This window comes from Armatimonadota bacterium (assembly GCA_023511795.1).
GTDB lineage: Bacteria > Armatimonadota > UBA5829 > DTJY01 > DTJY01 > JAIMAU01.
This window is the reverse complement of record JAIMAU010000009.1, coordinates 1-57,671: the sequence shown is the minus strand read 5'-3', so window position 1 is coordinate 57,671 and position 57,671 is coordinate 1. Positions and strand designations below refer to the sequence as shown.

46 protein-coding genes (1 of these 46 running past the window's edge) are annotated in these 57,671 nt (G+C 46.7%); 4 read left to right on the top strand and 42 right to left on the bottom strand.

Features of this window, described 5'->3' with window-relative positions:
• From K6T99_09105 to K6T99_09010, 20 genes are all read right to left on the bottom strand, one after another.
• On the bottom strand, positions 1–65 hold the beginning of the coding sequence (locus K6T99_09105; GenBank protein ID MCL6519979.1) for a hypothetical protein. 1,870 nt of this gene lie to the left of the window's left edge; 65 of the gene's 1,935 nt are visible here — the first part of the coding sequence; the start codon lies at positions 63–65; the stop codon falls past the left edge of the window.
• A gap of 8 nt (positions 66–73) precedes the next feature.
• On the bottom strand, positions 74–1,411 hold the full coding sequence (locus tag K6T99_09100) for a TldD/PmbA family protein (protein ID MCL6519978.1): 1,338 nt from the start codon (positions 1,409–1,411) through the stop codon (positions 74–76).
• 31 nt (positions 1,412–1,442) lie between these two features.
• On the bottom strand, positions 1,443–2,891 hold the full coding sequence (tldD, locus tag K6T99_09095; GenBank protein ID MCL6519977.1) for a metalloprotease TldD: 1,449 nt from the start codon (positions 2,889–2,891) through the stop codon (positions 1,443–1,445).
• Positions 2,892–3,018: 127 nt separating this feature from the next.
• Complete coding sequence (locus K6T99_09090) at positions 3,019–3,906, bottom strand: D-hexose-6-phosphate mutarotase (GenBank protein ID MCL6519976.1); 888 nt, start codon at positions 3,904–3,906, stop codon at positions 3,019–3,021.
• A 21-nt stretch (positions 3,907–3,927) separates the two neighbouring features.
• Positions 3,928–5,130 carry a rhomboid family intramembrane serine protease gene (locus K6T99_09085; protein MCL6519975.1) on the bottom strand — a complete coding sequence of 401 codons (1,203 nt, stop codon included), beginning with the start codon at positions 5,128–5,130 and terminating at the stop codon, positions 3,928–3,930.
• A gap of 46 nt (positions 5,131–5,176) precedes the next feature.
• Positions 5,177–5,881, bottom strand: a complete 705-nt coding sequence (locus K6T99_09080; GenBank protein MCL6519974.1) for a hypothetical protein — start codon at positions 5,879–5,881, stop codon at positions 5,177–5,179.
• Positions 5,882–6,169: 288 nt separating this feature from the next.
• Positions 6,170–7,333, bottom strand: a complete 1,164-nt coding sequence (locus K6T99_09075; GenBank protein ID MCL6519973.1) for a U32 family peptidase — start codon at positions 7,331–7,333, stop codon at positions 6,170–6,172.
• 340 nt (positions 7,334–7,673) lie between these two features.
• Complete coding sequence (locus K6T99_09070) at positions 7,674–8,675, bottom strand: aldolase catalytic domain-containing protein (protein ID MCL6519972.1); 1,002 nt, start codon at positions 8,673–8,675, stop codon at positions 7,674–7,676.
• A 221-nt stretch (positions 8,676–8,896) separates the two neighbouring features.
• A complete protein-coding gene (locus tag K6T99_09065; GenBank protein ID MCL6519971.1) occupies positions 8,897–13,636 on the bottom strand; it encodes an N-acetylmuramoyl-L-alanine amidase in 4,740 nt (1,579 codons plus the stop codon).
• A gap of 320 nt (positions 13,637–13,956) precedes the next feature.
• Complete coding sequence (locus tag K6T99_09060) at positions 13,957–14,643, bottom strand: YjbH domain-containing protein (GenBank protein ID MCL6519970.1); 687 nt, start codon at positions 14,641–14,643, stop codon at positions 13,957–13,959.
• A gap of 352 nt (positions 14,644–14,995) precedes the next feature.
• Entirely contained in the window at positions 14,996–15,250 is a 255-nt protein-coding gene (locus K6T99_09055) for a GlsB/YeaQ/YmgE family stress response membrane protein (GenBank protein ID MCL6519969.1), read from the bottom strand.
• A gap of 25 nt (positions 15,251–15,275) precedes the next feature.
• The gene (locus K6T99_09050) at positions 15,276–15,539 is read right to left on the bottom strand and encodes a hypothetical protein (protein ID MCL6519968.1); all 264 of its coding nucleotides are present in this window, start codon (positions 15,537–15,539) and stop codon (positions 15,276–15,278) included.
• 134 nt (positions 15,540–15,673) lie between these two features.
• A complete protein-coding gene (locus tag K6T99_09045) occupies positions 15,674–17,941 on the bottom strand; it encodes a DEAD/DEAH box helicase (protein ID MCL6519967.1) in 2,268 nt (755 codons plus the stop codon).
• Positions 17,938–18,687 carry a twin-arginine translocase subunit TatC gene (gene tatC / locus K6T99_09040; protein MCL6519966.1) on the bottom strand — a complete coding sequence of 250 codons (750 nt, stop codon included), beginning with the start codon at positions 18,685–18,687 and terminating at the stop codon, positions 17,938–17,940. The genes K6T99_09045 and tatC overlap by 4 nt, the downstream gene beginning before the upstream one ends.
• 172 nt (positions 18,688–18,859) lie before the next feature.
• Entirely contained in the window at positions 18,860–20,200 is a 1,341-nt protein-coding gene (locus K6T99_09035) for a hypothetical protein (protein ID MCL6519965.1), read from the bottom strand.
• A gap of 277 nt (positions 20,201–20,477) precedes the next feature.
• Positions 20,478–21,635, bottom strand: a complete 1,158-nt coding sequence (locus K6T99_09030; GenBank protein MCL6519964.1) for a Gfo/Idh/MocA family oxidoreductase — start codon at positions 21,633–21,635, stop codon at positions 20,478–20,480.
• 204 nt (positions 21,636–21,839) lie between these two features.
• On the bottom strand, positions 21,840–22,895 hold the full coding sequence (locus K6T99_09025; GenBank protein ID MCL6519963.1) for a peptidylprolyl isomerase: 1,056 nt from the start codon (positions 22,893–22,895) through the stop codon (positions 21,840–21,842).
• A 141-nt stretch (positions 22,896–23,036) separates the two neighbouring features.
• Positions 23,037–23,960, bottom strand: coding sequence for a ribokinase (gene rbsK / locus K6T99_09020; GenBank protein MCL6519962.1), 924 nt, complete (start codon positions 23,958–23,960; stop codon positions 23,037–23,039).
• Positions 23,954–26,242 carry a hypothetical protein gene (locus K6T99_09015; GenBank protein ID MCL6519961.1) on the bottom strand — a complete coding sequence of 763 codons (2,289 nt, stop codon included), beginning with the start codon at positions 26,240–26,242 and terminating at the stop codon, positions 23,954–23,956. The genes rbsK and K6T99_09015 overlap by 7 nt, the downstream gene beginning before the upstream one ends.
• 278 nt (positions 26,243–26,520) lie before the next feature.
• A complete protein-coding gene (locus K6T99_09010) occupies positions 26,521–29,703 on the bottom strand; it encodes a S8 family serine peptidase (GenBank protein MCL6519960.1) in 3,183 nt (1,060 codons plus the stop codon).
• 278 nt (positions 29,704–29,981) lie between these two features.
• On the opposite strand from K6T99_09010, the gene K6T99_09005 reads away from it, so the two are divergent.
• Positions 29,982–31,976: a transketolase gene (locus tag K6T99_09005; protein MCL6519959.1), complete on the top strand. Its 1,995-nt coding sequence runs from the start codon at positions 29,982–29,984 to the stop codon at positions 31,974–31,976.
• A 51-nt stretch (positions 31,977–32,027) separates the two neighbouring features.
• Here the strand turns inward: K6T99_09005 and K6T99_09000 are convergent, their stop codons facing one another.
• From K6T99_09000 to K6T99_08990, 3 genes are read right to left on the bottom strand one after another with little or no spacing between them, the layout of a single operon-like run.
• On the bottom strand, positions 32,028–32,915 hold the full coding sequence (locus tag K6T99_09000) for a sugar phosphate isomerase/epimerase (protein ID MCL6519958.1): 888 nt from the start codon (positions 32,913–32,915) through the stop codon (positions 32,028–32,030).
• Positions 32,915–33,907 carry an adenosine deaminase gene (gene add, locus K6T99_08995; GenBank protein MCL6519957.1) on the bottom strand — a complete coding sequence of 331 codons (993 nt, stop codon included), beginning with the start codon at positions 33,905–33,907 and terminating at the stop codon, positions 32,915–32,917. The genes K6T99_09000 and add overlap by 1 nt, the downstream gene beginning before the upstream one ends.
• The gene (locus tag K6T99_08990) at positions 33,907–34,785 is read right to left on the bottom strand and encodes an aminoglycoside 6-adenylyltransferase (GenBank protein ID MCL6519956.1); all 879 of its coding nucleotides are present in this window, start codon (positions 34,783–34,785) and stop codon (positions 33,907–33,909) included. Before K6T99_08990 ends, add begins: the two co-directional genes overlap by 1 nt.
• A 162-nt stretch (positions 34,786–34,947) precedes the next feature.
• Here K6T99_08990 and K6T99_08985 point away from each other — a divergent pair, with 162 nt between their 5' ends.
• A complete protein-coding gene (locus K6T99_08985; protein MCL6519955.1) occupies positions 34,948–35,424 on the top strand; it encodes a copper amine oxidase N-terminal domain-containing protein in 477 nt (158 codons plus the stop codon).
• A 39-nt stretch (positions 35,425–35,463) separates the two neighbouring features.
• Here the strand turns inward: K6T99_08985 and K6T99_08980 are convergent, their stop codons facing one another.
• Positions 35,464–36,351, bottom strand: coding sequence for an 8-oxoguanine DNA glycosylase (locus K6T99_08980; protein ID MCL6519954.1), 888 nt, complete (start codon positions 36,349–36,351; stop codon positions 35,464–35,466).
• A gap of 26 nt (positions 36,352–36,377) precedes the next feature.
• Complete coding sequence (locus K6T99_08975; protein MCL6519953.1) at positions 36,378–37,058, bottom strand: metallophosphoesterase family protein; 681 nt, start codon at positions 37,056–37,058, stop codon at positions 36,378–36,380.
• 326 nt (positions 37,059–37,384) lie between these two features.
• On the opposite strand from K6T99_08975, the gene K6T99_08970 reads away from it, so the two are divergent.
• A complete protein-coding gene (locus K6T99_08970; protein ID MCL6519952.1) occupies positions 37,385–38,218 on the top strand; it encodes an LCP family protein in 834 nt (277 codons plus the stop codon).
• Between the two features lie 344 nt (positions 38,219–38,562).
• Positions 38,563–39,318 (top strand): DUF1559 domain-containing protein, encoded by a 756-nt coding sequence (locus tag K6T99_08965; protein MCL6519951.1) that lies wholly within the window; start codon positions 38,563–38,565, stop codon positions 39,316–39,318.
• 93 nt (positions 39,319–39,411) lie between these two features.
• Here K6T99_08965 and K6T99_08960 read toward each other — a convergent pair whose 3' ends face one another.
• The 17 genes from K6T99_08960 to K6T99_08880 all read right to left on the bottom strand — a co-directional run bounded on the left by K6T99_08960 (position 39,412) and on the right by K6T99_08880 (position 57,339).
• The gene (locus K6T99_08960) at positions 39,412–40,734 is read right to left on the bottom strand and encodes a CHASE2 domain-containing protein (GenBank protein ID MCL6519950.1); all 1,323 of its coding nucleotides are present in this window, start codon (positions 40,732–40,734) and stop codon (positions 39,412–39,414) included.
• A gap of 122 nt (positions 40,735–40,856) precedes the next feature.
• On the bottom strand, positions 40,857–41,759 hold the full coding sequence (locus tag K6T99_08955) for a hypothetical protein (GenBank protein ID MCL6519949.1): 903 nt from the start codon (positions 41,757–41,759) through the stop codon (positions 40,857–40,859).
• A gap of 24 nt (positions 41,760–41,783) precedes the next feature.
• Complete coding sequence (locus K6T99_08950) at positions 41,784–43,298, bottom strand: capsule assembly Wzi family protein (GenBank protein ID MCL6519948.1); 1,515 nt, start codon at positions 43,296–43,298, stop codon at positions 41,784–41,786.
• A 79-nt stretch (positions 43,299–43,377) separates the two neighbouring features.
• The gene (gene gmhB, locus K6T99_08945; protein MCL6519947.1) at positions 43,378–43,935 is read right to left on the bottom strand and encodes a D-glycero-beta-D-manno-heptose 1,7-bisphosphate 7-phosphatase; all 558 of its coding nucleotides are present in this window, start codon (positions 43,933–43,935) and stop codon (positions 43,378–43,380) included.
• Positions 43,932–44,495, bottom strand: coding sequence for an SIS domain-containing protein (locus tag K6T99_08940; GenBank protein MCL6519946.1), 564 nt, complete (start codon positions 44,493–44,495; stop codon positions 43,932–43,934). Before K6T99_08940 ends, gmhB begins: the two co-directional genes overlap by 4 nt.
• Positions 44,496–44,498: 3 nt before the next feature.
• Positions 44,499–45,476 carry a GHMP kinase gene (locus K6T99_08935; GenBank protein ID MCL6519945.1) on the bottom strand — a complete coding sequence of 326 codons (978 nt, stop codon included), beginning with the start codon at positions 45,474–45,476 and terminating at the stop codon, positions 44,499–44,501.
• Between the two features lie 81 nt (positions 45,477–45,557).
• The gene (gene rfbB, locus K6T99_08930; protein ID MCL6519944.1) at positions 45,558–46,568 is read right to left on the bottom strand and encodes a dTDP-glucose 4,6-dehydratase; all 1,011 of its coding nucleotides are present in this window, start codon (positions 46,566–46,568) and stop codon (positions 45,558–45,560) included.
• A 134-nt stretch (positions 46,569–46,702) separates the two neighbouring features.
• Complete coding sequence (locus tag K6T99_08925; protein ID MCL6519943.1) at positions 46,703–47,158, bottom strand: dTDP-4-dehydrorhamnose 3,5-epimerase family protein; 456 nt, start codon at positions 47,156–47,158, stop codon at positions 46,703–46,705.
• A 119-nt stretch (positions 47,159–47,277) separates the two neighbouring features.
• The gene (locus tag K6T99_08920) at positions 47,278–48,483 is read right to left on the bottom strand and encodes a glycosyltransferase (protein ID MCL6519942.1); all 1,206 of its coding nucleotides are present in this window, start codon (positions 48,481–48,483) and stop codon (positions 47,278–47,280) included.
• 14 nt (positions 48,484–48,497) lie between these two features.
• Positions 48,498–49,625, bottom strand: a complete 1,128-nt coding sequence (locus K6T99_08915) for a glycosyltransferase family 4 protein (GenBank protein MCL6519941.1) — start codon at positions 49,623–49,625, stop codon at positions 48,498–48,500.
• A 17-nt stretch (positions 49,626–49,642) separates the two neighbouring features.
• Positions 49,643–50,875 carry an O-antigen ligase family protein gene (locus K6T99_08910; GenBank protein MCL6519940.1) on the bottom strand — a complete coding sequence of 411 codons (1,233 nt, stop codon included), beginning with the start codon at positions 50,873–50,875 and terminating at the stop codon, positions 49,643–49,645.
• Between the two features lie 2 nt (positions 50,876–50,877).
• Positions 50,878–51,894: a glycosyltransferase family 2 protein gene (locus K6T99_08905; GenBank protein MCL6519939.1), complete on the bottom strand. Its 1,017-nt coding sequence runs from the start codon at positions 51,892–51,894 to the stop codon at positions 50,878–50,880.
• Positions 51,894–53,069 (bottom strand): glycosyltransferase, encoded by a 1,176-nt coding sequence (locus K6T99_08900; protein MCL6519938.1) that lies wholly within the window; start codon positions 53,067–53,069, stop codon positions 51,894–51,896. Before K6T99_08900 ends, K6T99_08905 begins: the two co-directional genes overlap by 1 nt.
• 131 nt (positions 53,070–53,200) lie before the next feature.
• The gene (locus tag K6T99_08895; protein MCL6519937.1) at positions 53,201–54,385 is read right to left on the bottom strand and encodes a glycosyltransferase; all 1,185 of its coding nucleotides are present in this window, start codon (positions 54,383–54,385) and stop codon (positions 53,201–53,203) included.
• Positions 54,386–54,430: 45 nt separating this feature from the next.
• Positions 54,431–55,969, bottom strand: a complete 1,539-nt coding sequence (locus tag K6T99_08890) for an MOP flippase family protein (GenBank protein MCL6519936.1) — start codon at positions 55,967–55,969, stop codon at positions 54,431–54,433.
• Entirely contained in the window at positions 55,963–56,694 is a 732-nt protein-coding gene (locus K6T99_08885; protein MCL6519935.1) for a methyltransferase domain-containing protein, read from the bottom strand. The genes K6T99_08890 and K6T99_08885 overlap by 7 nt, the downstream gene beginning before the upstream one ends.
• Positions 56,695–56,742: 48 nt before the next feature.
• Positions 56,743–57,339: a hypothetical protein gene (locus K6T99_08880; GenBank protein ID MCL6519934.1), complete on the bottom strand. Its 597-nt coding sequence runs from the start codon at positions 57,337–57,339 to the stop codon at positions 56,743–56,745.
• Positions 57,340–57,671: the final 332 nt, after the last annotated feature.

The window sequence follows — 57,671 nt, the reverse complement described above, 5'->3', positions numbered from 1 at the left end:
AGCGCAATAATGACTGCCCTAAGGGTGACTCCTGAGAGATATTTCTCCGGCCGCCGCTTTTCCAACCTATGTTCTACCTCCCCGCCACCATCATTTCGGCGATCTTGAAGGTAGGGCTAGCTATATTTGATACGAATCGAATATCGTTAGCAACTTCTTCTATATTGAGCATCATTTCAAGCATGTTTCCAGCAATCGTTACTTCCTGAACTGGGAAGGCAAGCTCTCCATCGCATATCCATATTCCCGTTGCTCCTACGGAAAAGTCGCCCGTAACAATATTTGCTCCTCTGCCGATGGTATCGGTGACATAAAAGCCTTTTTTTATTCCACGAATAATTTCGTCTCTGGATTTCTCGCCTGGCTTGAGATAGAAATTGCTAGGAGATATATGTGGCGTTCCTGAGTAGCCTCGCCTAGTATTCCCGGTGGGCTGTTTCCCATATTTACGCGCAGTCCGTGTATCATAAAAATACATTTGAAGCACGCCATTTTCAATAACAATCTTGCGGGATGTAAGTATCCCTTCGCCATCAAAAGGCATTGAGCCCACGCCGCCTGGCATGAGTGGATCATCCACGATGCAAACCACTGGTGATGCGATTCGCTTTCCAAGCTTTTTCTTGAGAAAGGAGATGCCCTTGTGAACCGAATCTCCGTCTAGTGCAGAGAAAACAGGCCCCCAAAGGTCTGGGCCAACCATTCTATCGAACACGACCGGCACCTTTTGTGTCTCAACCTTTCGTGCGCCCAATTTTTCGACAGCTTTCTGAGCTGCTTCGCGTCCAACTTCCTCTGGCGAGGCTAGCTCGGCAAGAAACCGTCTGCTAGAGTATGCTCCTCCGATTTGTTTCTTACCATCTTCTTCCGCAACCGGCGCTACCGATATCGAACAGTGTGTGCTGGAATAAGTGTATGCTATGCCGTTTGAATTTGCTAGGACTCTGTTGCCTGAATATGCTTCGAAGCCTGCTCCATAACTGCTTGTCACCCGTGGGTCGAACTCGAGAGATGCCTTCTCGGTTTCCCTTGCCATCCTGATTCGTTCCTCAATTGGCAATGCTACTAGAGCCGGGTCGAAGAGTTTTAGGTCGGGAACGGCCCCAGGACCGACGTCAGGAAGGCCGTTGTACTTATCTCTATTTGCCGCCTTTGCAAGCTGGACGGTTGTCTTGATTAAATCGCTGACAACTGGCATATGGAGATCGGTTGTGCTTGCAAAAGCCATTCGCTTATCCACAAAGACGCGGAGTCCGAGACCCTTCGAAGATGCCTGTGTTAGCTCTTCAATTTCGCCGAGTCTGACCTCCACTTCAAAGTCATCGCCAGTTTGAATATACACATCTACTTCGTGCGCACCAGCACGAATTGCTTGTTTGACGACATCTTGCGCGAATGAGACGTAGTCCATAGCTAGAATCCCATCGAACGACGTGTCTTGCCTATTCCTCAGTTCCACCAACCGTGAGTTCGGAGATCTTTACGGTTGGCATCCCGACACCCGTTGGAACACCCTGCCCGTTTTTCCCGCAGGTTCCTATTCCTGGGTCGAGTGCAAGGTCCGATCCTACCATCTCTAATTTATTTAGTATTTCGGGGCCATTGCCGATTAGAGTTGCGCCTCGAATAGGTCGAGTTATCTTGCCCTTCTCAATCATATAACCCTCAGTTATGGTAAAAACAAAATTGCCGCTCGTTGTATCAACCTGACCGCCACTGAAGTTCTTTGCAAAAACGCCCCGTTCCACGGAGTTAATGATTTCCTCGGGGTCCGAGTCTCCCGCTTCCATTAGGAAGTTCGTCATTCGAGGCAACGGGATGTACTGGTAACTCTGCCTGCGTCCGTTGCCGGTCAGCGGAAGGCCCATAAGCCTTCCATTGAGGTGGTCGGTCATATAGGCTTTCAAAACACCTTTTTCTATAAGGACTGTCCTTTGGCCAGGCGTGCCTTCGTCGTCTATATTTATTGAGCCGCGGCGGTTTGGGATTGTTGCATCATCGACGAGCGTGCAAAGAGGCGAGCTAACCTGCTCGCCAAGACGGCCCGCATATGTCGATACTCCCTTTCTAACAAGATCAGCTTCGAGGCCGTGGCCTACCGCCTCATGTAGAAGTACTCCGCCCCATCCCCTGTGAATAACCACTGGCATCATTCCAGCAGGTGCAGGACCAGCTTCGAGCTGGATTATAGCAACCCTTGCCGCCTCCTGAGCGATGTCCTCTGGTGAGACCCCCTGGAAATACTCCATGCCAATTCGCCCACCACCGCCTAACGAGCTGCTTCGCGTAACTTTGCCTTCACGAGCCAAGCAAAATACGAAGAACCTCAGCATTGGCTGGTTATCCGAAACCCATAGCCCCTCAGAGTTTGCAACAACAATCTCGGTATCGACATCTGAATAGCTTACTTCCACCTGTTTGATTCGATGGTCATAAGCATAAGCAGCTTTGCTCGCACGCTTTAGGAGCGCTGTTTTCTCAGCTATAGGTTTTGAATCGGGGTCAATCTTAATGGTGTAATACTGCGGAGTTGGTTCGGGGGTAATACGGATGGGCTTCTCTGTTCCCGGCCCCTCTGCAATCTGTGCTGCAACTCTAGCAGCCTCAACAAGGCTGTGCATATCAAAAGTGTCCGAGTAGGCAAACCCTGTCTTCTCGCCTGAAGTCACTCGGATTCCGACGCCTTGGTAGATTCTTATCTGAGCAGAGCGAATTTTTTTCTCTTCGAGAGGGATATCCATGCTTCTGGAACGCTGGATGTAAACATCGGCGAAATCTCCGCCTCGACTCAGGGCAGTCGAAAGCAGTCGCTCAATCGAATCCTTGGGGAGCAGACTTGAGATGTCAGTTTCGGGTGAGATATCGTATGGCGGTCCGCCTACTAATTCCATATCGTGTACCTTAAGTGTGCGACTATGTTAATTTACATGCGAAATGGTATCAGAAATACCATAAGTACGTCAATAATCCAAGGTGGCCTTGTAATTTTTGATAGAAAGATGCTTTTACGGTCAGTACCTAGCAGGAAAACATCGTCTCAGCCTGCCAGCGTCCACCAGGCTCAAGGGTAACAGGGTCGGCAATTCTGCCTGTCTCGACACACACCATTCGAAGGTATTCATCGTCCCCAAAGTCTGCCAGCCGACGGGACTTTTCAACCCAGGGATTCCAAACCACAACGTCAGGCATATTGTTCTTCTCGATGGTTATTATGCGACCATTCCCGCCATCGCTGATTTGAAGTCTATCCGGTGCATTTATGTAAACGCGGTCTGTCTCCCCTCCAAAGCGTATTTCGGGGGCGAACTCGATGGCCTCAGCTAGGTCCTGAAGAGCATCCTTATAGGTAACCCCACGAAGGCCAATAATAGCGGTTTTCTTGATATCTGCTACACTAAAATAAGTATGGAGTGCTGCCTGGAAATCAAAAGGTTCCTTACCAGTATTCACAACCTCAAGCGCTAGAGCTAATGTCCCTACATCAAGAAATATTTTAAGCCTCAGAATAAAGTTGTGAGGCCATATAGCTAACGTCTCTGGTGTTTCGCTAAGCTGAAGCTCGACTGCTATAACGTTATTGCCTAAAGTTTCGCACCGAACCAACTCCCAGTCGCTTATGCGGGCAAATCCATGAGCTGGCAGGGTCCCATGGCTTCCGAATTGGGGGAAGCATATCGGTATTCCGCCTCTGATGGGCTTTCCCATGGCAAAAAATGATTCACGGCTAAGAAAGAAAAGCTCTCCTTTCCCTGGCACACTCCATCTGGTAACATGTCCGCCATGCAGATAAACCTCCGCACATGAGTTTGACTCATGAGAAAGGATTATTTTCGGTAAATTGTTATTGCCTGCCACAATGCTGATTGATTTATCCATTTCGAATTTGCAATTCAATGATTCAGCCATATATTCCCCCTAGTGAAAAAACTATTTCAACTGCTTCCACAAGGCTTTGGCAAATGGAATCATTTCGCCCTGTGGGAAGCGAGAAACCAACTCTCTAATCGCTTCTTTCGCCCCATCTGCATCTTTGTAAGTGTTCCCCAAACATAGGACGCATCTGTAAAGAGCCGTCTCAGCCTCAGGTTCGTTTGCCCAGGTGTTGGCAACCAACCTATAAATTTTAATAGCCCAGTCTGGATTTCCAAGGTCTTTAAGCAAGCCTGCTAGGTGAAGAAGATGCGCTGGCTTATATATGTTTGCATTTCCTCCAAACTCTAACAGGTAGTATGCCACAATTAGCGGGTCTTCATCTATCAGCGAATGACCGGCTTGCGCCATTGCAGAATCTATTATGTCCCTGCGGCCTTGTTTGATAGCTGGTTTGATAGCAGCACGAATCAGCTCTGGATCTCCAACTTCTTCTTGGAGCATAATCTCAAGGGCATATAGCGGCATGTTTTCAAGGTCACGCGTATCGGCTTCGACAGCCTTAGCTTCGGACAATTCTTCCGTGTCTCTCTTTGCGCGAAAAAGCCAGCATAAAAATATGCCTGCCATTCCACCGCCAACATGCGCAAAGTTCGCAACAGAGCCGCCTATTCCCGCCACACCGTAAAACAACCCTCCAGCAAAATCAATAAGAATATACAATCCTATGACCCAAATTGCGTCCACTTCCCATACGCCATGCCAGGAATCCTTTTCCCATTCGCCACACCAGCGAGAGGGAAAACAGTTAAAAACGCAAACTTTGCTCCAAGGAAAAAGATACAAATAGGCGCCAGCCACGCCTAGAATACACCCTGATGCTCCAATAGTTGGTCTCACAGTACCATAAAAGAACAATTCCATGATGCCTTGGAGTATTTCGCCTGCAAAGCCTGTTGTAAAATATAATAGTAGGTAACGCTTGATGCCAAGTCTTTCTTCAACAGACGGCCCAAAGAGCCAAAGAAAGAACATATTGCCAACAAGGTGTAATATATTTGCATGAAGAAACGCCGATGCAATTGTATTGATTAATGGTGAAGTAAAAAGTGCAAATCCATAGGTCTCAAGGACATCGGAGCGTATTTCTTGAAAGTCCTTTGTCGTAGATGCATAGACAATGACGTTCGCCCCAATAATTCCAAGGGTGATGAACGGGAATCGTCTGACAGGGTTCTTTACTCGATATGGTATGAGCACGCTGCGTTCCCTCTAATCGAACAAACCAAAGATCTGAAATCAGTTTTCAGCACTCGGCTTCTTCTTTATCCCAATTTCTTGCTCCTTTTACCGACTTGTAAAGAGCAAAAATCTTGAGGGCAATATGTTTGTACTCCCGGAGAACGCGCTCCTGATTCGAGGCAACCCATCGCACATCCTCCGCAAGTTGATTAAGAAGATCTGCATATTTCCGACCATCTTCTGGGTGGTTGTATAGGATGTTTTTAATTTCCTCCGCGGCACTTGAAGCCATCTTCGGGTCAGGAGCATGAGGAATATTCATGCATGCGGATACAACATCGGTAATGAATTTCCGATATTCATCTTCGCGCTTGCTCATTCGCGAGATCATATAGAGCGCATCATCCAACAATTGGTCAAATTTATGTGGGTCACCGATTAGGGAGTCAGGATTATCACGCAAAATTCCCTTCATCTCATCTACACAGCCGCACACATCACGGTGCTTTGTTGTCTGCCCCATCTGCGTGGCCTCCGGCGCGGATACTAGCTGCATCCCTCGGTATGTGTTCTCATAGCGAGCTTTGGGGAGCTCAATTACACCACCGTCCTCGAAGACAAGCAAAGGAGCTTCACCATGGCCGCGGTTCTCAATATGCGCGGAGCCCTTCTGCACAGCCTCGATGACTTTAGAAAGATGTGGCTCGGGCGGCAGCCACTTCCGATTTACATTAAGTACTTCTTCTGGCGCGATATTGTTTTCAGGCATTATACTTCCCCCAATCTGCATTTTTAAAATTATTAATCAGTCAATAATGCCACTCCTTTTATAGCGCAATATTTCTGCAGAAAGAAACGATTGCCTCTAACTCTCGCTAAACTTGTAAGGAAATTTGCACTACCATTGTAAATTATTTATTGCTTATCCCACTTCAAACGCAGAAAATAAGCTAATGAAGACAATCTTGTCGGGCGAGGTAAGGGTAGAAGCGATAAAAAAACAAACGGGGTTGCCAAATCCTGCTTGTGATATGAGGCAATGGTACATTAGCAGGTTCTACACCCCGATCACTTTGCGAGCTTTTTGCATGACCCGACTTGCAAACGTCTGAGAAGGAGCCTTATTGTAACAAGCACCAAAAAATTGATAGTTGCCCATATTCTTAAGAACACGCATGCGCATTTCTTCAGCGCTCGCTCTATCAATGCTGAGTTCTGCGAATGCCTCACAATAACCGCACTTATCGCAATCACCAGTGCAGTGGTTCGGGTCATTGAAAAACGGAGCTATAAATCCTTCGAGCTTGCTATTATCAACATATGGTTGATAAGTATTCTTCGCGATATAAGGCATAAACATGTTGATGAGCCCAAAGAGATCACCGGAATAGCTACCTCTCATATATGCCTCAACCGTCCTAAGAGGGTCGCCTTCTAAAACAGCCTGGCGTCCTTGAATTTTGAAACGCCTAACACCAACACTCTCGTAATAGCCAAGGTCCTCCGGCCTAATCCAATTTAATCTAATTGGATTTGTCCAGTCATCGGCTTTGTTTAAAAAACACTTTCGCTCGTAAAATTTCTGTTCATCCTGATTTACTATTGGAAAATGTGACTCATGGTTATAATGGAACATTTTGTAGGGACAATTCCTTAAGCAAGCACTGTTCGCTATTATTTCCACGCCATCGCCTACAATTTGGCTGATTTGACGGATTCGCCGAAAGTCGCGGGTAATGTCCTCGTCAATCACTATCCTGTCTATCCCCTGTCTTTTCCAAAAAGCAGCCTTGTCTGGCGAATTTACCTGGCAGATGGTGGAGAGTTTGATTTCAAACGGGTATCCAGAGTCTTGGACTAGCAATATTAGCTGTGGAAGGGTAACGGTAAGCCGACGGACCCCGGCATCCCATAGACTCCCTAGAAAATGATTAACACTTTCGAAACCCGATTTTGTGAATTCAATATTTCCAAGGCAAGAAGCATTAAAGATATAGTTGAATTCAATCCCGCGGTCTGCTGAGTAGGAAATATAATGCGCTAAGCTTGTGAGGTTTACGCTTGGAAGTCTACATGAACCACGGCCCGAGCTTGTTAGGAGTCCACCAGTGATTTGGCCATAGGTTTCTTCTACTTTTGCGTTTTCACAGCGTGAATTTAACTCGTGATATTTATCAATTGTGGTCTCTTGGAAATCTGCAGGTACGCTGAACAACCTCATCGCTTTGTGCTCTTTCCAGCAAGCTTTGTCTTATGTGACAATCGATTATAACTTTTATACCCTTGTGACTGGATATTTACACATATTTGTAAGCAAGAAACGAATCTAGAAAGCAGATAAAGAGGAACCCAACATTGCAAAAATTAGTATAAATCGAAAATTGCAAAAAAATCCGTGGGATTGCAAGCCTCCCACGGAAAAATCTTAAAAACCTTACAGAAAGACTATAGCACAGCTAATTCAAACCAGCCCTATTTTGGCCACAGGGTCAGCGCAAGTAAAAATCAGCCATCTACATCGTCCCCAGAGACCGTGCTAATGATCCATCTTCTGTCTTAACTTACTGCTCCTCTATCATTTGGTCATAGAATGATACATAATCGTCGGGGTCGTTACCAGCACGCATTTTTATTGCCGCACGCGGGTGAATATTCAACTGCCCGGTAATCATGTAGGGTATCCGATAGCCCCATTCCATCTTGCCTTCCTTTTCAAGCGGAAGAAAGACTTCCTGAATGCATTTCAGGACTGGCCTAAGTTGGAATTTTGGGTTTTTGAGGAATCCAATTAGTAATTCAAGAGGACAGTTACCTGCTCCGCGGCCCATTCCATTAATAGTAGCGTCCAGATAGTTTGCACCAACAATTAGCGCCTCGATTGTGTTCGCATAAGCAAGCATTTGGTTATTGTGTGCGTGGATGCCAACTTCGACACCCTTGCCTTCGACAGCCCTTAGATACTGGATTGTTAGGTCGCGAATTTGCTCCGAATAGTATGCCCCAAAGCTATCGACAATATAGATAGCACACGCACCCGAGTCTGCCATCAAGGTAAGAGCCTCTTCGAGCTCTCGCTCTTGGACCGTGGAGACCGCCATTAGGTTCAAGGTTGCAAGATAGCCTTTATCAACTGCATCTTTTACCATATCAAGCGCTGTGGGAAGTTGGTGGATATATGTGGCAACGCGAATGATGTCTATTACGCTCTTATCCTTAGGCGGGATGTCATTATGGTAATCTGTCCGTTCAGCATCTGCCATTACGGCTAATAGAAGATTGGTAGGATTGTCGCCCACAATTCGGCGGACGTCGTCTTCATCACAGTATTTCCATTTACCAAATTGCGACGGGGCAAATATTTTCTTGTCTGCCTTATAGCCAATCTCCATGACGTCAATGCCGGCTTCGACACATGTGTTGTAAACTGCCTTAACGAAGTTATCATCAAACTGATGGTCATTGATTAAGCCGCCGTCGCGTATGGTGCAATCGATTACCTTAATTTCAGGCCGATAAGTGAGAAACGTGCCTTTTGCTAACTGGTCTTTTACGTGCACTATCATTTTAATTATTTCCTCCAAATCTAATCGCGGCAGAATGCCGGTTCTGTTGAGAAATGGTGAGGTAATAATACCATCCAATGCTACCCGATTGTCAACTCTTATTAGCAAACCCTATGCAGTTTTTCACCTATTAATAAACAAGGGGCAGAGAACAATAGCCTCCGCCCCTTTGAGTCAGGAGACCGGCACTAGCATACCGTACCTAGCGGTCAGTCTAGCAATTAGTCACCGCTTATTTGTTGGAACCTCGCGCCATCAGCGACAACGATAGAACCAGTTGCACCAGTGCCATTGCCGAGCTTCAAGTAGCAGCTCGTTCCCGCAACGAAGTGCTTATTCCCGAGCAGCAGTCTCCACGCACCACCGTTTGTCTGCTGATTCCAGGCGACAGTCTGCGAACCGCCATCCCAATAAAGGGTAAATGGCGCGTTGGTAGCTCTATTACTGCCCTGCGGATACCAAATATAAGTATCGTAGTTGCCGCTGTATGGAATGCTTGGAATCCACTTTGCCGTCTTGCCCTCGCTCACCGCAGTGCTCGCATAGGCATAGTCTGAACCATACTTATCGGTGGATGCGGTAGCTGTCGTCCAGACTCCTGTGAACACGCATGCAGGGTTGTCTACAATGACATTAGCATACCCAGGCGTCGTTGCCGATGCCCCACTACTCTGAGAAGACTCATTGCTAGCAGCGTCATATGCCGATATAGTGTAGGTATATGATGTGCTCGGTGAAAGTCCTCCGTCAGAATAACTGGTGCTCGCTGTATAGCCTATGTAGCTGCCATTCCTGTAGACCTTGTAGCCTGCTACTCCCACGTTGTCTGTCGAAGCCGTCCAAGTAAGATTAATTCGCTGAGGACCAACAGCTGTCGCAGTTACACCGCTCGGAACACTTGGCGGAGTACCGTCGAGGGTAGTACCAGTGGCTTGGGCGCTCTTTGCCGACTCGTTCCCCATAGCATCATAAGCCGACACTTCATATGTGTAGGTAGTTAGCTCACTAAGCCCTGTATCAGAGTAGGAAGTGCTAGCAGTTGTCGCCACCTGAACCCCATTGCGGTACACCTTGTATCCGCTAACTCCAACGTTATCTGTTGAAGCCGTCCAACTCACGTTGACCTGCGAAGCAGAGACCCCAACGGCTGACACATTGCTCGGCACGCTCGGCGGCGTCAGGTCGTCTGAAACTAGCAAAAATCGCACTGCGTCTGCCATGACGTTCAGCGACGCCTCGCCAGTGTTGTTGCTTAATTTGACGGACTGCCCTGTTCCTGCCAGGAACCTCTTGTTCGTAACAAGGGTGTTCCACATGCCGCCGTTAGTCTTTTGGTTAACTGCAACTGTTTGCGATCCGCCGTCCCAGTAGATAGTGTAAGGAGCAGCCGAAGACCTGTTGCTGCCCTGCGGCCACCAGGCATAAACCGTATAGTAACCGGAGATGTCAATGTCCGGCGTCCACGTGGCTGTTCGGCTCTCTACTGTGTCCGTCGTGCCATACCGATAGTCTGACCCATACTTATCAGTGGCTGAAGTACCTGTAAACCAAGTGCCAACATATACAGCCACGTTGTTGTCTAGGATTATGTCCGTGTAAGGCAATGTGGTTGCCGTTGCCTGGTTGCTTAGACCTGACTCATTGTTCGAACCATCATATGCACTTACCCTGTAAGTATAGGTTGTGTAAGACTCGCAAGTCGTATCAGAGTAGCTAGTTGTAGTTGAAGTAGCAATCTGCGCACCATTGCGATAAATCTTGTAACCTATTATGCCGACATTGTCCGTAGACGCCGTCCAGCTTAGGTTGATTTGCGTCTGAGAAACAGCGCTCGCCTGGAGATTCGTCGGCACACTCGGCGCAATTGTGTCAGGCGTGACTACAGTCGCAGGCGCGCTCTTCGCTGACTCGTTCGAAGCCGCATCATACGCAGATACCTCGTAGGTGTAACTGGTAGCCGGCACACACCCTGTGTCAGAGTAACTCGTGCCTGTACTAGTGCCTACCTGTACCCCATTCCTGTATACCTTGTAGCCAACTACACCTACATTGTCCGTAGACGCCGTCCAGCTTAAGTCTACCTGCGTCCCTGAAACAGCCGTCGCACTCAAGTTCGTCGGTACACTCGGCGCAATCGTGTCAACGCCAGGAGTAGTTACTGAAGCGGGTGTGCTTTTAGCAGATTCATTGCTAGCAGCATCATATGCCGACACCTCGTAGGTATAACTCTGGCCAGGACTGCAGGTAGTGTCCGAATATGAAGTGCTCGAACTAGTGCCAATTTGGCCGCCATTTCTATAGATTTTATACCCCGCTACACCAATGTTGTCTGTTGATGCAGTCCAAGTCAAATCTACCTGTGTACCGGAAACTGCATTGGCACTCAGGTTGGTTGGCACGCTAGGCGCAGTCGTATCACCAGGTGTGGTTGCAGCAACTTGGCTACTTTGTGCTGACTCATTGCCCGCTGTGTCGTACGCACTTACACGGTAGGTATAAGTCGTGCCCGGTGAACAATCGGTGTCGGAATAACTAGTTGCGGCACTTGTCCCAACCTGCACGCCATTCCGGTAAATCTTATAACCACCAATGGCGACGTTATCCGTCGAAGCATTCCACGTTAAGTTTATCTGTGTGCAAGACACCGGATTCGCCGCAACGTTTGTTGGGACGCTTGGCGCAACAGTGTCGACCGAAAGCGTTACCCAGCGGACAGCATCCGCCATGACAACATAACCCGTCTGGCCAGTGCCATTGCTTAGCCTTACGTAGCCACCAGTACCCATGGCAAATGTCTTGCTGGAGACTAAGGAGTTCCATTGTCCACCGCTGCTCTGCTGGTTCACTTGAACAACCTGCGAGCCGCCACTCCAAGCAACTGTGTATGGCGCATTCGGCGCTCGGTTCGTTCCAGCGGGCCACCAGGCGTAAACATCATAGCTTCCACCAAAAGCAAAGTTTGGCCGCCAGGTCGCAGTCTTGCCCTCACTCACAGCGCTACTTGCAAAATAATAATCTGCACCATACTTGTCAGTAGCTGAAGTTCCCGTACTCCACACGCCCGAAAGCTCGCATGATGGGTTATCAATAACTATCTCGCTTGGCGGAGTGGTAGCAAAGGCCGGACTACTCTGTCCAGACGTGTTCCCAGCTGCATCATAAGCCGCTACCGTGTATGTGTAGCTTGTGTTCGCTGAACAGGATGAATCTACATAGCTCGTCGAAGCCGAGGTTCCGATTTGCCCGCCATTGCGATAAATCTTGTAACCCGTAACACCTATGTTATCTGTCGAAGCATTCCACGCTAAATCTATCCGGCTTGGCGATTTTACCGTTGCTGACAGGTTTGTAGGCACTGAAGGCGCTTGGCTATCACTAGCAACAACATTAATGGTCTGCGAGCATGTGGCACCGAACCAGGTAACGCCATCGCGGACCATGCGCCAGTCGGTGGTGTAGGTGCCTGGCGTTGTTGGAGCAGTCAGGTTGAATGTCCATGTGTATGTCTGATTAGGCCCAACCTCGCCAGATATAGTGTGCCGAGTCTGAGTCGTGAATGGGTCGGAATCGCCTACTGCACCCAGCCTGATGGCTTTCGCCTCAGTCCACAAAACACCCCTATTCCGGAAGGTAATGCTAACCGACCTTGTTTCGCCTGGACTCATTGTACTTGGAATGGTGTGGCTAACTAGCTGGTCAGAGTAGAAATCCCAAGTTGGGGTCTGACCAAAATACGCACAAACACCCTTGTAAATGCCCCACGCACATGCAGACCTGAAGAAATTGTCCCTCAGATAAACAGCATCCCTGTCGCATGTGTCATGAAAAGCTAGCTCAATCAAAATCGCCGCCCTGTCCGGAATCCGAATCTCACCATACGCACCGTTAGAGTTCGCTTTGCCGCGGTTCGTCCAGTCGCTGATTGGAATCTTGTTCCTAATAGTATCAATCAAATTGTCGTGTACCGCATTGGCGAGATTCTGGCTCACCGTGCACCAGTTTGCATGCTCTGTGCTGCAGTCGTAATAGGTGATTGTGCCCGTAGGACAAGAAGGACCATAGCAGTCGCCTTGGTATCCATTTGTATGTAGCGAGATATAAATGTCTGTGCCGTCGTAATCCGAAGCAAGCGGCCTGGAGCGAATGTCATCGTTAATCTCAGTAGCGCCGTCTCCAAGTGAACACCCACTATAGCTTCCATATACGCTACATGGATAGCCAACGTGCTGAAGCCAGTAGCAAGCTGCCATCTGCCACCAAGGCTTGCCACTGTACGAGCAAGTGCCATAGTTCTTGTCTGTACAGCGCACCATCTTGACAGTCATGCCATCCTGTGCCAAATAGGTCTGGATGTACTGGCAGATTTCAAGATTGTGGAAATCTTCTTCGTTTAGTGGCGAGCAGTATACAGGCCGCTGAGTATACCAGCCACTGCCATTCCAAAACCAACCGTGCCCAGGCGATAGGGTGATGCTGCGGCCTCCCAATCCTAATACGCGAGCCTCCTTGCGAGGCTCTATAACAGGTGTAGGTGCAACATACTCTGCTAGCGGAGTACCCTCGACATTCACGGCGACTTCTCCCTGAAAGCCATAATTCCAAAGGGTAGCTTTCACCTGATCGAAGATGCCTGCAAGCCTTTCCTCCGTAAGTTCGTGCACCAAAATTCCTCGGGAGAAATTGACAACCGCTTTATCCCCCTCAATCCTGAAATCAAGGAGCTTAGTGCCAGGAGGCACCGCCGAGGTCAATGCTGGAGTAAATGGCGTATTCGGAGGTGGTGAGGATAGTAGAGAAAGTGCCGAGACCGCGTCCACTGCTTTGGGATGGTTGGTTACGAAAATTTCTCCACCACCATCAATATAGGCTACCGGTCCGGCTAGGGCACCACTGGCAATGCAGAGGCACCCAAGTAGTGCTGATAGCACTACTCGCCATGGCGAAAGACACAAGTCTTTCATGCGCATCCCTCCCATGAAATTTTCCGCTCGTACCAAACGGAATCGTGGTGGCCATGGGATGTTTCGGATGCAGAAACAAAAAAACGACTCTGTGGTACGCTAGCGAACTTACATGAATTATAACGCTAAGAACAAAAAAGTCAAGTAACCTTTTGGGTAATCATCGGAAGCCTTCATAATTCAAAAGTAACTTACATTTAAGATATTTGAAGTCAAAGTGGATAAAACCCCCCATAAATAAAATTTCCTCTGTTGTAGCAGCATTTCTTGCGCCACCACAACAGAGGATAAGAAAGCTAATCTGCGCTTAGTAAATCAGCTTAAAGCCCCATCTTTGTGAAGCTAATTCCGAATCCTAAATCATCGCCATCAATCAAGGCCACATCGCCGCGAAGCGTGTCTGTCAACGCAAACCTAATGCCCACATTGAACTGGGCATCGCCTGTGTCAATGTATTCAGCCATTAGGCTCATCCGCTGGCTGATTGTCCAGTCCAAAGCCCCAAACAATCCGTCAAAGTAACCTGTACCAAACCCTATGACGCCCCTCAGAGGCTTTGAGGGCTCGCCGGCGATATCCGAAGCCATCGGCGTAAGGTTCTTACCCAGCAGTACATAGATGCCAGGATCGTCATCTGGATCGAGCTCTCCGCCCAGGTCTAATACACCTAGGACCAATGAGGGCCTCACTGCCGTCTCGGGGAACAGCAGGTATTTGCCATTGATGATAGTTTCCTCGTTTCCGTTATCAAAGTCAACCCTTGCAACCCCTAATTCAAGCGAGGGTGTAACCCCAACATTGGCACCTATAATTGTTTGCGTCTGGTCGGTATCCTCGATCTCGATGGCGTGGTAGTTGGCGCTAAAACCTCCCGTCGACAAAAGTGTGTCATCTGGCGTTAATATATTGCCTGAAGTGCTAAAGAACGAAGGAGCAGCGCTTGCTATTCCTAAATAGGCACATACAAGCAATGAACCGATTGCCAGTACTAGAAAACTGTTCTTCATCCTTTCAACTCCTTTTTAGGTTTTTAACTTTTAATTCTACTCATCAACTAGCAACGAAGAGTTCTCCGCCGCAACTTTTGTTATAAATAACTTTGTTACCACCTCCCCATAGCAATTTTGGCGTCTTGCTTTATGAAGAACTTCTCTGCACTTAAATTCCATTCGACGCCATGAGAACACCATGCAGAATTCAATAACCCAGTTCAACCAATGGCTCTTTATTAATGTTGCCTTTTGCTAGTTCAGCTACTTTCCAAACGGTTATTAAATTCGGCACTCAGGATTATTAATCCTTCTTACAAGTTGAAAGTCCTAAAACTTCTAGCTTTTAAAATATCCAGTTGGGCACCACTTAGGTCGCATGGCGTACGGTTACCAATTTCAGTAGGAACACAAGGACAATTGCCCCAAATATGGCCGAAGTTAGGTATACTCCGCTAAAGATTGGACCAACCCTGAAAAGTGCAGACCCCACCCAGGCGCCCAAGAAACCTACGATAATGGTTCCTATCCAGCCAGCACCCGTCTTTATGCCCATTATTAGCTCAAAAATTGTTCCTATTACTGCAGCAATAACAAACAGGAGAAAAAGACCTCCTAATGTCATGATGTATCACTCCTTCATAATGGCTTTAATAAAGCACTTGCTGTGGCACCGTCTTTTGCAAAGGTAGTGCAGACTGCTTTCGAGACGGATAAGGCATGAATAAGGGGAATGGCTTTTTCTTGGCCGCGGAAACAAATAGTGTGCTTTCTTTCGCAGGATCTTGAATTACCCCAGTCCCACGATGCACAGGCAACCACCATGCAAAGTACGCTACTAGAACTATAACGATAATAACTAGCAGAATGACAATAAATGTCCCCAAAATTGCTGACTTGCCTGGTTCGCTCATATGCATCAACGCAATTCTAATCGAATTGCCGACGATTTCGAATAGTTACTGGAACTGTTTACCCATACGACTATAAATCTAAACTGTGCGCAACGACTTCACTAACTTCTGTGGAAGACAAGACAGCGTCAAGTTTACAGACTAGCAAGGGCATTCAGGATTAGTAATGAGGCTTGCTTATCAAGCGGGGAATTGTTATTGCCGCATTTGGGAGAATGAATGCAGGATGGACAACCATCAAAGCAAGGACATTCGGAAATTGCTTTTAGAGTCGAGTTAATTAATTCTTTAATCTTTGTGTATGCATCTTCGGCGATGCCAACGCCGCCGGGATGTGCATCATATATAAATATAGTGGGAAGCCCAGTGTGAAAATGCGACGGATGGGATGCTCCACCAACATCTTGGCGATCACACATGGCATATAGAGGCATCATTCCTATTAGCGCATGTTCTAGGCCGTGAATGCCACCTTCTAGGTCATAACCTTGGCTCCGAACAATCCTTGCTATAGAGGAATCAATAACCAGCCAGATTGCCTGGGTATCAAACGACTGAGGTGGAAGGTTTAAGTCTACGTTCTCAAGCGTTTCATCAGTGAGCAAGCGCTTTTTCTTATAGCCAATGACTTGCTCCGTTACAATCACTTCGCCAAAGTATACTTGTGAGCCCGCCAATGTTTGAGATTTAAGCGTCCTTTTTATAAGGGTTTCCGTAACAGTTGTAGCCGAGGTGTAGTAGTCTACATCACGTCTGGAAGCATAAGCACAGCATCCTACTTGGTCAAGGCGTTCCACAACATATGACTCGCCTTGGTGAAGGTAGACTGCCCCTTCGTGAATCATTTGGAAAGCAGTAGCTTCCTCAACTGAGCCCAGAGGTTCCCCAGGCTTAGCAACGTCGTAAATTAGATAACTATTTCCTCCTGTGGAACGTATGTTGACGCTGGCCGCTGGGTAGCCTTCACCATTCCAAAACCATTTCCCTTGGCGAACTATCTGCCCCGACTCAGCCAACAGATTCAAAAGCGGTTCCGAATTCGCGCCGAAAAGGTCATAATCGAGTTCCGAAATAGGAGTTTCATAAGCAGCGCAAGACAGATGTTCAGCAAGGATGTAGGGATTTTGTGGGTCCAGAATAGCTTTTTCATTAGTACGGTCCAATAAATAGGCACGATTCTGCACAATGAACTGGTCAAGTGGATTGTTAAGCGCAATTAGAATGGCAAGCGATGTATTTTGCCCTCTGCCTGCGCGCCCAATTTGCTGCCAAGTGCTGGCAATCGTACCTGGATAACCAGTAAGAATGCACGCTTCTAGGTCGCCAACGTCAACACCAAGTTCAAGTGCATTAGTTGCCGTAACTCCTAGAAGCTCTCCTTCAAAAAGCCCCTTCTCAATTTGCCGTCGCTGCTCAGGCGTATATCCACCACGATATGGCATAATCCTCCCAGCAGTCTCAGGGTCGTGCGCTTCCAAATTCGCTCTTGCATATCGATAAATTAGCTCGGCAACAACCCTTGCTTTCGCAAAAGTTATGCTTCTTATACGCCGGCATGCAAGCTTAGAAAGAAGGTAAGCCGCTTCCCAGTTTGCACTCCTTCTTTCCCCAACACCTATGTAAGGTGGATTCCAAAACGCAAACAACTTCTCTCCGGAAGGAGAACCATCATCATCTATGACCTCAGTCCTTACGCCCGTAAGCTTCCTCATTAGCTCCTCAGGGTTGCCAATTGTTGCTGAACATGCAATGAACTGCGGAACAGAGCCGTAATGGCGGCAGATGCGGCGCAGACGCCTAATAATATTTGCAACATGTGCGCCAAATACCCCGCGATAGACGTGCATTTCATCAATAACTACAAATGCTAAATTGCGAAAAAAATCAGCCCATTGAGTGTGATACGGCAGTATCGCAAGGTGGAGCATGTCCGGATTCGTCAGAACCGTATGGCAATTCTTGCGTATGGCGCGCCGTTCAGTTTGAGGTGTATCCCCATCATATATCCCAAACCTAAGTTCGAATTGGTGATTGAGCTCGTTAAGTTTACGCAATTGGTCCTGTGCAAGAGCTTTTGTAGGAAACAGATAAATGGCACGTTTAGTTGGCTCCGAGAGCTGGATGTTGAGAATGGGAATGTTGTAGCACAGGGTTTTGCCGCTTGCAGTTGATGTTACAACAACCACATGACGTCCTCCTAGAACTGCGTTAATTGCGGCAGCTTGATGTGAGTAAAGCTTATCTATTCCAATGGCTTTGAGTCGTTCGCAAAGACGAGGATTAAGCTTGTATCTGACTTCGCCATAGCGAGCCAGTTTTGCGGGTATGACAGCTAGATGAACAAGCTGTCCTTTGTACTCGGGCGAGTTTTGAAGTTCCGCAAGGAATTTCCGCAGACTCATGACCGCGGTTCAACAAGCTTCACAAGACCAATGCTAAGAATGTATAAGAAGACCATGGGCAAGCCTATCATCATCATTGTCATTGCATCTCCTGAGGGTGTTACGGCCGCAGCAACGATAAGCAGAGCAAGGACGGCCTGCCGCCAATATGATTTCAACATCTGTGAGTCAACAATTCCAACTCTTGCTAGGAACATCAGGATAATGGGGGTTTGGAACACCAAGCCAAAAGCTAAGTACATTTTTATTATAAATAGGAGTGTCTGGGCAACAGAAGGCATGAACTTCGCTCCGGGCGGATTCTGGCTTATCAACCACCTAATTCCCATTGGCAGTGCGAAGTAGGCTAGTGCCACGCCTAAACAGAATAACAATATTGAAAGCGGAGCTACTAGTTTAACCGCTCGCCGCTCCTTCCGCGTCAGACCTGGGGCAATGAATCCCCATCCCTCCATGGTGATTAGAGGCAGTGCAAGGATTGAACCTGTAATTAGGGATATCTGGAACTTGATTGTAAATCCTTCAGCAACGCCGGTGAGAAGGAATGAACTTCCCATCTCCTTCAAGAAACCAATGATTGGACCGGCTAAGATTTTGAAGAAGAATGGGAAGAAAAACCATCCGGCGCATGCACCGATAGCTAGATATACCACGCACCGTATGATTCTTGCTCGAAGTTCAGCCAGATGTTCTACAAGCTCTAGCTGTTTTCCGTTTTCGATGTCTTCCTCAACTTCGGTCTTCATAGAACTAAGCACTATTTGGTTACCTTGCGAACTACTGAACTATTTTATCCTTTGCGTTTCTTGGATAGGTTGTAAGCCGCTTTTGCCATTAAGGAAACTCAGGCGGGGAAAGTACTCCCCGCCCGAGCCAATATTAAGTCAAGCCTACTAAACTCTCTTGCGCCTGCGTAAACTAGCGAGCCAGTTCCAGACTCTGCTTTACTTCGAAGACCACCTGCACGCTACTCTGGGTCGTCGTAGTGCCTCGTCGGGTACCAACGCTGAAGCTTGGCCCGCTTGTAGTGGGCAAGGGTGGCGGCGGCTCCTCGAAACCGCCTGGACCACCTGTTGAGCTTGACACTCCCAAAGAAGCTCCGCTCAATACGCTGGATGCATAGCTCGACCCACTAGTTATTTGCTGAGCTAGCGCCGACACCGATGCCGAGTCAGTTTCTGCTGTAATTGTTGCCGTAGTCATCGACGAGATTAATTTGCCAACCTGATAAGCAAAATATGTGATTGTTTCACCCTTTATTTGTGAATTTCCCTTGAGCACTGTCGGGAACGGAGACCGTCCAATGCCTTCAAATGTCGTGACGATTTTTGCGCAAGGATAACCGTTATGCCATTCTGCCCCTTCTAGCGTGCTATGGGTATTTAGAACCAGTGACTCGCCAGTGAGTACATCCCGAATCACCTTATCCCTGGAAGTCCACGTATCGCCCACAACCAACCTGCTTGAAGGAAAATTCGGCAGGTCCACTGTTATCAACAAGCCTGGGGAATTTGAACCCATGATATAGCTAACTCGACCCGACAAGTCCTCAATATCATAAGCAGCACGAATATTAAGGTTTGGCGCAGGGACTGACCTTCCACCTTGCACAAGCTTAATCGTTCCGATGGGCTTTTGTCGGATTAGAAATGTACCATCTGGCCGAGCATCCTCGACTGACCTCCTTACTATTAATTCGGAGCCTTCGAATGCTTGGCCGACTGTGTTGGCAAGCTCTGTCGCCCCCTGAATGCTTTTGAGGCTTGCGGTAATGGAGTACTTATAGTCTACTACCATACCTTGTCTTAGCTTATACTGCAGTCTAATCCCACCAGGCGGAAGCTCGGCTTTGTTCTTCACGTACACTGTGATTTCTTTGCTTTTGCCAGTCTTTTTGCCTCCTGCATCCAAAGCTTGTACCTTTATGGTATGTTTGCCCTCTCGCGGTTTTCTTTGCTCTGGGGTAAGGCTCGGGTCGGTTTCCTCGGCTTTGGTATCCCAAACGTATACGTAGGATCCGCCATTTTCATCTGGATTTGAGACTGCTGCTCTAAAGCGGCCATCTATGAAGTAAGCGACAAAACCGCCTTGTGGAACGCATCTGCCTGGTACGATTATGCGCACTTTTTCTCGCACAGTTGCTCCATCCAACGGTCTCGCGATCTCGATGTCGCTTACATTTTGAGCGTGGAGGTATGTCAATTGCAGTACTGACATAACTACGCAGGTAATTATAATTGTTAGCCTACTTCTTAGCATATCTCTCTGGCCCTTCAATTCATTAAAGTCACCACAGGGTATTGATTGGAGACCGCTTGGGTATAAATCCATCCCCTGGGATTTTCAGACAGACTTAATCGTAGCATAAGGGAGGAGCGGAAGTCAACGAACCACCCCTCCCCGAAGCCTTTCCTTTAAGTTTGACTTCCTCGGCGGCCGTGCTGTTCCACAATTAGCCAGCCTTATGAAATTCGATTGCGGTTTCACAATCTATTTCGGTGCACCTAATCACCGCAACCAGAAAGCTAATCCCTGTTTATACTTTTACCCACTGTCCAGTCTCGGCCGACTTTTCTACAGCATCTAGCACCATTTGGCATTTCAATCCATCGTAGAAGTCAGGCGCCGGATTTTTGCCTGTAGCAATTCCGTTCATTAGATTGTATATCTGATGAACAAACGTATGTTGCCAACCTATTATGTGTCCTGCTGGCCACCAACCCTTGATGTATGGATGCGGCGGGTCTGTTACAAGGATTGTTTTCCAACCTTGCTGTCCTTCTTTGTCTTTGCGATTAAAGAATTCCAGCTCATTTAGTCTCTCTAAATTAAATCGTATGCTCCCATCGCTACCGTTTAGCTCGAAGTGATTTCCATTACGGTTTCCGGTGGCGAAGCGAGTTGCCTCAAAGGTGCCAACTGCCCCATTCTTGAATTTGGCGAGGAAAAGCGTCGCATCGTCAACAGTAACCTCACCCATCTGCTTTCCAGCTTTAGCGCTTAACCCTCCTGTCGCTGCTGAGAGAACTGGACGCTGTTTGATAAAGGTTTTCATTAAACCACATACCTCATCAAACTCACCGCAAAGGTAGCGGGCAAGGTCAATAATATGAGCATTGAGGTCACCATGAGCACCTGAGCCGGCTTTATCTTTCTGAAGTCTCCAAACAAGCGGGAATTCGGGGTCTACAATCCAATCTTGCAGGTAAACAGCCCTGAAATGATAAGGCGTGCCTATCATTCCCTTTTCAACCATTTGCTTTGCCAGCTCAACAGCTGGAACACGGCGGTAGTTAAAGTTTATCATGTGGATGATACCTGCCTTCTCGGCGGCATCTATCATCTCCTTACATTCAGCCGTGTTCATTGCCATTGGTTTTTCGCAGAAGATGTGCTTGCCATTTTTTGCAGCCGCAATCGCAATCTCTTTGTGCGTATCGTTCCCGGTAGCAATATCTACCAAATCGATGTCATCGGCTTCAACCACATGTTGATAACCTTCGCTTGACCGCTCCCAACCATACTGCTTTGCATATTGCGCCGCTTCAGCACCAACAAGCCCACATATCTCCTTCATGACGGGTTCGGCCTTGACATCTGGGAAAGCAAATGCGCAGTCGCGATAACCAACGCTATGCGCCTTCCCCATGAACAAATAGCCCACAAGTCCGACGTTGACCTTTTTCTTTGCCATTCCTAATCCTCCTCTTCGATAAACTTTCTTTTGATGTTTGGACTCTGCAAGCTAGAATGAGGTGTTTACGCTATCCGTAACATTTAAAAGCTAATCAGCTAATGAAAGCAGAGACCGGGCCTGCGGGCTCCGCGTTGGAGCCTGCAAGCCCGGACTTTTATTTTCAACTCACCGCAAGAGTTGGATCGCTCATTTTTGATTTATTTATGGTGCAGGAGGCGTAGGCGGTGGCGGCGGCGTAGCTGCTTCCGCATCGCTTACTCCAGGAGGAGGAGCACCGTTCTTTGGCTCCTCCTTGGGGGCTTCTTCGGTCGGCTGAGCGGCAGGCTTCGGCGACTCAGCTGGTTTGGACTCTTCTACTTTTGGCTGTTCTTGCTGTTTCGGCGGCTGAGGAGCCAGATAGTTTACAATCTTTGCTTTATTTCTAAGCGTAAGGAACCAATCATTCATTTTTTGTTGCAGTTGCATTGTAGTCAGACGATCTATTAGTTCCTTTCTTTCGTTTCCTTGCGCTTCCTTGCCGCTACCAAAATACTTCACGATTTGATACCCAATTGCGGTTTTGAATGGGTCGCTTATATCACCAGGTTTGAGCTTAGCAATAGCTTCCTCAAACTCCTTACCCATTGTGTTCTTGGGTACATAACCCATGTCGCCGCCCTTCTCTTTTGTCATTAGGTCCTCGGAGTACTTCTTTGCAGCCTCTTCGAATGCCAATCCATCTTTTATCTCTTGGGAGATCTTGGCAATCTTCTCTTGAGCTTCCTGCTCGGCTTTCTTTTTCTCTTCCTCGTCCTGTTTATACGGGACTTTTATTAAGATTCGCGAGACCTTTACTTGTCCGGCAAGATCCTCATCAGTTATCTTGATTGTTTTTCTGACTATTCCCTCGGCTTGAGCCTGGGCCTTTAACCTGGCAAACCAGTGTCCAGGCGTCATTCCGCTACGCTGCAAAGCTTCTTCCAAAGACATGCCCGGAGGAAGGAATTTCTTGCTCTCCTCCATCTTTTTCTTGACTTCTTCAGGGGTAACAACAATGCCCTGTTTCCTTGCCTCTTGTCCTATTAATCGGTGGTCAATCAGCTCCTCAAGCGCCAAGGGGCCGCTCCAATCAAATAGGATGTTTTCCAGCTCCTTTTTGGTGATTTTCTCACCATTCACGGTAGCCACTATGTCCGGCACCGGCTTAGCACAATATGCCGGAATTGCCGAGATTGCTATGACTACTGCAATTAAAATAAGAATTCTCTTTGTCTGCATTCGACCTCTCCTTTCGAAATGCGTTACCGCTTATGTTACAACAAATGCCATCGCAGGTCAATATGTCCTGACCTTTTCGCAAGCTATTCCAAGGCTAATTACCTTAGATTTACAATAACATTCACCATCTAGTAATCTGCTTTACTTCACCACCTCTTTGAGCAACTCTAATACTTCAGATTCGGTCGGCAAGGAAGGCTGAGCTCCCATTCGTGTAACCGAAACTGCCGCAGCGGCTACCGCAAATTCTACAGCCTTTCTAATACTTTCGCCTCGTGCAAGCGCCACCGAAAGCGCACCAGTAAAAGCATCTCCCGCCGCGGTTGTGTCCACTGCCTTGACGGGAATTGCAGGCAGAAGTTGGTTCCCCTCGCGCGTTACAATCAGGGCACCCCGTGAGCCAAGGGTAACTACTGCGCTGGCAACCCCAAGATCAAGCAGTCCTGCGGCAGCCTGCGGATTATCAAGCAAGCATTCACTCGGCAAATCAAGCAGTGCCGCCGCTTCGGTTTCGTTTGGCACTAGCACATCAACTAATCCAAGTAGCTCCGCCGGCAATTGCCTTACAGGTGCTGGGGTAAGAATTATTTTTACGCCGTGTTTCGCTGCAATACTTGCGGCGTGGAATACGGTTTCCAATGGAATCTCGAGTTGGAGAAGAAGAACTTTGCACTCTGCTAGGGCTTCTTGTGCTCTATCAACATCCTCCGGCGCAAGTCTTCCGTTCGCTCCAGAAGCAACAACAATTGAGTTCTCACCTTTTGCATCTACGAAGATTAACGCAACTCCAGAATGTGTGGAAGAATCCCGAACCATAAAATCTGTCCTAATTCCCTCGCGTTCAAAATTACTGAACGACAAATCACCAAAAACATCGTTGCCAATTCGAGCAATAAGAGTAACTTCTGCTCCGAGCCGAGCCGCCGCGACCGCCTGGTTCGCACCCTTGCCGCCAGGAGCCATTACAAATTCGCCAAAGACCGTCTCCCCCGGCATCGGCATACGCTCAGTTTTGGCTACCATATCCGTATTGCTTGACCCGACAACAACAATTTGGCTCACCAGATTTTCTCCTCCGGCTCGAGCTCCTTAATATCGCCCTGGCGTCCACCTATCCGTACTCTCAACTCATCCCGTGCTGGAATTGTTATCTTACCTACAATGCCAATCCTGGAATGTCGAACGGAAAGCGTTTGATCTCGCAGTGAGGGATTTTCAAGTGTAAGAACTATGTCGCTGTCAACCTCTTCTGTTTCCTTTAACCATATGTTATCAAGGACATATACCTCTCGGCTTTCGCTATCAATTACGACATCGCCAAATGAACGAGTGTACATATCCGCATACAGCACCAAGCCTGCACACCAAGAATGAGCAAGCTGAAGCATTGAGCCCTTGGGATGGGTCCAGTCGGTATGGAACCATTGTTCGGTTATCATTCCTTTTCTTGCATTGAAGTCTCCATCCTCGCGTGCAATAAATTGATGGAAGCATGCAAGATGATCCGCTGCCCTGCTAAGATAGTAGGTATCGCCTGTATATGACCACAGGCGCAGCATCTCGGGATGACATATTAAGCCGTAGTTGTGAATATGGTTGTTTGATGGGGACGCAATATCTCCGCCCATTGTGCGAAAATCGTATCTACCTAGAATTGTTTCTTGTGCGAAAACCGTATTGTAGACCCATCGAAAAGTGGCTACCCAATCAGCAGCACGCTTGGCAAGCTCCAGCCATCGGTTATCCCTGGTAGTCTCATACAAATGGAGATAGGCAATCAATGCGTTGTAGCCATCCTCTGAAGTAGGTGTGAGGTGCACGTCCTCCGGCGCTCCATAAATATATTCGTCTTCCACAAATTTTGAATAATATTCGCCAGCTCGTATCCCAGCATCGGCATACTCGTCATTGCCAAAATACCTTGAGCCAGCAAGAAGCGCAGGAATCCACATCAATCCTCCAGCGCCATCCCATTCTTCTACTTCACCCGTCTCTACGTTATAGTAGGAGCCAAAGTTCCCATCCGCTCGTTGGATCCTGAGAGCGACGTCGAGGTTGCTCCGAACAGCTGATGCCCAATTTTCATGAGCTTCTTTCGCATCCTCAAGTGCTTGGAGGAAAAACCATGTGGCTTCGCTGACCGTACGAGCCTGTATCCAATTAGGATTTGGGTTCCAGCCGGTTCCCCAACCTCGCTCTTGTGTCCATTCAGGCCAAAAGAGACCACACGGAGAAATCCCTTCATTGGCTATCTTGTCGAGCACCGAAAGCCCTGCTTCGGCATACTCTTTTATCCCTTTATCGCGCCCATATCGCCAAAGGACATAGGCATATGGAGCCCCACTAACCCAGGCAACGTGCATGTGTGGCCTGTCAACTTGGCCTTTACCTTTCCCAAAGTAGCTATCGAAAGCGCAGGTTTCATAAAGAACGCTTTGTTCGGCATCGTAATGCCAGCGATAAAGGCCATATGCTAGAAGTTCCTCGGCCTCAAGTTTCGTTAGCCAGGGATTGGTTTCGTCCTCAGACTCATTGTAAATATCGCGAATCAAGCCATTGTAGGCATGGAAGTCGTGCTCATCAACGTAGGTGCTAAACCCAAACGAAATGCGGTCGGCCGGCATTATAGGGGTTGTAAGTACTTCAGGCGCATTTCCATCCTCGCGGCACGAGCTATATTTCACAGGCTCTTCGGCGTACGGAAAGTTGAGCATCAACGCAATCTCTCCTTGTCTGCCCACAAAGCCAATCCCACTCTGCCCGTGACTGAACATCTCACTTGTTGCGAGACATGTTGTGAAGTTTTCTGTCCAACAGAAAACCGATGGGCATGACGAGCGATCTGACCTAAATGCCCAATAGCTAGATATAAAATCCTTGGGGCGATTTTCTTCGTATGAATAGCGGGGATACTTTCTCACGCAATTTTCGGGCCTGTTATGCTTATAGAACATCGCAGGCACCATCCAGCGGGGAACGCCGACATCGCACACTTCGAAGCGCACTCTTAAGCGACATTCCTGCGCATTGTCGCCAATGTAGGCAACCCGAATTTGCCAGTCGAATCTCGGCGCCTGGTCGCCAGCTGGAACGACACTGCCTGATAGATGCCAATCAGGGAGGCCTGGAAACTCTCCTTCGAATTCTATTTGTCCTTGCCCAAAAACCCTAACAATCCGTGCAGGAACCACAATGTCTTCTGCCCATAAGGTCAAGAAAACCGGCGCAGACATCGCAATTACAAGCTGTCCCGAACGCTCCAGGTACAGCTTTGGGACGAACCTTTCACCATCTGGCTCAAATATTAGCGTGGACTTTCCGTTTGTAATGGAAAATGCCCCAGGCATAGATATCACAATCCCATAATCGGCTCGGATATTATACGAAGAGGGGACAAATGGTGTCAATGTGATGTGATGCTAAAACAATTTCTAGGACTGAAGTTCAAAGCTAGGAAATTCAAACAAGCAGCCAGCTTTCGCAAACTCGGTGAAGAACCACCTAGGTGGTACCTAGGTGGTATAATGACTGCTTTCAACACCCTCCGCATCCCCCTGCATGTCTAATAAAAATAGGCTGCCGGAGAAACATAAACAAGTAATAGTTCGATTAACTTAAAATGCTGCTACTGAATTATCACCAAGTCAGTTGCTCGAATAAGCGGGCAGAGATTCGACCCCGACTGTATGCATGAACTAATACCGGTAACCTTTACATAATTGTTCACCGATGGGAAATCTGCAATGCCAATAGCAGAAACCCTTATTCCCTCATGTCCAGTGTCACCAGTAACTCGAGAGCCGTCATCTAGCCAAAAATCCGTTCCCTCAACGCAGGTTACGCGGCCGGTCGTACAGATAAGGAGTCCTATATTGTTAAGTCCGCATGCGCCGTCAATACCTGCCTGCCCAGCTCCCGTAACTTCGTTGTAATTCCAAGGCTCGCCTCCCACAGCGCGGTTGATAAGCAAGAGAGATTCTATAGGGCAAGAAGCCCCAACAGCGGCAGTGGCTCCATTTATGTGTCTCTCGCGGCCAATTGTTTGCATTGTTCCGCCAACATTTATAAGCTTACCTGCTGAAATTCCTTCTGGCATTTCAATAGGAGTAACACGAATACCGGCTGCTTTGCTTTCTTCCTCGATGTAGAAGCAATCGGTAAAAACTGCAGTGACTACCTTGTAATTCAATCCAACAGTGGAGCCATTCGGCAGGAGCTTTGCGCCGCCTATGGTCATTGGGGTATTTTGAACGACCGTTACACCGTCGGAAACGCCTATTTCGCTCCAGAGGCCGGCGCCATTTTTGGCTTTCACGAGCACGTAATAAACATGTCCATAAGAAAGAGAAAGGTCATTACGTGTTCCACTCTGCTGGGTGCCGACGCTTACCCAGCCGCCGTTTGGGATTATACCCGACTCAAACTTTGTCGTGCTAATGGCATATTGGTACTCGGCGATGCCAGACTCAGGATCCGATGCCGCCCAAGTTGCATGGATAGTGGTTGTACTCGTGGTGAAAGCGCCATCATCGGTTACCACCGGTGTGGTTGGCGGCGTAGGATCTGGAGGCGATAAATTCCACGTCCCGCTACCGCTTACACGTTTGATAACCAGATAACCGGTTTCGCTTGCAGAAGGTGTATAGCTAATCGCTTCATCAACGCCGCTTCCTTCGTTGGTACTGTAGGCGCGAATCACTGGGTTTCCTTTACTATCTGGTGTCCCCGAATAGAGATAAAGGTCAAAATCACCTGTAGAAGGAACATCCAGGTTAACCGCAAACTGTACACCTGAAACCAAATTGACCTTTCTGGCCCAAGCTCTTCTATCGTAATACCCTCCAGTAGTTGAACCGATGATTATTGAGCCATTATAAACCAATTTCACGGCTTCAACTGCAGCATCAGGATTTATAAGACCGAACCCCTCAAATAGGTCCTTAGGAGCTGCCGCACGCCCAAGCGTTGGGTTCGTGCCAGAATTGACCTCACGATTCGCATTTGACTCTGTGCATGTCGCGCACAAGAGCATTTTCACCAACAAAGGGTGAGCATTTGAATTGAAATTCCAAACAAGACCATTTTCCTCAAGCGCTTGAATTACTAACGCCGCCGCCCCCGCAACGAACGGTGATGACATAGAAGTTCCTGCCATGTTGCAGTAGTCATTTGCTTGCACATCGGCAAACGTAGAGACTTCGGCATCTGAATTGTTTGTATCAGCAGAAAGTATGAGCGAATAGTAGTACGAACCACCTGGCGCCATGACATCGGGTTTATAATCCTCGTCTGATCCAGGTGAACTAAAACCACTGCTCGTATACTGGGTAAGCTCATTGATGTCATTGCTCGCCGCCACGGTTATCGCAAGCGCGGCTCTGCCTGGGTCATCAATCTGATTTGCCCCACTGGTGCCCGGTCCATCATTGCCTGCTGAACAAACAATCACTATTCCGTTGTTGACAGCCGTATTTGTCTTTGCCCGCAGAGTAGTATTTAGACCCGGGCTCCCAGAGACTCCCAAGCTCATATTGGCAACCTTGATATTGTGAGTTACCCTCTTAGACACAATATCGTCCAGAGCTTCACCAATATCCGTTGTTGAACCTGTGCCATCGTTTTTAAATACTTTCAATCCTGCCCAGCGGCATCCGGGGGCAACACCTCGAAATGTATTGAATCCATCCCCAATTCCAGAATAGGTCACTGAGTTCGCCACCGCATATCTCCCAACGCTCTTGGATGCGTTTTGGATCAATCCGGCGGTATACTGATACTGTGACGAAGAGGTAAATGTGTTGGTCTCGGTAAGCGGCGAACTTCCGCTCGAAGCGCTACTTAACGCAGAATAGCTTCCGGTAGAACCATTCGCGCGGTATAAACCATATAAACTAGTAGTTTTGTCACCGACCCAAGTCGCAGTGCTTGTGAAGGTTGTATACAATCCGCCTGGGATATGGATTGGCGATGGGTAGAAATAGCCATTGGTTAATCCAGACATATCGCCGCTGTCGGTATAGTATAGCAACGACGTTGAAGACCCGGCTGCGCCGCCGGTTCCTAGAGCGATTCCAGCAACGTGAGTTCCGTGGGCGCCATGATCAATGGGATTGGGTTCATTATCACTTGTCCAGTCCTTCCAGTACTGCATTCTGCCTGAAAGGTCGGTATGCGATGCATCTATTCCCGTATCCAGGACAGCAATTGTCGTCCCACTGTTGCCCGAATATCCTGAGGAATTGCCGGCAAATCCTGGGGCCCAAATAGGGCGAACCCTGCCCGTCCTGGTCGCCTCATCAAGGTGAAGTTCAACTGGTTGGTCTTCGATTATGGCTACCAAAGAGTCGCCCATTTGAGCCTTAAGCATTTCGACAGCACCGAGCGGCATTATTCCTGTCCAACCATAGCTAACCGCCCGATAGATATGTTCAACTTTGCCTCCCAAGGCGATAAAATTTTCGAGTTGCCCCTGCGTAATTTGGCGATTAAATATCAACTCAACCCGGACGGGTACATCCAGTTGCTTTTTAAGTAATGCTTTGCGAAGCGGGTCAGGTGTGAGAGCAATTGCGTTATGGATTTCGCGAATTCGCTTTTGGATGCTATCCCCTATCTTGTCACAATCGCCATCTGCTTCCAGTGGATGCACAATCATAGGCTTTACATTAGGTTCAGGAGGTGGAGCAAGGACAACTTCTAGTTGTGCGGAGGCTGGTGCGTAAAGGATAAAAAGTAAAATTGCCGTGAGTAGCCAGAAAAAAGGTCTAAAGAGCTCGCCCTGAATCGCCTGATTACGGGATGTTCTCATATAAATTAAGCCTCCTGGCAACACGCACGGGAAGCAACAAGGGAAGCGTGAGGTGGGTACTTCATCTGTTATATTTTTAGCATGCTTTAAGCGATATGTCAATACCAGTTTTTATTCTGAAACTCTCAGCAGGAGGGTATTTGACTAAAAGTCAAGAATAACTAAAATAAGGATAGTGTTTCGGCTTTTAGTTATTAAGGATGTTATAGATAACTGGTAGCCGATATTTCAACTTATTAAAAAAAATAATCAAAATCTGGCAACTTTGAGGAGGACAAATGGCTGTTAAGCAATCGGTGATTTCCGAAGAGGAAGTGCAGAGGCTAGAAGCAATTGCTAAGGAGCTTCGAGCCTACAACCTTATTTCCATATATGCTGCCGGGTCAGGGCATCCGGGCGGAACGTTATCAATAATCGACTTCGTTACCGTGCTTTATTTCCACACGCTAAACCACAAACCGGATGACCCATGTTGGGAAGGTAGGGATCGAGTATTTTGGTCAACCGGTCACAAAGCGCCAGCGTTGTATGTAGCCCTCGCGCGAGCTGGGTACTTCCCAATCGAGGAAGCTATGCGCCTCCGCCAGCTTGGAAGCCCATTCCAAGGACATCCAAATATGCTGGAACTCTGTGGCGTTGAAATCTCAAGCGGCTCGCTTGGCCAGGGGCTGGGTGTTGCAGTTGGTGCGGCCCTCGCTGCAAAATTAAACGGCCAGTCACACCGAATCTATTGCATCATGGGTGATGGCGAACAGCAAGAAGGAAGCATATGGGAAGCCGCCATGTCGGCTAGCCAATTCAAGCTAGACAATCTCTGCGGAATTCTCGATAAAAACAAGCTTCAAATTGATGGTTGGACGAAGGATGTCATGAACATTGAGCCAATTGCCGACAAGTATCGGGCTTTTGGCTGGCACGTTATTGAGATAGACGGTCATGATATTGCTCAAATCGCAACGGCGTTTGAGGAAGCAAAAACAATCAAGGGCAAGCCAACAATAGTAATTGGCGACACGATTAAGGGCAAGGGCGTTTCATTCATGGAGAATGAAGCGGGCTGGCATGGCATAGCCCCTAAGAAAGAACAATTCGAAAAGGCAATTGAGGAACTAAGATTCCCCGGGCTGACAGATGAAAGAATCAAGGAGTTGCTCGACTACGCCTCAGCTCATGCCAAACGCGCTGCGGAAAATGCAAAATCGAAACTACCTAAATTCAAGCGCGATTACTGGTGGAACTCCAGCAACGAAATGCAAGTTGAAATGGAACCAACTCGAATGGGCTTTGGCAAAGGGCTTGCAAAAATTGGCGATGATCCAAGAATTGTAACAATTCACGCCGATATATCAGCCTCAATTCGTATTACTGCCTTCGAGGAAAACAATCCCGAACGCAAAAACCGAGTCTTCAGCGTTGGCATTGCTGAGCAGAACATGATGGCAGTTGCAGGTGGCCTTGCGAAGGAGGGAAAAATTCCCATTACTGGGACCTACGGCGTATTCGCTGCTGGTCGGGCATGGGACCAGATTCGCACAACTATTTGTTATGCGAATCTCAACGTGAAAATTGCAGGCGCACATGGTGGAATCTCAGTTGGGCCAGACGGTGCAACTCACCAAGCGCTTGAGGAAATCAGCCTTATGGCAATTCTCCCGAACATGAACCTGATTGTGCCAGCAGATTCCATAGAAACCGAACGAGCAACCAAGATTGGGATCCTAGACGTTGTTGGCCCGGTTTATATTCGGTATGCAAGAGAGGCAACGCCGATAATTAGCACTTTCGACACGCCTTTCGTTTTTGGGAAAGCCAATGTAATTCGCTACCGAGGCGCAAAACCTAATTTCGTTGATGCCTTCGAAACCATTTTGGCGTCCGAATATAAGAACGAGAATGAGGATATTGCCATTATCGCATGTGGACCTATGGTTCCTGAGGCAATGCGTGCGGCATGGATACTTAAGGAAGAGTTTGGCATGGAAACAAGGGTTCTAAACGTTCACACAGTCAAGCCAATAGACAAGGATGCTATCATCCGTGCGGCAAATGAAACTGGCGCTGTTATTACTGCGGAAGAGCACCAAGTCGGCGGCTTCGGAAACATCGTAGCAGGAATCCTACTGAAAAGCACTGAGAAGCCGATAGCATTCGATATGATAGGAGTTCAAGACAAGTTCGGCGAATCAGGACAGCCTTGGGAACTCATGCAAGTATTTGGCCTATGTGCAGAACATCTTGCTGATAGGGCGAAGAAGCTTGTTGAATCGAAATAATGTGGGCAGGTTATAACAAAGTCTGCTGCCAAAAACCCTGCGCTGATGGCTTCAGCCAATATTTAATCCTGCTGAGGCCATCAGCATTTTATAATTTTCCTCAAGCACTGATGCCGCTTCGCAAAGGCTTGCCGCTTTAAAGCGTGTCTCATACATGAAGGGCCCGGCATATCCAATTTCATGAAGTGCTTTAATAAAGGTTTTCCAATCAATTATCCCCATGCCTGGCAGCCAGTGTTTTTCTTCTTTGCCGTCATAATCTGAGATATGAAGGGTAATTAATTTTTTCCCCAATGCATATACCGATGGGATAATTTCATCCGCAGGAAGGACATGATTTACATCAAGGCAAACGCCCACATTGGGACGGTTAATCATTTGCAAGATGTTCAACAGCTCCGAAGCACTGCTCCCAACAGCCAGATTTGCAAGCATTTCGACTGCTACGTCGATGTTTAAACCTTCACAAAAATCTGCAATCTCCGCAATACTCTGTGCGCTGTATTTTATCCGCTCAGGTTTTTGAGCCGCATCTTTTGCCGCAGAACCCCCATGGACAACCAAAGTCTTGCCTCCAAAACGATTCAACAAATTGGCAGCCCATTTGCATCCCTCAATTCCTCTACGCCTGACATCATCATCCAATGACCCCAGGTCTCGCACAGGACCAAATGGAGCATGCATCGAGGAGATTTTGCCATGCTCGGAGAGGCGGTTTATACTAGCCGCAACGTTCTCATCACCCAAGACATCGCTGTACCAAAGCTCGAGAGTTTGTATGCTGGAATTATGAACCACATCAACCAATTCGCGGAAATACGTACGCACATAGGGGAGACCTTCGGGTGAAGACTGCTCACCACCATCAAGAATAACTCTAACTTGTCGTGGGGCTAAATCATTAAAGCACCAGGTTGACACTCCGAGCGGCATCTTCATCACTGTCGCAAACCTCCAAAGCTTGCTCTGCGAGCATTCTCAATAAGTCGGTCAATATCATTCAAATCCATGCCAAACTTCTCGATTAAAAGCAAATATTCGTTCGTCAATGTTACCCCACATACAGTAGGGTCATCGGTATTCACAGTAACTTGCATACCTAAATCATAAAGCATTCTAATCGGGTGATTATCGAGAGAATCAACTGCGCGGGTAAGCACATTACTAGTTGGACAAAGCTCAAAACATACTCCTCGGGCTAATGCAATTTCCAAAACATTTGGGTCGCGTACTATTCGGACTCCGTGTCCGATACGGACTGCACCGAGAATTTCGATTGCCTCGCGAATGCTTTCTGGGCCTGAGTCTTCACCTGCATGCACTGTAACACCCAAACCAGCCTCTCGAATTAACTGAAACTCTTTTGCAAAGCGCGATGGTGGACATTCAGCCTCCAAACCTGATAGATCGAAACCTACCACTCCCTTATCAGCATATCTTACTGCAAGCTTGGCTACCTCAATTGGTGTCGGCCAGATTAAAGAATTTCCAGGCGGGCGATTCACACTTACTATCAAGCCAACAGTTATGGGAAACCGTCTAGTAGCCACTTGGACACCTTCAATAATACCATCCATGACCTCACACATGGAAAGGGTGTGCGTGATTGCCATACATTCGGGGCTGAACCTAAGCTCAACATAGGTTATATTATCAAGCGAGGCATCCTCGATAACCTCAAAGGTTATACGTGCAATTGCCTCTTTATTAACGAAGCAGTGTCTTATAACCTTAACAAATGGATTGAGAAATTCCCTGAGGTTTTTTGCTGGTCTAGAAAACTGAATAAGAGACCGTATTCCCTCGGGGTCATAAGTTGGAAGGGGTAGCCTATACGCTCGGCCAAGCTCGGCTATTGTTGTGGGTCGTATTGAACCTTCCAAATGCCGATGTAGCTCGACTTTTGGTTTAGCGGCAATTTGAGATATCATCAAGTCGGCGGACACGATGATATTATAGCATTTTTGAGGCACTCACGCCGATAAAAATCGGTTATGACATCAACAAGTTTCTCAGGGTATTGCGAACCGGTATCTTCAGCAATGCGTCTTCCATAACGATGGAAAAGATCAATGAGCCGTCCAAGAGTGTCAACCATCTCCTTTTTTTCGGCGTCCGAGACAGTAGACTCAAGCTCAGAAACAAGATTATCTTCTAAATCTCTGCGCACGATACCCCATACTACAAAAGACATATCAGTCATCTCATCCGGGCGGGTCCAAAGCCAGAATAGCTGAGCCAGGGTGCCACGAATAGCATTTATCATTCCGGCCGCATACCAGTAATCCTCACGTTTTAAAAACCTAACCGCAGAGTAAACACAAATCCAGAAATAAATCATTTTCCACCAGACGTGCTCAGAAAGAGGAACGCCAAGGTTTTCCTCCTCTCTTGGCTCGTACGAGAAATGCACTAGACGCTTGCGGTCAAACAAGATCTTCACTGGCGATTTTACGCAAATGTAGGGCATTCTTGAGGCACGGTAAACCTTTACATCAAGAAAATTGCAGTCCACGTAAAATGCAGTAAAGCCAGCTCCATTGATGTCCTTCGGACTTTCCCAAGCTACAACACATTCCCCAATGGAAGTTGCAATCCGTTTGGCACTTTGAAACGCGTGGTAAAATTTATCGTCATCAACTGCAACAGCCACATCAATGTCAGAAAATTTATCTGCACTGTCCGCTCCAAAGGAGCCATGAAGCCAGCATGCAAGAATGAGGTTTTCCTCTGCAAATGCAGCTGCCAGTCGATTTATAAAACCAGCCTGGGGCTCTGGACCTTCTATTATTGGCAAATTCAATGTCATACCAACTAACCAAAGGGATGCGTCTTTCTCGCACCCCACACAATTTTATTATTGTTCGCAAGCCAGGCAAAAATTACCTTTAAATGAATGGATGCAAAAATTTTTGCATAACAAAAAACAACACAGGGGTAAGAAATTGATAGGTTTTAAGAGGAAACTCCAATGAATGGAAAAAACACCTTGCTCATTATTGCAGCGCTTGTTTTGCTAATAAACAATTACCTATTGCCTCAAGCTAAAATAGTAATCAAAGAGCGCGTGACCATCACCGTTGACAAGACAGTGGTTCGAACCGATGTTCCGCCAATAAGCATAAACAGCCGAACTCTCGTACCTGTCCGTAGCGTATTTGAAGCATTCAGTGCTGAAATAGGCTGGTTTCCACGTGAACGCAGAGTATTTATCCGCAAGGACAAGCAGGTTATCTGGCTGCACATCGGAGATGCCCATGCCAAGGTAGACGGACAAATTCTTACGCTCGATGTTCCAGTAGTTATTTACCGAGGCAGGGCAATGGTGCCGCTTAGATTTTTAGCGGAAACACTCGGTGCAGTTGTAACCTGGGATTCCAAAACCCAAACAATCACAATTGTGACGCCAGAACAGACCTCTTCGCCCACTGACAAGCAACCTAATTAACTTTATGCAAAGGCACCTTAAATGGTCCATTTAGAACCGTTACTTCTGGGGACGCTCGGGTATGAGATCATCATAATAAAGATATTCCTGTGCCCATCCAGCAAATGCCCCAAATTTCGCTTGAAAATAATCTACAATGCGCTGATAGATGCGCGGAGTTAGAGACTTGCCCCGCAGTTCTGGCATGTAGTACTTCACAGCAACATTGTAGATATGGGTATCCACAGGGAAAGCTTGGTCCTTATCCAATGAGAAAAGAAGAATGCAATCCGCAATCTTCAATCCCACACCCCTGAGGGCGAGAAGCTCTCGGCGCGCCTCCTCATAACTTGCTTCTTTAAGAGAATTGAGCCATCCATTCGGCCTATCTAGAATCTGCCTAGCCACCGAATGGAGATTCGCCGCTCTGAAGCCCAACCCAGCGATTTCGGCAAGCTCATTAGGGTCTGCATGCGCAATAGCTTCAGCTGAAGGAAAAGAACAATAATCAACTCCATCAAGATTAGCGATTCTCTCACCATACCTGTTAGAAATCGCCTCAATTGCGCTCACAATGCGAGAGATTGAGTTTGCCGTTGAACAAATATAAGAAAAAAGCGTTTCTTCCGGCTCTTGTCGCAGCACTCGAAGACCTTCGAACCGTTTAATAATTTTCTTTAGGCGCTCATCTTCACGGATAAAATCCGCATACAAACATGCAAGACATACTTCCAATCGAAAATAATGACAAAGTAAGTCCTTATCACCGGCATTAGGGAAAATTTCATATTTGACCTCGGTTTCCTCTTGCCAGATTCGTATAATGCGGCCACGAACAACCCCTGTCCATCTCCCCCCAGAATCCATTCTCCAGCGGAAAGCTTGGCCAGGGGTAAGAGTATGAAGCAAATTGAGCTCGCTTGGATTTATCAAGAGCGTATTCGCCATTGTATACCCTTATTGAAGCACCTGAGTTATTTTGTATCTGTTTTGAAACGTGTAAAGTTAAACCCATCAATCTTATAATAGCAGGCATCAATTGTTTGGTCTTTAAAACTTATAATCCAGTAATCACCTTCTCCACTATAACCGACATTAATAATTGTCCGACCATCTTTTAGAACCCGTTTTTGGGGCAGATGAAGATGGCCGCATAAATAAAGGCGCGGCGATATTTGGCGAAAGGCTTCAAGAAAACACCGCTGGCCGCCATGCCCGCCACCTGGCACCTCGTCAGCGAGACCGATTGCACAACCGTGTGTAATCATTACATCAACATGTTCATGAGCAACATGCTCGGCAATTTGCCTAACGTCCTCATCGGTTATGTAGTGTGGCTTGCGATGAGATTTTGCCCATATACCACTTATGCCAACAAACCTTAAGCCGCCAAACTCGCGAACTTCGCCTTGTAAAAGCAACACTGGGCTACCGTCTTGATTCTTGGCGTTTCGAAGCAGGTCCACATAATCATGATTACCGTAAACTGTTAGCACAGGGACACGAGCTACAATGGTTTGAAAAATTCCTTCATCTACTTGATCGGGGTCACCCCAGTCACCGGTAGAAACAAGAAGGTCGACCTTAGATTGCTCCAGAGCCTTAAGAACAACATTGAGATTTCCATGCATATCACCAACCGCAAGAATATTCATACCAATCACCACTACCCTGTAATGGCCAAAGAAAAAATTACTTTAGAACGATTGTTTGGTTGACTAGAAATAGACCGCTAGTTATAATATGAAGACTGCTTGTTTTGATCTCGTTTTATTATATTTTGAGGGTTAACAAACCGCCTTAATTCGGTAAACATAAAAAGTTTTCGACGCGAATAGGCAGAATGCAAACTCAACCTAAAACCAACCGGATACGAAAATCCTCACGCGGTGTTCGCAAAAAAATTATAGTATTTATCTTCCTTTTCTTAGCTTTATCAATAACTGGAACCCTTTTTTACTATTATTCCTCCTCTCAAACGGTGCACGATGCCATCCAAGTTGCACTTTCACATAATTATTCACCGGCGGAAGCCTTTCCTGGCAAGAATGAAGTCAACATCCTCTTGCTTGGCCGTGATGTAGACAGGGATAGACATGGACGCATCGTTAACACACGTGGTCGGACAGACGCCATGTTGTTGGTGCATGCTGATTTCCGCAACCATAAGCTTAACATACTTTCAATACCCCGCGATACCCTAGTACACATTCCAGGCTATCGGGGCAAACGAAGAATAAGCTACGCAAATGCGCTCGGCGGGCCAAGCTTAACCTGTCAAACATTAGAGGAGTTTATTGGCGTCTATCCCGAAAACTATGTGCTGATAGACTTTAATACATTCGAGAAAGCTGTGGATGCAATTGGCGGACTGGAGGTCACAGTCGACAAGCAGCTTGACTACGACGATAACTGGGGTAATCTGCACATACACCTCAAACCCGGCAGACAGGTTCTCAACGGCAATCAAGCTATGGGTTTCGTACGATATAGGCAGTCAAAATCGGGAGATGCCGAGAGCGATTTCGTAAGAATAGGAAGACAGCAAGAGCTTTTGCTTGCTGCCAAAGCAAAACTGTCAAACCCTTGTGTAATGCTAAAACTGCCCCATATCCTTGATATGATACGCAAGAACACCGAGACTAACCTCTCATTTCGGCAGATGATGTGCCTACTTTCATTTGCAAAATCTCTACCCAAAGCCAATATAAGAATGGAGACGCTCCCTGCGCTTAATACAGGCGGAATTTTTGTCAAAGCCGATCCGGAAGCAACAAAAAAACTAATTTATGATATGTTCCAAGCGAACCATTAGTGAATTGCTGTCGTCTAAAACGTGAAATTGGATTGCACTGCCCCCTTGCGTCACAAGTATAAAAAGCGCAACCAATATTAGTTGACGCCAAACGCTAAGTGTGCTAATATTTATTAAGTAGCACTGCTATCTGCAGGTAAGCTTTGGTAATCTCAAAAGCTAGTAATAATAGGACTCATAAAAATCATACCGTATATTCAGTTCTAGATGGGCAAGTTTAGCGAATTGTCAAAGTTCTTGCCCATGTCGAAATAAGCATGATCTAAGGAAGGAGGTGAACCGAGGATAAGTCGCGTAAGTCGGCGCGGCGCTTATATTTTTGAATTACTCTGGAGGTGCTTAAAATGCTTTTCGCAAAGCGTAATCGCTCGGGCTTCACACTAATCGAATTGCTCGTTGTCATAGCTATCATTGTTATACTCGCAGCAATTCTATTTCCAGTGTTCGCTCGAGCAAAGCAGGCGGCAGTTAAGAACCAGTGCATCAACAACCTCAAGCAGATTACTGCCGCAATGAATCTCTACACTTCGGACTATGATGACCATTTCCCACTCGTGTCGGGATTTGGTCGAGCGTTCGATACAATGTCTATCTTTGAACTCGGAGGCACGGACCTCCGCGATCCCCAAAAGAGGGACTCGGCGTGGTTCCAATATCTCTTGCTGCCATATGTCAAGAATCAAAAGATTTTTGAGTGCCCTGCTGTAAAAATCACTGGTTCTTGGACAATCGGCAGTACAGATTACAATTTTAGCGATAACTGGGCTTCTATAAACAGCCAAAACCAAGATCCTCGTACTACCTATATATTCAATGCACGCTGCAAGGACCCAGTTTCAGGTGGATACTACTTAATTAGCGGACAATCTTTGTCTGTCTGCGACAAACCTGGCGATGCTCCACTAATTTGGGATGCGCCGTCCGGCTTCAAAGTCGGCAATACCACTGAAGTCCAATTGGCTCATGTTGACTCAATCAACGTAGCCTACGCTGATGGACACGTCAAGACCTTCCAGGTCTCAAACCCGCAGGATCCAAAGTGGCAAAGCAATCACTTCTGGGTAAACTACGGAAGCGATGGGTGGTTGCCACCTCAATAGTTAAATTAAGAAGACTGGCATAAGGTATAAACTCAACAGGTGGGTCGGTTGGTCCACCTGTTGAGTTTATATTGTCCTGCTATCCAGAAAACATCATTCGGTTGCACCAGCGGGGTAAAGCAAGCCTGCAATAACAGAACTAAATAATATAAGAAGAACAGATGGGATAATAGGAAGAACATGTTTTAGAGTTGCAAGGACAATCATCGCAACCAATATGTAAACAAGTGGGGCAACAATTGCAAAAAAGCTTAGCTGAGATTCGGAGAAAGACGGCAATAAAAGACCAAGCAATATGCCGAGTACCAGCAAGACTGCAAGCGCTTCGAGCTTCCTTCTCACGAGAAAGCTCTTGTCTAGAATTGTCATAAGTGCATTTGCCGTAACTTCAACTCGCGGCATCTGTCCATATAGCGTAGGTAAGACGCCAGCATAAGGAGAAGATGAGTCGGTGACCCCAACAAGAACTAGCTTACCTGCAAACAACGACCTGTCAAGCTTCCCTGAAAGAAGATCCGAAGCGCTGTAACGAGGAATTGTGCCTGCTGGCCCGACGTAGTTTATGAGCATTCTTCCCTGCTCATCTACAGGTATTTCAGCAACCAATGATTGATTTGCAATTAAATCAATGCTTCCAGTCAGGTCAATGATTATTTGATCTTTATCTACTCCCAGAATCTTCGCAGAGACAGCAAGCGGCAATCCAGGTAGAGCCACAACTTGGTCCGTTAACTTTGGAAGAGGGGTTGTCTGGGGTAGCGGCTGAATTGGAATTGGGTACTTTACTGTCGTAAGATATGCAAGCTGAGCTTCGCGCACCACTCCAGCCGAAGGCGTACCTACCATTCCACCTATGCCTTCAGCTACAGTCATTAGATTTGCTACTGGCGGTATGAAAAAGTAATAGCTAAACATCGGAGAATTTACGGGATACTCAATTCGACGCGAAATTGCAAAACGTTCCAAAATGATAAGAGCGCGGATGTCGGAAGGTGTCCATTCGGTTTCTCTCAAAGGGTCATAAGCCATCGGCAAAAATAAATTTCCGGCGCTACGCACCGCTTCCCATAGCGCTGTATCGGCTCCCGGATGGAGACTATCTGGCCGGTCAAAAAGGAAATCATACACGATTCGGTTTGCGCCAACCTTTGTAAGTGCCCGAATGATTCTGGCATGTTTTTTGTAGTCCCACGGCAATGGCCCAAGTTCGTCAATAGTCTTTGAATCAATTGCCAACACTACAACGTCCGGCCGAGGTGATGCTTTAAAGCGCATGCGGAGAACCATGTCATACGCGCTGAGCTCCATGGACGAATTCCACGACCATACCGCAAGGCCATACATTATCAGCGCCAAGAGAGACAATAAGAGGAATACTATAATTCTACGTAGAAGACCACGGCGTTCCAGGTCCATATGACTCCTCCAGGGATTTATCCTCGCAGGCTATTTTCCCCTAGAGGCAATGAACCTAAACAACGACAGAACAGTAGCTTGCTGGCATTACGATATTAGTCCACCGATTAAATGCACAAATCTCACACTTCGCCTACTTGAAGGCCCTCAAACTCAAACTTAAATGGGATGACACGGCTACCCAATTTTTCAACTACGCTGGCAACCTTATCATACTTTCCAGGCTCAGTAAAGAAAAGCACACACCCGCCGCCGCCTGCTCCGCATGCTTTGCCGCCAATCGCACCAACCTTGAATGCTTCGTCAAAAAGCTCTTCGATTTGTTCATTAGTAATGGAAGCATCAAGCTGCTTCTGGTGTTTCCAGTTTTGATTAAGGAGCTCGGCAAACTCATTTAGATCGCCGTTTAACAATACGGTCTTCATTCTAATTGCAACGTTGCGAAGGTTGTACAAAGCGTTCACTGTCTCCGGCACACCTCTGCGGTAGGCTCCCCAAACATTTTCGTGGATGTTCCCCGACAGCCTTGGCTTGCCAGTATAGCAAAGGAGAAGCCTGCTCTCCATTTCGGAAATTACATTAGGGTCAAGCTCCAACCTCTCAACTTCTACACTATCGTTGAAGGTCATAAAGTTAATGCCACCAATAGCGCTAGCATACTGGTCCTGCTTGCCGCCAAGGATTCCTAATATGCGCTCGAGCTCATAGGCAAGGTTCGCGATCATCTTCTTGTCTTCGATGCTCGTGATTTGGGATTTTATAAGGCTCAGCCACACAACATTGAGAGATGCAGACGTACCCAAGCCCGAACCAGAAGGTAAATCAGACTTATATGTCACCGTAATTCCCTCATGGGCTTCTTTTTCCATTGTGGGTGTACTTTCGAAAATCTCAAGGCGGCCAGTGACATATTTATCTATAGTGGCGTTGAGCACGGCGCCGCCAGCGCCTTTTGCAAAAATGTCTACGTCGGTCCATCCGCCAGCAAAGTCTATGCGTACAGGTGCTCTACTCGTTATTATCATCCTTCGTTTTCCCCTTTTCTTCGATTAAAATGCAGCAGTTGCCCGTATTTGGTAGATAGTCCCGGAACTTCGGCTACCATCGGGCATCCTTGTAGTATAAGGAGCTAATCTTACTCCAATTGACTTGTCAGGCGAAATATCGTAAGTAAATAGGAATGACACGGCTCTTTCATTGTTCCGACGCGGATTTTGTGCTTCCACTTCATGTCTATCCACATACTCACATATTACGCTCAGCTTCTCGGCTAAGCTTCGCTCCCACCGAAGGTATAGGGCTTTCGAATTCGGGCCAATCGCATGTCCTATTACCTCAGTGTTGTGAATATATGCAAGCAATGGATAATCTTCACGCGTCGCACCATAGGTAAGTCGGTCTATATAGACATATTCTGCCCTGAACGTCGAGAGCTTATTTTTTGAAAGCATTCTAGGCAAATACACACCCAGCGTCCAACCCGTTTTCCGGGGTCGCTCGAACCCACCGCCAAAAATCCGTGGGGATGTTATGTCATCAATCAATAATTCACCGTATATTTGATATGAAGGTCTGGCCGCGTAAAGAAAATCGATGGAATAAAGCGTATTAAATTCCTCATCTACTTCATGAAACAAATGCTGATATAGGTAAAATGGGAGCACAAGGATAAGGGGATTTGGCATTTTGCCTGTTTTGGCTGTCTCGCTGATACCTATATTCCATCCATGGGACAGCGTCCTCTCATAACGCCTGCCGAAAAGATAAAGCATCTGCCCCTCGTCTTCAAAAGCGCTGGCAAACTGGCTGATTTTTACTCGACCAAAGAACGGGCCAAAAGAAAACTCCTTTGAACCTGCGGCATTCCAAAACCCAGCACTGTTGTCCGAGAGTATCAACGAACTAGCATAGCAAGGCCCCCACCAGAAGTAGTCTCTTCCTATCTCCCATGTAAAATCTTCACCATAGCCCTTTATCATTATTTTTCCAGGCTGCGGGTCATTTCGCCTTTGCAAGAAGAACTTATCCTCTCGTTCTGAAAACATGCAAGCGCCAAGCATGTCTTCAGAAAAGTTTACCAACGCGGAAACCCTGTATGGAATAAGGAGAAGGCTGTCCGCATCGCCGGAATCGTCCTCTGCAATACCGCGCACATAACCTGTCAAAACCATTGAATTGGGAGAACCTGACTCCTCGCGGTTTGACCACTTTTCAAGCACCAATGCATTTTGAAAAGCAATCTCAGGTCTGAATTCCTCAATCAGCTTGGTGATCAAAGCCACCTGGCTAGCGCTCAATTTGCGTCCCAACGCATTATCTACTGCCGATGCGACAATTTCTGCCATTTCCAGGCGATTGAAAAGCCTGTCGCCCGCAAAGAGTCGTGCAGGCAGACCGCTGATTAAGTTGTCCGCAGCAAGGTTGAGCATCGCATCATACGCCCAATGTTCAGGTGGCAACCGGTCGGCAGAAGGGACGCTCCTAGTATCCGCAAAAGACGTCCCGACGGTGGTTAAAACTAGCGCTAAAGTGAGGAAAACCCAAATACCCCTTGCTTTGCTCAACCTAGAAACCCCTTCCTGGAATAATAGGTTACTTATTGATAAGCAAATAATTAAGTCGTGGAAAGAAAACCATTAACCGTTAGTTAGACGTAACGCCAACTTGATTATTAATAATCCACTCGACGGCAGAATTAAGGTTGTCAGCAATATAATCGGGCTTATACTGCCAATGCTCAACGTCATCAGCCGAAGATTTGCCAGTCAAAACCAAAATCGTAGTACATCCTGCCCGATACCCTGCACAAATGTCGCTTTCAGTGTCACCTATTAAAAAACCGCCCTCTGAATCAAGACCAAGCTCTTCACGCGCCTTTAGAAAGAGACCAGGTTCGGGCTTCCGACATCCGCAACCTTCGTCTTTGCGATGTATGCAATAGTAAACACCGGCTATTTCTCCGCCTGTGAGTCTGATTTCACCAAGCATAGCTTTTGTTATTTGCTCAAGCTCATCCAAAGAAAACAAACCACGTCCAACCCCAGCCTGGTTTGAAACAATGACTGCCTTGTATCCGGCTTCTTTAAGTCTTGCCAAACCCTCCAGAGCTCCCGGGAGAAACTCGAACTCATCAACTGTTTTTACATAGTCATCGCGATTCTTATTGATTACGCCATCTCTATCCAGGAATACCACTTTCAATGACACAGTTCCTCCAGTAGGTAGCGAAATATTAAATGGGAGATGACCATGTGAACATCTTCGATATGCTGCATGTTATCGCTAAGTACAACGACATTATGGTCAGCCACCTGGGCAAGTTTGCCACCTTTGAAACCACTTAAGCCAGCAGTGACAGCACCTTTTTCCTTTGCAACTTCAATTCCCTTAATAATATTGGGCGAGTTTCCACTGCCGCTAATGCCAATTACTAGGTCGCCTGGTTCCACCCAAGTTGCCAATTGCTCTGCGAAAATATTTGAATAATCCGTATCGTTTGCCCAAGCGGTCATTATCGGAACGTTGTCCGTAAGCGCCATTACGCGAAACTTTTTGTCTGGGTTGAGACAACCAATTCCCTTTTGTAGATCGCATGCTAGATGTGAAGCAGTGGCAGCGCTCCCGCCATTGCCCATGATGAAAACCTGCTTGCCGGAGAGATAAGCATCCATTACGAGAGATGCAATTTTACGAATGTCCTCCGTTGGCGCCTCTATCAGCAGCTGAGCAACATCGTTTAGGTAGTTTTTTACTTTATCCATCGGTTACCGCCTCACATTAAAGATTACCTTGGTTCCGTCTCGCTCAAGGTTAAAGTTTAGCTCTCTGAGATTAGAGAGAGCCTCGCGAACTTTGTTTTGGCGCTCGGGTGGACAGTAGAGTAATAAGAAGCCGCCGCCACCTGCACCTGCGATTTTCCCGCCAAGTGCGCCGGCATCAAGCGCCCGCTCATACATGTTGTCAATCTCACTATTGCTAATCTTCCCGGCAAGCTGTTTTTTATACAGCCAGCCTTGGTGCATAATCTCACCTAGCCGGTCTATGTGCCCATTGAGCAGACTTTCTCGGATTTCCTCAGCTTGGTGCTTCATCTTTTTTAGTATGTCAACTCTGTCGGCAATATTCGCTTTCTGCTCGGAAAGTATTTCGCTCGAACTGCGGGTCATGCCTGTAAAAAAGAGCATTAGGCTCTCGCTCAATCTGCGTTTCTTTTCGGGATCAAGATTGATGGACTCAACTTTTACTTCTTCGGACGGCAAGAACGAGATAAAGCGGAGGTTGCCAAATGCTGCGATATATTGATCCTGTTTCCCTATCGGCTTGCCCAGAATGTCAATCTCAATTTCACATGCCTCTTTAGCAAGAACTTCGGCAGGTACTATCTCGCCTTTGTAAGCATACATTGCGTTAAGAAGACCAACGGTCACGCTACTCGAAGAACCCAAGCCAGACCCCTCTGAGGGAATATCAGCCATGGTTGAAATTTCAACGCCATGCGTTATACCTGTCTTTCGGAGGCATTCACGAACAAGTTCGTGCTCAATCTCGTCAATCGAATCAACCATTTCTGTTCGAGAATAGCCAATACGGATTTTTTCATCGAAGCGTTCTTTGATAATCACATAGATGTACTTATCGACCGCCGATGAGATTACACAACCACCATTCAAGCGGTAGAAATCAGCGAAGTCTGTACCCCCTCCAGCAAAACTTATTCGTAACGGAGTCTGCGTAATGATCATCCTTAACCCTCATGCAATAATTTGTGAAGTTAATGAAACAGTAATTATTGTCTAAAGTGGCAGTTAGTTCCTTGCCGCTAATTACTGCCTTTCACTATACCACTTCTTAGTAAATTCCTTATAATCCGCTTGGTGCTCTTTGATTTTCCGCCACCAAGCCTCATTTTTCACATACCAATCTATTGTATTTGCCAGTGCCGTCTCGAACTTGTGTCGAGGCGACCATCCAAGTGCTTGAATTTTGGTACAATCCAAAGCATAGCGTCTGTCGTGCCCTGGCCTGTCGGCAACGTACTTGATTAGCGATTCAGGCTTCCCGAGGTGGGATAGGATAAACTTGGTGATTTCAATGTTCATGCGTTCGTTTCCGCCACCAATGTTATATGCCTCACCTATCTCTCCCTTGTGGAGCACTAGGTCAATAGCCTCACAATGGTCAAGAACGTAGATCCAATCTCGAATTTGCATTCCATCCCCATAAACAGGCAGAGGTTTGTCCTCCAACGCGTTTGTAATAAACAATGGAATAAGTTTTTCAGGATATTGATACGGCCCAAAATTATTCGAACCGCGGGTTATTAATACTGGAAGTCCATAGGTTACAAAGTAAGACCTAGCCAAAAGTTCACCGCCGGCTTTGCTTGATGAATACGGACTGTTCGGAAGAAGCGGGTCGCCCTCTTTGAAGCTTCCCTCTTGAATGCTTCCATAGACCTCGTCGGTAGAGATATGAAGGAACTTTTCAATGCCGAATTTCTTGCAAGCTTCTAGAAGCATGAATACTCCGTACACGTCTGTAAGGACAAAGCTACCGGGGTCGGCAATCGAACGGTCTACATGCGTTTCAGCTGCAAAGTTTACAATGGCATCGACATTGCGCACGAGGTTTTCGACGATTGTCTTATCTCGAATGTCGCCGTGGAAGAACATAAAACGTGGATTATCCTGAATATCGGCAAGGTTATCGAGGTTTCCAGCGTACGTCAGCGCATCGAGCACAATAATGTTGTAATCTTGGTATTTCTCAAGCATATACCGGCAGAAATTGCTGCCAATAAACCCTGCACCACCAGTTACCAATATGTTTTTCATACTAACAGCCTCTTCTTATTAATGGCTACCTACAATTAATACGCCCAAGCGCATGACACAGTTCCGCTAACTCTTGTAGGGTAAACCCAATCCCCAAATGTAACTCTCATTGGTGGAAATGGGTAAACTTTGACCTACCTCATCTTGATATCCCAATCGTATGGAATATCAGGCGTATTGTAAGGCAAGCGGTACTCGTCCGGGTCTGCTGCATTATAAGGCATTGTGGGCAGGTTGATAAGCAACGACGACTCTGTTCCAATCGTCTTGTAGCCGTGCATAACACCAACCGGGATTCGAAGCAATATTGGATTTTGTTCCCCCATGAAAACTTCTTGTATTTCTCCCCTAGTTGGCGAATCCTCGCGCGAATCATACATTACGGCCTTAATCATGCCCTTAACAACAGCCCAGTAATCATCCTGTTTCTTATGATAATGCCATGCGCGTATGACACCTGGATAGTTTAAAGATACATATATCTGCCCAAATTTCTCAAAAATCTCTTCGTCGGAGCGAAGAATCTCCATCAAACAGCCTCTTTCATCGGCATGGGGCTGAAGCTTTTTGATTTTTACACCGTAAATCATAAAACTCTCCAATCAAAACGTTTTATGGGACTCTCAGCAACCTCTCTCAAGGAATAAACTAGCGGTGAATATTCGGGGTGCCGCATAATAATCTTTTCACCCTCTTTTAGGGGGATGGACTAGCCTCGTTTATCGTGCATTATATCCGACGTGTGTTTCTTCTCGAAGTCAAAGCTTCTATCGCTCACCCTCGCAAGTATACCGAACCTTTCGTCTCCCGTCAACATAGCAGAGGTCCGATACAGATGGAACTTCTCTCTAACAAATGTTGATATTTGTTCTTTAAATACCGAGACATCAAAAAGCTCGGCATGCTTGCGTATCTCGTAGGGATCAAAGCGGTCGGGGTCAAACCTTGAAACCGTCTCTGCCACTGCCTCGGGTGTCTGCTCATAGAAGAAGATTCCAGTAACTCCATCATTTACCGTTTCCAACGCGCCACCCCCAGCAAACGCAATCACTGGCTTTCCGCAAGCCATTGCCTCAACTGGAGCAAGGCCGAAGTCTTCCAAACCTGGGAATATTAACGCCCGACAGGCGGAAAGACACTTGTACATTTCATCATCTGGTATCCTTCCAAGAAACTCCACCGTAGGACCAGCCATTTTCTTTAGGCGTTCGAGGTCGCGCCCGTCTCCGATGATTTTCAAGGGCAGTTTGAGCCTATTAAACGCCTCAATTGCAATGTCTATCCTCTTATAAGGAAGGAGTCTCGATAAAACCACGAAATAGCCATCATCTTGAACGCTTACCTTGAATCGAGAGGCGTCAATTGGCGGGTGGATGACAGTTGCGTCTCGCCGATAGTATTTGCGAATACGACGCCTTATTTCCTCGCTTATTGCAACATAAAAATCAACACGGTTTGCAGTAATTTCGTCCCATCGGCGAAGGCGATGGATAATATAGGGCAAAACAATCTTTGTAAGCCGCGAGAAAGGCTCTTGCTCAATATACGTGTGGTAATTCCATACAAATCGCATTGGAGTATAGCAATAGCAGATATGGCATGTGTGCGGCTGGGTAATTACTCCTTTGGCAAATGACGATGAACTGCTAAGCACAACATCAAATTCGGAGAGGTCGAAGAGCTCAATTGCATACTGATATAGAGGCAAGTACCGCCGAAAGTGCTTCTTTATCATTGGAAGCTTCTGCATAAAGGATGTTCGGATATCTGCAGTTTTAAACGAGGGGCACACAGCGGAAGGAACATAGATAGTCGTATAGATTGGAGCCTCGGGATAAATTTCCCGAAATATTTTGAGAACATGCTCGGCACCGCCCATTTGATTGAGAAAATCGTGAACAATGGCGATTTTCACCGACTCTCAGCCCCTTATTTAAAGATATTGTTATACACTTTCAACGTCTGACGGGCTGTTTCCTCCCAAGAAAACCGTTTTGCCCGTTCTATGCCCTTTGCTCTCATTTCCTGACGCAAATCAAAATCGCACAACACTCGCAAAATCGCATCAGCAAGTGCTTCGACGTCATGTGGTTCCACCATAATCCCCACATCGTCGACTACCTCAGGCAAGGACGTTGTTGACGATGTTATTACCGGCGTTCCACATGCCATCGCCTCCAGCGGCGGGAGTCCAAAACCTTCATAGATCGATGGATACACAAAGACAGAAGCCGCTCCATAAAGCGCCGGCAGGTCTTCAGCAGGAACATAACCCAAAAACCTTATGCTGTCCCCTAAATGTAATTGTCGGACGAATTCAAATAATTCATGATAGAACCAACCCTTTCCACCAGCTAAAACCAGAGTACAATGTTGGTTAAACTTTTTCCGCACGATGTTAAAAGCCGCTATCAAAGAGTGAATATTCTTCCTAGGCTCCAGAGTACCGACAAAAAGGATTGTATTTTCACTTATTCCATATCGACTAGCAACGCGCGCGATCTCCTCGGCGGCAACCGGATGAAAGTTGCGATCTATACCTAGAGGGATAGCGAAAACTTTGTTCTCTGGAACCTTAAGAAGCTCCACTATCTCGCGCTTTGAATGCTCCGAAATTGTAATTACTGCATTTGCCCTTTGAGCTGACCAAAAAGTAAAGCATTTAAGATACTGCCGCTGAAATCTCGGGAAATATTGAGGAAAACGGACAAAGCTAAGATCAAGTACAGTGACCACTGATTTGCACGGACATGCTATGGGAAGCACATGGGCTGGCGCATGAAGAATATCGAGCCTTAACCGCCTGACTAGCAGTGGAAGAACTGTCTGCTCCCAAGCAATTCGAAACAGAGGGCTTTCCGTGCCCCGACAGCTACAGTGCACATTGAGTTCGTTTAGAAACTCCATTCGTTCTGCGTCCCGCAGAAATACATGTATTTCCTGAGTGTCACGACAAACAGCAAGAGCAGCCAATAATCCGCGAATGTACCTCGATATACCGGCATTTCTATAAGAAGCCGAGGATGAGTAGAGCTGTGCATTTATCCCGATGCGCATTGTTTCCTTGCCTTCGATTAAGTATCCCTCACTTCACCTCTTGTAAAACCTATATTTGTCCACAGAAGGACTATACTCAACCAAAAAATCGGCTCCAGGGAAAGCTGGTAGAAAAGATTGACCACCATTAACCCAAGCATCATCGGCATATAATTCCTAGACCTTGCGAGGGGTAGGCAGCAGAGCAACAATAGCACAAAAAGGGAAAGAACACCGGTTTCGACAAGAAACGAAATATATATTGAGTGGAAATTAGCATACTTGTCTACAAAAATATCATTAAGCAGTAATCTAGAGCTACCAAAACCTGTGCCAAGGAAAAAGTTTTGCACGCTTGACGAAGCAATCTCCAAGCCCCTTTCAACTAACATTAAGTGCATGCCACCTGATTCGGACTCGCCAAAAGATAGACGTTCCGCTAATAATTTACCTATTTTAAGATAGGTTCCTAGCGCCGTGCATCGGGCAACAAAAAGTAATAATATACCTAATCCGCCGAAAACCGCCATCGCCTTTGCTATCGATGAGAGCCTAATCCTGCCATTTTGAACCAGCATAACCAATCCCATGAGTATAAACCCAGCAATGCCAGACCTAGATAGAGTCGCCAATATCATAACCAACGCCAAATAGAAAAATACATCGTGCAACGGCGAACGACCGCCAAACTTCAGTACAAAGAACGCATAAACCATTAGAAGCGTCGCCCCTCGGTTCATGTCAATCGATACACCAGCTAGCCGAGGGCCAAACGGTCCAACAAGCCGTGGACTAAAATCAATGATACTCATGCTTCTGATTTGATCACTTAATGAGGCAGGAAGCCAATATAGAAGCTGGCCTATATTCATCAGAAGGCTGAGGACAATACTGCAGTATGCGCCTAAAAGAAGAATACGCCCTGGGTTTTTTAAATTAGCTAGAACAATTGCTCCAAGCAAAGTCCCATAAACCTGAATAGCTAGCAAAGCAAATCTCTTCAAACCCAGGCGCATATCTCGCCCGAAAACCACTGACAACAGCACAAGAATAAGTAACAGTGTGAAGAGAAAGATAACTTGGCGGGTATTTCTCGGCACCAAAACCGCAGGGGCGTTCTTCTTAAGCATAAGGTGCATAAACCCAAATGAAAGGACCAATGGCGACAAGACGAGGAACGGCGTAAGGATAAAATCGCCTGTGCCACCCAAGAAATCAACCCTGTCTGCACCAATCGTTGCAATCCAGATTATCAGCAATAAATCTGTCATACTCATCGCCAAATCTTAAAGACCATATCCACCCTGTCCCATTGGCGTCTTCTAATTCGATTTACAAGAGTGCCGAGAATACTCAGATACACAGTAGGTAGGGCATAAGGGAAGAACTTACGCGTGATTTTTATCTTATTCAGCAGATAATAATAGTCCGAAATATAGCTTTTACAATTAGCCGCACGGCTACTTCCCCCGACAGCCCTGCCTTCTTTATGATAGACGACGCTGTCTGGGGCGTAGACCAAGTCGAATGCACCCCGTGCGCGCATTACCCAATCGAGCTCTTCAAAATAGAAAAAGTAGTCCTCGCTCATTAAACCAACCGTCTCAAGAAATTGGCGAGATACGAGCATACACGCCCCAGTTACATATGACATGCTCCGTTCCACTTCTAATAAATCATAAGGCACATCTGCCGATTTCAGCCAGCCGATTTGTTTGGTTGTTCCGAACCACCGATTATATGACACGCCGCCGAGGACTTGTACTTTTTCCGGCTCATCGTAGTAGAGTATTTTTGCACCACACATGCCAGCAACCGGCGATTCCATCATCCGACGCACCATGCCACTTAAGGCATTTTGAGTCACCACTGTGTCGTTATTCAACAGCCATACATATCCGCAGTCTCCCTTGGCAAGCGCATATCGTATTCCAACATTGTTTCCGCCTGCAAAGCCTAGGTTTTCATCAATCCTTATGATAACAAGCCGAGGCTCTGCATCCCCCACTTCCCCACCTGCCTCCGCTTTGGCTCGGTCAAATTCTTGAAATTCAACAGGCTTAGGAACCGGCGGAAAAACAAGATAACGAAGTGGGTTTTCTGATGCTATCTCGACTTGGTACCGTCCCTCAGCCCATTCTCTTATTCGCTCAACCGAAGCATCTTCAGAGCCGTTATCGCACACTACCACTTGAAAATCGGGATAGTCGCTTCTAAAAACACTTTCTAGACATTCGATTGTGTCTTGCCAACCATTCCAATTGAGGACGATGATGTATACTCTCTGCATTATGCCGCTCCAGTACGGCGTGAGCTTAGCACATCGGAGATATAAGCCATCGCTTCGTCAAACCGCGCCTTCCAGGAGTTCGATTTGGCGCATTGAATACGCTCTTCTCGCAGACTATTTTTCCCCTCTTTCAACGCCTCACGAAGAAATGCCGCAAATTCTTGGGAATCTTGCGCAATCTTTACCAATGGCCTAAGTGGTTTGATTTCTGGCAAATATGTGGATACAACAGGCAATCCTGCCGAAAAGTACTCATAGAGTTTGTTAGGATTGATTGCAGCCGTGAACTCATTTACTTTAAAGGGGATTATACCGACATCGGCATGTTGATAATATCCAGGTAACTCCTTATACGGCTTCGGTCCCAGGAGATACACGTTCGGCAAACTCGAAAACGCACTATCTCCAACCCCTTCCCGGCGACCAATTAGGACAAAAGAGATATCTGGAAGGTTCCTGGCTATGCTCGCAACCAAATCAGTATCAAACCACCACTCGATTGCACCTGCATACACTGCTCTTGGAGTCGGGATGCCCAAATAATCTGCGGGCAGGGGCATTGGAGATAAAAAATGTTCAACTTCTGCACCGTTTGGCAAATATATGCCCTTTCCACCTAAATTCTCCACGTGCTTAGCAAGTACTTTGGAAGTAACAAAAACTAAATTGGCGCTTTCAATTAGCGACTTCTCAAACTCCACTACGCAACTTGGCATTCCCTTGAAACCTGAATACAAATCATTTACCCTAAAGACCAGTACGTCGTGCTTCACAATGTTAGCAATGTTTGCTAACAAAGGGTTGGATATCCAAACTACATCCACCTTATCAAAGCCGAGCTTAGTCAATACACTTTTTACCGAAGGAAATGTACAGTAGAGACTCAGCTTGCCTACCACCTTGCTGTCAAAAAGCCAGTGGCGCCTACAAGGCAGTATTGTAAATGGCATGTACAGCGAGAGACGTTCGTGCTCCGAGCTTCGCGCCCCTCGGGAAAGACTGAAAGCATACTTTGTTCTTTCGCGGCATCCTGTAAGAAAACTCAAAGGGTGGATATACTGCGATACCCAAACCACCTCGTCCCCATGCTCGAGAAAATGCCTAGCATAGTGATGACTGCCTATTTGCACGGACGAATTCCAGTCTATTGTTTCTGCAATAAGAATCTTCTTCATGTCTAATTATCAAAACCTATCTTCTGCAAAGGTATACTTATTTCCTTGACTTAACCTTTGGTTAAGAGCTTCAAGAATTGCACAAGAATCTTTTTAGTAAGCCATCAAAAAGTCTTGCGGTATGAATAGATTCATTTATTGAGAAAAACACCTTGAAGTAGCCCGTCGTAAATGGCCTCTAAACGTGGAATCGTTACTCTAAGGCTATAATTTTCTTCTATATGCTTGCGCCCAGCAATCGCCATAGGCTCCCATATTTCAGGATGATCTACAAGAAAGCGTAGGCGGTCGGCAATCGCTTCGACATCGCGCTCTGGCACGAGAAAACCTGATTGGCCGTCAATTATAACCTCAGGGATATCACAATGCCGGCTTGCAATCACTGGCAAGCCAGACGCCGACATTTCAATAAGGCAAACCGGTGCGCCGCCTTCAGCATCACCATCCGCAGCGACTACACTAGGAGCTAAACAAATATGTGCCCGTTCTACTTCGCGGAGAAACTCCTTGTATGGAATGTAGCCTGTGATGTGCACCTTATCCTCAATTGACTCGTCGGCGATTGCTTTGAGAATTTCGGCTTTGATCTCAAGTTCGGGGCCAACTCTGCCATCGCCAACAATGATTAAGCGAACGTTTGGATGATCGGACGCAACTCGCGCGAAAGCACGCAAGGCATAGGGAATTCCTTTTTTCTCCCGAAACGTACCAACAACAATGATATTAATTAAGCCGTCGTCTGAAAGGTGGCGTGGTTTAAATGGAATAAGGCTCAGGTCAACACCAAGATGCTGAACAACCACCTTCTCGCTAGGGCACCCTAGTGAAACAAGGGTTTGTTTCATATGATTGCCCTCAGCCAGAAATAAATCACCTTCCTCGAACAGCTTTTTAAATCTGCGATGCCATTTCGGAGCACGGTTGGGAATTTGGCATGCATCTGCACCATAAAAGGCGGTTATTAGCGGCAGCCCTGTTGCCCTTTTTAACGGAAGCGCACCATATCCTGTTGGACCAAAATGGGCGTGAATGAGAGCGGCTCTATGCTTGTGGACAAGACGGGTCAACTTCCTTTTTCTGATGCTGAGCATCATTTCAAAGGCACGGTTTGCTGCAAACTGCCATAGTGAACGTGGATTTTGTATAAGGGGGCTACATTTATAAACGTCAGGAAAAGGAAAGACATCCGTATTCTCAATTTTGCTGGCTGCGACTATGGAGCGGTAGCGGTTTGTTTCGGTAACCTGTGTATAAATCCAGCTGCCGGTAATAAAAAGATAGGTTTCTACAATATGCAAGACAACGTGATTACTCATACTCAAAAAATTAATTTATTAGCTAGTGCCAACCTTTCTTGTATGTCACAACGCTCTGGCACCAACAACATCTGCAGCATCATCATCACCAAGCTGTTTGCGCCCTTCTCGGAAGCGGCGATATTGATCTAACAAGATTTCCCGTGTCTCCACATATGCCTTGACGCCTAAAAAATGAATCAATAACAAATAAATTAATGCCCCAATTATTATTTGGCATGCAAGCTTTGCCCAGTTAGGCAGCGTGGTTGGCAATATGACACCCGCTCCAAACACAACAGCAGCCATAGCAATAGAGCAACCCAGTACCCCTGACAGATTGCGCCAAAGTTGCCAATAGCTTAGGTTTACCAATTTTCCTGCGAAATAAAATGCTGGATAAGAATTTAAAAGCGACGCAACAGCATATCCGATTGCCACCCCCAATATTCCCCAACGCAAACCGATTACGATACCAAGCACTGCAGTCGCTTTCACAAAAAGGCTGACCTTGAATTGCAGGTCAGCCCTTCCTTGAGAAAGATACAGGTTTCCATTGAGAGTGCCAATGGACTGCATTAGTCCTACTATGGAGAATACCCTAAGTAGAGGTATCATTCCTGACCATTTTGTGCCGAAAACTGCCAAAACCAGTGGCTCCACGGCAACAAAGAGGCCTGCCATCATTGGAAAGGTTATCAAAGCTATCGTTCGGGTTACTTGAAGGTATATGTTTCTAACGCGTGCCTTTTCATTTTGAATGATAGAAAGCGCCGGGAACATCACCCTTGAGATAACACGCGACACGTTTGTTAAAGGAAAAAGCATAACCTGGTAAGCATTCTTATAGATGCCCAAGGGGTTGCTACCAATAAACCGCCCAATCAGCAAATAATCTATGTTTCGTACCCAGTAGTTGAGCACATCAGTTCCTAACAAACTGGCACTAAACCCTAAAAGATCTCTTATTGCATTCCATCTAAGAATGAAACTAGGCCGCCAAGCACTCATCAACCAAAGCATGGCGGCAGTCACCGATGTAAGAACAACCGATTGTGTGGCAAGGCTCCATACACCTGCACCTGCACAAGCCATCGCTATAGCCACAACGCTAGAAACCACAACCGCTGTTATATCAGCAACAAAAAGCCTGCGGAAATCAAGGGTTTTCACAAAGTTGGTCCTCTGGACGATGCTCAGCGAACCAATTGCAAAATTGGCTGATATTAGAAGAGTGAGCGGCCTCAGGATTTGCTCACCGTAGAAGCTTGAAATAAGCGGCGAACAAATAATAAATGCCGAAGTCAAAACCAAACCTGCGACCACGTTCAGCCAAAATACAGACGACAAATGTTCTTGGCGAATGTCTTGTTTTTGTACCAACGCAGAGCCTAATCCCATTTCTGCGAAGATATTGGCAAAGCTTGTGATTACTACAACCATCGCCAGCAAGCCGAATTCTCGTGGCGAAAGCAAACGCGCAAGGACAATCATTGTTAAGGCCACCACAACCTGATTGCCTGCCTGGCCTGCCACACTCCAACCTATTCCACGAATTGTCTTATTCTTTAACTCATCAGCGGTCTGCTGTTTCTCATCTAACATATCCAGGACCTTTGCAAGGCGAAGGTGATAAACCGCTGCCAAAGAGTTAGACTTACTCTATCTTCTGCGCAGGCAAAAAGAAAACGACGTCCTCTGCCCCACGGAGCAGTTGAGCCAAGATAGGCAACATCTTTCGGCGAAGTGTTTTCCTTGAGTAAACGCCAAATCCAAGCAATCGGGCGCTCAGCAACATAAATGGCACTTTCGCCGCTGTTGCACCCTAATTCAAAAAACAGAACTCTTGCAGAGTGCGCCACAGCATTGAGCAATGCTTTTGCTTCTTCTAGGTTCTCGTTACCTCTAGAAACCCATTGAAACACGCTCAGCATCAAGGCAATGTCGTAGTTTTTGCCCGCCAAATCTGCTTGTTCCAATCTTTTGTTATGCCATCGCACTGGAAGGTTAGTAGCTTCCGCAATCTGAGCGCCAAATTCGGCATAATGCTTGTGTGGCTCATAAGCATCCACAAGTGCGCCCAGTTTGGCAAAATTAAACGAATAGAACCCAGCATTAGCACCAACATCCAGCACGCGCAATCCAGCTATTGAAGAAAACGACTTAAGGGAATGACTTATCAAGCGCCATTTACGAAAGGCAGATTCCCTCGAACTCGACGTCTTAAGTCGTTCGAATTCTGGAAAGGGCAACGGATGGTATATATGCCCTGTAGATTCGCAAGGGTCCTTTTCGATACTTTCAGCAATTTGTCTTAGCTTGGTATTCATCTCGAATAGCCCTAATAAAATTCTGATTGATGGAGTACTCTTTAGGATCTAAACTAAGTATGCGGTCATATATCTGTCTAAAAAAGGCTCTTGATTGACATTGCTCGATACAAATCTTAAGTATAGGCAGTCGGTGCGATTAAAATAAGTCGCCAACGCCGCTTTGTGCTTGCCGTCAGCGATTAAATATACTGGCTTTCCTTTGAAGATTACCCTCCGCACGTAAATATAGAAGGGCCTATTCTCATTTAACTCCGCTAGCCTCAATTGAAAGCAGTGGCGCAACTGCTCAAGGTCGGGGTCAAAAGGCAAGCGTGAGTCGAGAGTACCCGATTTGCATCTCAAAACATAGTCAGAATCCTGTGTCAAAGTTCCCGATGCCATCTGCTGCATCAAACTAAAATGCGGCGATTGGAGCAGGCTAACGCCGCATAAGGTATAGCGGTCGCGGAGAAAATCAGCCGACAGCAAGAGGTCGGAAGAATCAACAAAGGCTGACTTTAGGGGCATTTCATCCTCTACATACTCATCCAGCCGATTTGAACTAAAACGGCCGAAAAGGCATTTTAGCCCCGCTTCCGTCTCAAAAATATATGTTCTTCCAGGGCGACACCGGTTATAAAACCGCTCTGCAATCTTTATCATACGGTTCCGCCAAAGATTTATGATCATATCTAATCGGCTGCCTCTAGGATGACTAACAATTCTTCAACAGACGCTAGCATTTCTGCAAGATCATTACTAAACAAACAAAGCTTTGGAAAGCTCCATACTGATTCCCAAAGCTGCTATCATTCTCTAGAAGATTTAGTTTTTATTGTTTTATTAATCTGTAATTTGGATTTTTAGGTTTTTTCATTTTTGTGGTTATTATTTAAAAATTAATTTTTTGTATTTAATTATAAAAATTATAAAATGCTGCAAACGAAAATTTTGTTTTCTTTTTTGGGTTGGCAAAACATAGAGTATCTGTTACC

What these genes read in the sequence shown, in the direction of transcription:
- tldD (MCL6519977.1), bottom strand. Translation starts at nt 2,891, where the DNA reads ATGGAATTAGTAGGCGGACCGCCATACGATATCTCACCCGAAACTGAC.
- K6T99_09080 (MCL6519974.1), bottom strand. Translation starts at nt 5,881, where the DNA reads ATGCCTGAAAACAATATCGCGCCAGAAGAAGTACTTAATGTAAATCGG.
- K6T99_09050 (MCL6519968.1), bottom strand. Translation starts at nt 15,539, where the DNA reads ATGAGCGAACCAGGCAAGTCAGCAATTTTGGGGACATTTATTGTCATT.
- K6T99_09000 (MCL6519958.1), bottom strand. Translation starts at nt 32,915, where the DNA reads ATGAAGATGCCGCTCGGAGTGTCAACCTGGTGCTTTAATGATTTAGCC.
- K6T99_08980 (MCL6519954.1), bottom strand. Translation starts at nt 36,351, where the DNA reads ATGGCGAATACGCTCTTGATAAATCCAAGCGAGCTCAATTTGCTTCAT.
- rfbB (MCL6519944.1), bottom strand. Translation starts at nt 46,568, where the DNA reads ATGAAAAACATATTGGTAACTGGTGGTGCAGGGTTTATTGGCAGCAAT.
- K6T99_08925 (MCL6519943.1), bottom strand. Translation starts at nt 47,158, where the DNA reads ATGATTTACGGTGTAAAAATCAAAAAGCTTCAGCCCCATGCCGATGAA.
- tatC (MCL6519966.1), bottom strand. Translation starts at nt 18,687, where the DNA reads ATGAAGACCGAAGTTGAGGAAGACATCGAAAACGGAAAACAGCTAGAG.
- K6T99_09015 (MCL6519961.1), bottom strand. Translation starts at nt 26,242, where the DNA reads ATGCCTGGGGCATTTTCCATTACAAACGGAAAGTCCACGCTAATATTT.
- K6T99_08985 (MCL6519955.1), top strand. Translation starts at nt 34,948, where the DNA reads ATGAATGGAAAAAACACCTTGCTCATTATTGCAGCGCTTGTTTTGCTA.
- K6T99_08895 (MCL6519937.1), bottom strand. Translation starts at nt 54,385, where the DNA reads ATGAGTAATCACGTTGTCTTGCATATTGTAGAAACCTATCTTTTTATT.
- K6T99_08915 (MCL6519941.1), bottom strand. Translation starts at nt 49,625, where the DNA reads ATGCGCATCGGGATAAATGCACAGCTCTACTCATCCTCGGCTTCTTAT.
- K6T99_08990 (MCL6519956.1), bottom strand. Translation starts at nt 34,785, where the DNA reads ATGACATTGAATTTGCCAATAATAGAAGGTCCAGAGCCCCAGGCTGGT.
- K6T99_08965 (MCL6519951.1), top strand. Translation starts at nt 38,563, where the DNA reads ATGCTTTTCGCAAAGCGTAATCGCTCGGGCTTCACACTAATCGAATTG.
- K6T99_08960 (MCL6519950.1), bottom strand. Translation starts at nt 40,734, where the DNA reads ATGGACCTGGAACGCCGTGGTCTTCTACGTAGAATTATAGTATTCCTC.
- K6T99_09055 (MCL6519969.1), bottom strand. Translation starts at nt 15,250, where the DNA reads ATGACATTAGGAGGTCTTTTTCTCCTGTTTGTTATTGCTGCAGTAATA.
- add (MCL6519957.1), bottom strand. Translation starts at nt 33,907, where the DNA reads ATGATATCTCAAATTGCCGCTAAACCAAAAGTCGAGCTACATCGGCAT.
- K6T99_08885 (MCL6519935.1), bottom strand. Translation starts at nt 56,694, where the DNA reads ATGAATACCAAGCTAAGACAAATTGCTGAAAGTATCGAAAAGGACCCT.
- K6T99_09005 (MCL6519959.1), top strand. Translation starts at nt 29,982, where the DNA reads ATGGCTGTTAAGCAATCGGTGATTTCCGAAGAGGAAGTGCAGAGGCTA.
- K6T99_08935 (MCL6519945.1), bottom strand. Translation starts at nt 45,476, where the DNA reads ATGATCATTACGCAGACTCCGTTACGAATAAGTTTTGCTGGAGGGGGT.
- K6T99_08890 (MCL6519936.1), bottom strand. Translation starts at nt 55,969, where the DNA reads ATGTTAGATGAGAAACAGCAGACCGCTGATGAGTTAAAGAATAAGACA.
- K6T99_09075 (MCL6519973.1), bottom strand. Translation starts at nt 7,333, where the DNA reads ATGAGGTTGTTCAGCGTACCTGCAGATTTCCAAGAGACCACAATTGAT.
- K6T99_08955 (MCL6519949.1), bottom strand. Translation starts at nt 41,759, where the DNA reads ATGATAATAACGAGTAGAGCACCTGTACGCATAGACTTTGCTGGCGGA.
- K6T99_08910 (MCL6519940.1), bottom strand. Translation starts at nt 50,875, where the DNA reads ATGACAGATTTATTGCTGATAATCTGGATTGCAACGATTGGTGCAGAC.
- K6T99_08975 (MCL6519953.1), bottom strand. Translation starts at nt 37,058, where the DNA reads ATGAATATTCTTGCGGTTGGTGATATGCATGGAAATCTCAATGTTGTT.
- K6T99_09025 (MCL6519963.1), bottom strand. Translation starts at nt 22,895, where the DNA reads ATGCAGACAAAGAGAATTCTTATTTTAATTGCAGTAGTCATAGCAATC.
- K6T99_09045 (MCL6519967.1), bottom strand. Translation starts at nt 17,941, where the DNA reads ATGAGTCTGCGGAAATTCCTTGCGGAACTTCAAAACTCGCCCGAGTAC.
- K6T99_09035 (MCL6519965.1), bottom strand. Translation starts at nt 20,200, where the DNA reads ATGCTAAGAAGTAGGCTAACAATTATAATTACCTGCGTAGTTATGTCA.
- K6T99_08940 (MCL6519946.1), bottom strand. Translation starts at nt 44,495, where the DNA reads ATGGATAAAGTAAAAAACTACCTAAACGATGTTGCTCAGCTGCTGATA.
- K6T99_08880 (MCL6519934.1), bottom strand. Translation starts at nt 57,339, where the DNA reads ATGATAAAGATTGCAGAGCGGTTTTATAACCGGTGTCGCCCTGGAAGA.
- K6T99_09060 (MCL6519970.1), bottom strand. Translation starts at nt 14,643, where the DNA reads ATGAAGAACAGTTTTCTAGTACTGGCAATCGGTTCATTGCTTGTATGT.
- K6T99_09070 (MCL6519972.1), bottom strand. Translation starts at nt 8,675, where the DNA reads ATGATAGTGCACGTAAAAGACCAGTTAGCAAAAGGCACGTTTCTCACT.
- K6T99_09090 (MCL6519976.1), bottom strand. Translation starts at nt 3,906, where the DNA reads ATGGCTGAATCATTGAATTGCAAATTCGAAATGGATAAATCAATCAGC.
- K6T99_09030 (MCL6519964.1), bottom strand. Translation starts at nt 21,635, where the DNA reads ATGGCAAAGAAAAAGGTCAACGTCGGACTTGTGGGCTATTTGTTCATG.
- K6T99_09065 (MCL6519971.1), bottom strand. Translation starts at nt 13,636, where the DNA reads ATGAAAGACTTGTGTCTTTCGCCATGGCGAGTAGTGCTATCAGCACTA.
- K6T99_08905 (MCL6519939.1), bottom strand. Translation starts at nt 51,894, where the DNA reads ATGCAGAGAGTATACATCATCGTCCTCAATTGGAATGGTTGGCAAGAC.
- K6T99_09100 (MCL6519978.1), bottom strand. Translation starts at nt 1,411, where the DNA reads ATGGACTACGTCTCATTCGCGCAAGATGTCGTCAAACAAGCAATTCGT.
- K6T99_08900 (MCL6519938.1), bottom strand. Translation starts at nt 53,069, where the DNA reads ATGAAGAAGATTCTTATTGCAGAAACAATAGACTGGAATTCGTCCGTG.
- K6T99_09010 (MCL6519960.1), bottom strand. Translation starts at nt 29,703, where the DNA reads ATGAGAACATCCCGTAATCAGGCGATTCAGGGCGAGCTCTTTAGACCT.